This is a genomic window from Mycolicibacterium sp. 624, from assembly GCF_040548615.1.
Classification (GTDB): Bacteria; Actinomycetota; Actinomycetes; order Mycobacteriales; family Mycobacteriaceae; genus Mycobacterium.
The window spans coordinates 685,511-741,570 of sequence record NZ_JBEPRZ010000003.1 but is presented as its reverse complement, the minus strand read 5'-3'; the positions used below and the strand labels follow the sequence as shown (position 1 = coordinate 741,570).

Genomic DNA, 56,060 nt, shown 5'->3' with positions numbered 1-56,060 from the left:
ATCCCGAACTTGGTGGCGGAACCACCAGCCCGGTACCGGCTGATCGCGTAGGAGGCCATGCAGCCCACCACGATGCTGACGCTCACGGAGACCAGCGCGACCAGCGCGCTGCGGCTGACCGCGCTGACGATGCCGCTGTTGACCACCTGTGACCAGTTGTCCGTGGTGGGGCTGAACAACATCAAGCCCGGGTCGTTGATCTGTGCCGGGGTCTTGAAGCTGGCCAACGTGATCCAGCCCAGGGGGACGGCGACGACCAGGACGGCAAGGATCAGCAGCGCAACGCGACCTGCGTTGAAGGCACGTTGGGAGCTCATGAGGCCACCTTCTCCATCCGGCGGTAGACGATGATGACGATGGCCAGCACCAGCGCGAGCATCATGCAGGCGATCGCGCTCGCCTCGCCAAGCCGGAAGAACTGAATTCCGGTCTGGTACATGAGGTATTGCAGCGTCTCGGTCTGTGTGCCGGGGCCGCCGCGGGTCGTTGCGTATACGTACTCGAACACCTTGAGCGCGTCGAGGGCACGCAGCATGATCGCGACGGTCAGCACGGGGGACAGCAGCGGAAGCGTCACGCGGAAAAGCGTGTAAATGCTCGACGCACCGTCCACCCTGGCCGCCTCCAGCGGCTGCTTGGGCATCGATTCGAGGCCGGCCAGGATGAGCAGCACCAGGAACGGAGTCCACTGCCACACGTCGATGGCGACGAGTGTGTAGAGCGCGACTCCGGATCCGAAGAAGTCAATGTCGATGCCGAACACCGAAAGGGTGTGCGGCACTGGGCCAAGCTGGCTGTTGAGCAGGAACCGAAACACCAGCGCGACCGCGATCGGGGTGATGAACATGGGGATCAGCAACACCGAACGGGTGAGATCCTTCATCCACCGCTGGCGTTGCAGCGCCAGCGCGATCATCAGCGCGAGCACGAACTCAACCGCGACCGCGATGACGACGTAGATCGAAGTGGTGCCCAGCGAGGACAGGAAGTGGCCGCCCAGCGCTGTCGTGTAGTTGTCGGCGCCCACGAAGTTCGGAGGCTTCTGCGACGTGAGCTTTCGGTCCGTGACGCTCAGGTACAGCGCGTACAGCAGCGGGAAGCCGATGGCGATGACGAACACCGCGGCGAACGGCGCCAGCATGCCGTAACGGAAGGTCTTCATGTACGAGTGTCCCTGTGTAGGTGTGTCCTCCGGGGCCGGCGTGAGGGGGGGAGGGGGTGCGCCGGCCCCGGAGAACCGGGCCGCTACTTGCGACCCGAGATTTCCTCGGCAGCAGTCTGTGCGTCGGCCAGAGCCTGATCAATGCTCTTGGCTCCGATGACTGCTTCGTTGAGCTGGGTTCCGACTTCCTGGATCAGCTGTTCGGCGTTTGCTCCCTGCGCGATTGGCTCGGAGTTGGCGAGGATTTCGTTGAGGGCCGTGAAGTAGCCCTCGCCAAGACCCTTGCTACGCACCTCGGGATCGTTGACCGCGCTCTGGCGGATCGGTGCGCCGCCGGCGATCACGCGCTCCTTCTCGACGTCCTTGGACGTCACCCAGGAGGTGAAGGCCCACGCGGCGTCCGAGTCGCCCGAGTTGGCCGGGATGGCCCACGACCACAGTCCCAGCGAGCTGCGTCCGCCCGGCATCGGGGCCAGTGCGAACTTGCCGCGCAGCGCGCCGTCGTCAGACTTGTTCAGGCTCGACAGCAGCCAGTTGTAGCCCACGATCGAGGCGGAGCCACCGGTGGACAGTGAGCGAATCGTCTCGTCCTGGGCCCAGTTTGCGCTGTTGGGCGGCGAGTTCTTCTTCAGTGTCTCGATGTAGACCTCGAGTGCGCGATGCGCCTCGGGCGTGTTGATGGTCGGCTTGCCGTCCTTGTCGAACATGTGCCCGCCGGCCGCCAGTAGCCAGTTCGACCACTCCTCGAGGATCTTGTAGCCCCGCTGCGGGCTGTGCGCGATCCCGGCATGTTCAGGCGTCGTGAGCTTGTCGACTGTGGTGACGAGTTCGTCCAGTGTGGTCGGAACCGGCAGGCCGGTCTGCTGCAGGAGGTCATCTCGGTAGATGTACCCCATGCCGTAGTTGTACATCGGCACGCCGTAGGCGACCCCGTCTACCTCGGTGATGTCGCGCATCGACTGGTAGAAGTCGTCGTAGTCATAGTCCGTTGTCGTGTTGATGCGGTCCTGAAGCGGTTGCAGGAAGCCGGCATCGACGAAGTCGTCCATCCACGGGTTGTCGACCATGATCAAGTCGTAGGTCGGCTGCGGCGACTGGAACGACGCCACCAGCTTGTCGCGCATCGAGTCGTAGGCGAGCTTCTCGATGTCGAGATTGATGTTGGGATAGGCCTTCTTGAAACCGTCGAGCAGGCCCTCGACGACCTCGGTGTCGTGCTCGTCCTCCATGAGGATCCGCACGGTGCCCTTGGTGTCGGACGGGATGTCTCCGGCGCCGGTGCCGCTGTTGCTCTCGCTGGGGCTCGAGCAGCCTGCGAGTGTCAACACCACCGTCCCCAACAGGGCTGAGGCAACGGCGCCCCACCTCTTGATCGACATAGCAGATTCCAATCTGTTCGTTGTTGTGTGACGGACCTGACGGCGTCAGTCCATGTATGCGCCGCCGTTGACGGCGAGAGCCTCCCCGGTGATGAACCCGGCGTCGTCGGAGACCAGGAACGCCACGGCCTTGGCGATGTCCTCGGGCAGTTCGAGGCGCCCGAGCGGTGTGGCGGCGATCCACATCTGCTTGACCTCCTCGGGCGTGCACCCGCGCAGCGAGGCCTCCCACTCGAGTTCGCGTTCCTGCATGGGCGTCGCGACGAAGCCGGGACAGATGCTGTTGACGGTGATGCCGTGGGCGGCGAGCTCATGGGCCATGGCCTGGGTCAGGCCGACGACCCCGAACTTCGATGCGACGTAGTCGGCGAGGTAGGGCACGTTGCCCGCCTTACCGGCCATCGACGCGGTGTTGACGATCGCGCCCTTCTTTCCGGTGCGCACCATGGCCCGCGCGGCGGCCTGTCCACAGACGAACACGCCCTTGAGGTTGACCTCGAATGTACGGTCGACGCGGTCCAGCGGCATGTCGAGAAATGACTGCATGAACGAGATTCCGGCGTTGCTGACCCAGGCATCGAGCCCGAGCCGATCGGCGACGTCCTCGGCGACCCGCGCGGCGTCCTCGGGACTCGTGACATCGAGCTTGGCGTGTTCGTGTTCCTGGCCGCTGCTGCGGTCGAGGCTTGCGCAACTGTCCCGGGCCGCGTCGGGGTCGACATCGGTGACCACCACACGCCAGTCGCGCTTGGCCAACTCGGTCACCATTGCCTTGCCGATGCCTGACCCGGCTCCGGTGACTACTACGGTTTTAGTCATTGCCTTCCTCTACTTGGTTGGTGGTTTGCGCGTACACGGCCGGCGATGGTCAACAGAGCACGACCTCGACGCCCTGCTGACGTGCGGCCTCCAGCACGGGATGGTCGGAGGGCCCGTCGGTGACGATGGTGTGAGCCGCTGCGAGGGGTGCGATGTTCACCAACTGAACGCGGCCGAGCTTGAGGGAGTCGACGACGAGGATCACCCGGTCCGCCGACTCCATCGCGGTGCGCTTCACGTTGCTTTCCTCGCCGTGATAGTCGGTCAGCCCGCGCTTGGCGTCCACGCCAGCCACGCCCATCACATAGGTGTCGCAGTTGTAGCGCCGGTAGGTCGCCTCGGCGTCTGCGCCGATGAGGCTCAACTCTCCCGGGCGGAGACGACCGCCGGTCAGGTAGATCGTGGTGTTCGGCTCGTCGACGAGCTCGAGTGCGGCCAGCATGCTCGGCGTGATGACCGTTAGGCCGAGGTCGCGTCCCCGGATGACTCGAGCGACGGCTAGCGCCGTACTGCCGCTGTCGAGGATGACGGTCTCGTGGCGCCCCAGCAGGGTCACCGCGGCTTTGGCGATATGGGCCTTCTCGTGTGCGGCCTGTTCGACGCGGGCCTCGAAGGCCGGTTCCTCAGATTTACCGTTGAACGAGATCGCGCCGCCGATGACCCGGCGGACCACGCCTTGGGACTCGAGCACCTCGATGTCGCGACGGATCGTCATCTCCGACACGTCGAGCATTGTGGCCAGGGTTGCGTAGTCGACTTCACCCTCGGAGATCAGGCGCTGTTGGATGCGCGCTCGCCGCTCCTCGACGTTCACGACTCCGGACCTGATTCAGCCATCGAGGTGTGATCCGTTAACACAAAGAGGCCCCTTAACTGTCCGATAGTGTGCCAAGCCACCGCATCTGTTGTTAATGTCTAACACACACCCGCCGACCGATGGAAGAAGTTATGGCAACGAATTTGGAATCCTTGGACATCGCCGAGCTGTTGGATGTCGCGTTGGCGGCGGCCCGCGCGGGTGCGGCGGTGCTCCAAGATGGGGCGCGGGGCGCGCTGCGGGTGGACGTCAAGGGCGAACAGGGCAACCTGGTCACCGACGTGGATGTGGCCGCAGAACGTGCCGTGCGTGACGTGCTTCTGGCACGACGACCTGCAGATCAGGTGACCGGTGAGGAGCTTCCCGAGTTCGACGGTGGTGGGGCGCTCGTGCGCTGGTCGATCGATCCGTTGGACGGCACCACCAACTTCACCCGGCGGATTCCCTACTACGCCACGTCGGTGGGTGCCGTCGGCGCGGACGGCACCTGGCTCGTCGGCGCGGTGGTGGCTCCCGCGCTGGACAAGACCTATTTCGGCTCCGTTGGTGGTGGTTCTTGGCTCGCCGATCAGGACGGCGTCCGCAGGCTGACCGGCCCAACGGGCGAGACGGGGGCGAGGCTGCTCGGGATGGGTTACTCATACTCGGAGGAGATCCGGGCGTCGCAATTCGCGATGACAGCGGACTTGATGGCTGGTTACACCGATTCGCGGGCGCTGGGGTCGGCCGCGCTTGCGGTGTGCGCGGTGGCCGAAGGTGCACTTGACGGCTATGTCGAGACCGATCTGGCGGAGTACGACTGGGCCGCCGGGGCCGTCATCGCCGAGCAGGCTGGACTCCGGGTTACTCGGCCGACAGCAAACTCATCGGCACTCCGCATCGAGACCTGACCCGGCATAGAAATGTGAATACTCGACAAATCGACTGTGATTAAATAACATTCAAGTCGATCGACGCGGTGGTCCTCGCCATGAGGCCACCAGGAGCAAGCGGAGGGCAGTGCATTGCCGCGCACGTACTACATCGGGGTGGATGTCGGCTCGACCGGCACCAAGACCGTCATCTTGGAGCGCACCGACGGGATCGTGGCTCAGGCCAATTTCGAATCGCCGATGTTCTCCGAGGGCCCGGCGTATGCCGAGGCGGACGCCGCGGTGTGGATTCGGAACACCGTGAGCGGTATCAAGCAGGTTCTCGCCGACTCCGGCGTCGACCCTGCCGCGGTGGCTGCCATCGCCACCACGGGAATGGTTCCGGCGGTGGTGTGCCTGGACTCTGAGCTAGCGCCGGTGCGACGCCCGATTCTTCAGAACGACGCCCGCGCGACCGACGAAATTACGGAACTGTCAGCGGTTCTCGACGGTTCGGACATGCTCGCGCGAACAGGCTCGGCCCTCACTCAGCAGTCGGTGGCTCCGACCCTGATGTGGCTCAGTCGGCACGAGCCCGAAGCCTTCTCTCGGACAAAGCATGTCGTTGGCTCCTATGACTACCTGCTGATTGCGCTTGGCGCGCCGGTACACGTTGAGCAGAACTGGGCGCTGGAATCTGGCCTGTTCACCATCGACGGTGCGCCCTATGACGCGGGAATCGACGCCGCGAAACTGAACCGCGACCTACTCAGCAATCCGGTGCGACCGGGTACCAAGGTCGGAACCATCTCCGGAAAGCTCGCAGCCGAAACCGGTTTGGACCCTCGAACGGCGCTGGTGGTCGGCGGTGCGGACCACGTGCTGTCGGCGTATGCCGCGGGCGTGGACAGTCCGGGCGACTGGCTGATCAAGCTTGGTGGCGCAGGCGACATCCTGACGGCCTGCGACACCCCGGTGGTCGATGAACGGCTCTACCTCGACGCGCATCCGCGGCCCGGTGTGTGGCTGCCCAACGGGTGCATGGCCACCAGCGGCAGCCTGATCCGCTGGTTCCAAACACTTATCGGCGGCACGGCGCTCGCCGAGCTCGATGAGGAGGCCGCCGGTCGCCGCCCCGCGTCACTGCTGTGTCTGCCCTACTTCCTCGGTGAGAAGTCACCGATTCACGACCCGGAACTTCGCGGCGCGTTCGTCGGTCTCGAACTCCAACACACTCGGGCCGATATGTACCGGGCCGTGCTGGAAGCCATAGCCTTCGGATTCCGGCACAACGTCGAGGCGATGACCGGCGCAGGCATCACCCTGAATGCGCAGGCCAGCGTCACCAACGGCGGCAGCAAGTCGACACTGTGGAAACAGATTCACGCCGACGTGCTCAACACCGAGTTGCTGCCCGTGCGTGACCATCCCGGAGCGTCGCTCGGTGCGGCGATCCTGGCCGGCGTCGGGGCGGGGGACCTGACCGTCGACGACTCCTCGCGCTTCCTGAGCATCGACCCCACCTTCACCCCGGATCCGCACCGGGTTGGCGTCTACGACGAGGCGTATCGGTTGTGGCGGCAGACGGGTGACGCTCTGGCTCCGGTGTCGCATGCGCTGGCTCAACGCCGGCCGGTCGCCTGAATTGCAATCCGATCCCGCTGGAAGAGAGGGAAATGCGCATACGAGACGAGTACCGGGTGGCCGTCGTGGACGGTGCCTGGCGGATGGTGGACCTCGGTCTCACCACAGGCCTGGATTCAGGCGACATCTCGGTCTTCGACCGTGAGAACGGGCTGATCTACGCGTTGCCGTCGCCCTCGGCCCGGCTTCCGATCAGGACGTGGAAGGACGTGCGGTACGAGGACATCGCGATCGTGGATGAGCACGGCAACCTGCAGCCCGAGTCGATGACGGATCCGACTGTAGAACTGCCGATGCACCTGTCGATCTATCGCGCGCGTCCCGAAGTGAACGCCATTGTGCACACCCACGCAGAGGATTCGCAGGTGTTCGCTGCGACAGAGCGCGATATCCCCACGGCCACAATCGATTCCTACACGCGGGCCGGCTTCGGTCCGATCCGCTGCGGCAAGTTCGGCATCGTGGCGTCGGACGAGCTCGGCGCCAATATGGTGGCGGCGCTTGGGGCGCAGAGCAAGGCCGCGCTGATGTCGCGGCATGGTGCTGTTGCTCTCGGTGTCGACATCGCGGATGCCCTGTTCACCGCGACCGTCATCGAGAAGGCCGCACGCCAGGCGATGAAGGTGATCGCACTTGGCCACGAACCCGAGCAACTCACCCTTTACCACATTTTCGATCGTGAGACGGCCGGTGACATTGAGGCAGGTCGCGTGCATCTCGACACGCAGACCGTCACCGTCCAGCAACTCGCCTAATCAAGGAGGAACACCAAAATGCAGTGGTTGAACGAGATGTTCGGCGTCAGTAAGCCCATCATCGCGATGCTCCACCTGGGGGCGCTGCCCGGCGACCCCGCGTACGACACCGCGAGTGGGATGCGCAAGATCGTCGACGACGCCCGTCGCGATCTGGATGCGCTGCAGTCGGGTGGTGTTGACGCAGTCCTGATCTCCAACGAGTTCAGCCTGCCGTACCTCACCAAGACCGAGCCCATCACCGCGATCGCGATGGCGCGGGTGATCGGTGAGATACATGACGACATCCGAGTTCCGTACGGCGCCAACGTCCTCTGGGACGGGATTGCGTCCATCGACCTCGCCTCGGCGACCGGGGCCTCGTTCGTCCGCGAGATCTTCACGGGCGTGTACGCGAGCGATTTCGGTATGTGGGACACCAACGTGGGTGCGGCGGCACGCCACCGCCGGCGCGTGGACGCAACCGGAGTTCGCTTGCTGTTCAACGTGGTTCCCGAGGCGACGGCCTATGTCGCCGACCGCGACCTGGCCTCGATCACCCGGTCGACGGTGTTCAATGCCCGGCCCGACGCGCTGGTGGTCTCCGGGCTGACGGCGGGTGCCCCGACTGACAGCTCGGCGCTGTCGACGGTCAAGGCCAACGCCGGCGACGTCCCGGTGTTCGTGAACACCGGTATGCGCGTCGACACCGCGGAGCAACAGCTCGCGATCGCCGACGGCGCCGTCGTGGGAACAGCTTTCAAGAAGGATGGCGTCTTCGAGAACAGCGCCGACCAGAAGCGGGTCGCCGACCTCATGGCCGTGGTCAAGGATTACCGGAGCAGTCTCGCCGCGCAACCGGCCGCTGTAACGGGCTAGGTGTACGGGTCCGGGCCGCTTCGCGACCCTCGCGCGCAGCGGGCGATGCGAGGCCGCCCGGACCCTCGCCGCGCTACCTCTGACCTGACCCGCGTTTCACCTGGTTGAACGGCACGCCGCGGTCAGCTGCGGGCTCACGCGGGAAGCCCAGGATGCGTTCGCCGATGATGTTGCGCGCGATCTCATTGGTGCCGCCACCGAGCGAGGCGGCCTGGCGCGACAGGTACCGGTCGCCGTAGCTGGACAACCCGGTGCCGTCGTCGACGACACCGCGGCTTCCGGAAATGGCCACAGCGGTGTCCATCTCGAACTGAATGGTCTCGGCGTGCGTGATGCGGATGATCGACCCCGCCGCGGGAGGCAGCGAACCGTCGAGGACGCCGTGGTAGACGTGGTCGACCAGCTGCTCCTGCACGGTGCGGCGCACCAGCGCGCGTCCGGCGTCCGCGCGGACCCGGTCGTCATCGGCCTGGCCGGTGGCCGCCAGCAGAGCGACGTAGTCGATGGGCTGATCGCTCGAGCCCTCCGGGCCAATCCCGCTGGCGAACTCCGAACCACCGCCGACCGCGCGGCGCTCGTGGAACATCTGCCGCGAGGCCACTTCCCAGCCCTTGTTCACCTCACCGACGACGGCGTCGGCGGGGAGTTCGAGGTCGTCGAAGAACTCCTCACAGAATTCATTGCCGCCGTCGACCTGCTTGATCCGGCGCATCGTGATACCGGGACTGTCGATGGGCACCAGGAACATCGTCAGTCCCTCGTGCTTGGGCACGGTCCAGTCAGTGCGCGCTAGCAGCAGGCCGTAGTCGGCGGCGAAGGCGCTGGTGCTCCAGGTCTTGGCGCCGTTGATGATCCACTTGTCATCGCGTCGGTCGGCGCGTGTGATCACACCGGCCAGATCTGATCCGCCGCTCGGTTCGCTCAGCAGCTGAACCAGCACCTCGTCACCCCGGATCGCCGCGCCGATGCGGTCGCGCCTCTGCTCCTCGGTTCCGGTGTCGAGGATGGTGGCCGCACAGATGGTGAACGTCGGAGTGTTCAGAATGATTGGCAACTCGTAGCCGCGCGACTCGACGTCGAACGCCCGCTGGTAGGCCAACGGAAGCCCCAGCCCGCCGTACTCCCGGGGGAAGCAGATGCCGGCGAAACCGCCTGCGTGGAGCCGCTTCTGGAGTTCGCGGGCGCGCTGCCACGGAGCCTCCTCGCCGCGATCGGCGAACGGCGGGTTGTCCGGGTCGATGCGTGGCATGTTCTCGGCCAGCCATCTCCGAGCACGAGCGGCGAACTCAGCGACGGACTCCGCGGCCTCGGCGGGCGCGGTGGTGGCTGATGCGGTGTCGGTCATGACGCGGACTCCAACTCCTCGTGCAGCGCGTAGACACGCAGGTTGTGCTCCTCGGGCGTGCCGAACATCGAGCGGTTCAAGGTGACTCGGCGCAGATACAGATGCAGGTCGTGTTCCCACGTCACGCCGATGCCGCCGTGCAATTGGACGCAGAGTTGCAGCATGGGCGCTGCGTGTTCGCCGACGTAGGACTTGGCGACGCTCACCAGGAACTCCGCGTTGTCGGCACGTGCACCCACCGCGGCCGCCGCTGCGCGGGTGGTGGCACGCGTGGCCTCCAGCCAGATCTTCATGTCCGCGTACTTGTGCTTGAGCGCCTGATAGGACGCCAGGGGTCTACCGAATGAGTGCCGGTCCTGCGCCCACTGGACGGTGAAGTCGAAAACCGTCTCGAGGATCCCGAGTACCTCGGCGCACTGCAGAAGCTGCGCGATCTGCGCCTGACGGGCGATCAGGCCCGTCGTCTCCTGCGCCGTGCCGACGGCCGCGTCCGCACCGACCTCGACGCCGTCGAAGGTCACCTTGGCATGGCGCTTCACCAGATCGAGGGACTTCTGCACCTCGACGCTCACCCCCGCAGCATTCGCGGGGACCAGGAACTGTCGGAGCGCACCTTCCGACTGCGCGGTGACCAGGAAGACGCCGCTCTCAGCGCCGGCCTCGACACGGTCCTTGACTCCGTCGATCCGATATCCGGAGTCGGTGCGGGTGGCGGTCACATCGGCCACCAGCGGTGTCCAGGCCCGCTTGGGTTCGTAGACCGCCCAGGACGCGACGAGCTCACCGGACACCAGGGATTCGATGGTGGCCGAGTGGGTTTGCGCGTTGCTGGCATCGGCCAGGCCGGCGAGCACGGTGCTCACCGGATGCAGCGGACCCTGTGCCACGGTCCGGCCGATCAGTTCCGCGACAAGCGCCAGGTCGGCCACGCCATCACCGGAGACGCTGCCACCCCCGAGGCCCTCGGGGACGAGCAGGCTGGCCCAGCCGAGTTCGGCTGCCTTAAGCCACCACTCGGCGTCGAATGACACACCGTCTGCGTGCAGCGTGCGCACGTGAGACAGCGAGGCGCTCGACTGCAGGAACTCCTGAGCCGTTGACGCGAAGAGCAGTTGTTCCGGCGAGTCGGCCTTCGCTGTCATGCGATTGGTCCAGCGGTCATTCGATTGGTCCAGCCTCTTCAGGGTTGGGATGTGATCAGTTCAGGACGAGCGCGGGCACGTCGGGCTTGTGCACGATCTTGTTCGGCACCTTGAACAGGTCGATCATGTTTGCGCCCATGACCTTTCGGACGCCCTCCTCGTCGAGACCGTGCGCCTCGAGGTCATCGACCAGGTTGATCGGGTCGGCCAGGCCCTCCGGGTGCGGCCAGTCCGAGCCGAAGATGACGCGGTCGATACCGCACAGATCGGCCATCTGCTTGAAGTTGTCCTCCCAGAACGGCGCGACGTAAACGCAGCGCTTGAACGCCTGGATCGGGTCCTCGGGAAACGAGTCCGGCATCTTCGAGTAGACGTCCTTGAACTGATAGTGCAGGTAGGGCACCCAGGAGGCACCGTTCTCGACGGAAAGGATGCGCAGATCCGGATTGCGGGTCAGCGCGCCGTGGCAGACCAGCGCGGCCATCGTGTCCTCGATGGGACGCTTGCCCATCGCGACCATCCGGAACGAGGTCGGGGAGAACGGCTTGAACTCTGTGGCCGGTTCCCAGTCGTTGAGGTAGTTGGAGTACCCGCTGTCCGAGGCGTGCATCGAGACGGGGATGCCGGCCTTGACGCAGGCGTCCCAGAACGGGTCGAACTCCTCGACACCCATGGAGCGGCTGCCGCGGTAACCGGGCACCGGCGCTGGCCGGACCAGGACGGTCTTGGCGCCGCGCTCCAGGCACCACTCCAGCTCTTCCAGCGCGCGATCGACATTGCCCAGATTGATGACCGGGGTGGAGAAGATGCGATCTTCGTAGTTGAACTGCCAGGTCTCATACATCCACTCGTTGAGGGCGTGCACGATGTCGAGGATCAGGTCTGGGTCATCCTTGAGCCGCTCCTCGACCAGGCTGGCCAGCGTCGGGAACATCAGGGTGTAGTCAAGGCCGAGGCTGTCGAGAACCTCAAGGCGAGCCTCGGGATTGCGGAAGGCGGGTATGGCCTTCATGGGCTTGCCCATCACCTCGCGGTAGGACTTGCCGCCGCTGCCGTGCCGGAAGTAGTCCTCCTGCGCGCCGGGCCGGGCGACGACCTCGAACGTCGGGTTCGGGATGTAGTCGCTGACCACGTTGCGGACCATGATCTTGGTCCGGCCGCGGACGTCGATGTAATCGATGACGCCCTTGCGGTGATCCGGCAGGAACTGGGTCAGGGCTTCCTTGGGCTCATAGAAGTGGTTATCGGCATCGAAAACCGGATAGGACAGTTCGCGTGATGGCATATCCGCCTCCTGGAAGTCACATTATCGCTACTGGTAATGACGTTACCACGTCTGGAACAGGGAAAACAGAGGAGTGCGCGGAGTGAGTTTGGCGGGTGCACAGCGTGCAGGTCAGATGAGGTTTCGACGTGTGCTGACGGTCGGTCTGGAGAGCAAGCTGCCTGGAAAGGCGCGCTACCGGGAGATCGCGCGGAGGCAGAAGTCGTAGATGTGCTTGCCCTCGAGCGGTGTCCCGTTGAGTTCGGCGCCGAGAACACGAAGGCGCATCGCGCCCATCGCCGACTGCATGATCAGCGTGGCGGCCGGGTCGACGTCGATCTCCGGATCGAATGTGCCGTCGGTGATTCCGGCGACGATGATGTCGTTGATGAGCACCTTCACCGGGGACAGCACCCTGGCGTACTCCGCGGGCATGGTCTCGGCGAGGTGGTCGTTGTAGAACGTCAGGCCGCGGTTGATGCTGTCCTGTGTCGTGGAGGACGCCGGCGCGGCGACGCGCTCGATCAGGACGCGCAGGGCCTCGGGGGGAGCGAGGCTCGCGGTCTCGGCGCGCCAGCGCAGCGTGGACTCCGCCATGATCTTCTCGATCAGGGCCAGCAGCAGCTCATCCTTGCTGGAGAAGTGCTGGTAGAAGGACCTCAGCGAGGTCTTGGAGCGTTCGACGACCTCAAGCACGGTGAAGTCGGCGCGACCCGTCTCGCCCAGGATGGCGAGCGCCGATTTCATGAACCGGGTGGCGCGCGAATCCTCCTCAACGGGGCCGGCGACGGTCGACGCGGCCGAGGAGCGTTCGGTCGACTTGGCCATGAGAATGACGTTACCGTTTTCGCACAGTCTGTGGTGTGCTTGCAGCCGAGAATTCGCGACGGCAACAGAATTCGCCACCACGAGAAGGGTGTCTGCCATGACCGCACAGTCCGAACAATCCGAGTGGACCCTCGCTCGGCTGCTCGACCTCTTCGATGTCGAGCCCGACGGCACGGATCGCTTCGTGGGCCAGACGGGTATCGCGGGAGCCGACGAACGGCAGGTGGTCGAGGGGAGTCAGGTTCTCGCGCAGGCGATCGTGGCGGTGGCCAAACGGTTTCCGGAGAAGTCGGTGCGCTCGGCGTCAGCGGTCTTCTCCCGGGCTGTTCTGGTCGGACCACCGGTCGAGTTGACCGTCGATGTCATCGCTGAGGGGCGAACCACGGCGACCGCGGTGGTGTCGGTGAGTCAGAACGGCAAGCGCTGCATCACGGTCACGGTGTTCACCGATGTCCCATCGGGCGACGTCATCCGCCATCACCTGCCGCGACCCGACGTCGCCGCACCCGCCGACGCCAACGTGTCCGACATGCCGATGGTCGGTCGACAGCTGCGCCTTGTCGACGTCGTGGACGTCAACAGCCCCGATGAGGTCGGTCCGCCCGAACTGCACGCGTGGCTGCACTACGACACGGTGCCGACGCGTGATGACCTCGCGAAGGCGCTCATCGCGTACTTCACTGGCCACCTTGGTATTTCGGCGACGATGCGCGCCCATGAGGGTATCGGCACCAGTCAGGCGCACCTCACGGTGTCGACCGCGCCGATGACCATCGGCGTCAGCTTCCACGAACCGTTTCACTGGTCGGACTGGATCCTGTACACCCACGAGAGCACGCAGGTCGGCGCGGGGATGTCCTACATCCGCGGCACGATCCACACCGAGGCAGGCGATCTCATCGCATCGTTCACCCAGGACGCCATGATTCGCCCGTTGCGCACCACCGATACCTCGATCGACGCGTCCACACGGTTCTAGGCGCGACGATGAGTCTGGTCGCAGGCAGCGGTCCGCTCAGCTCGCATCGGCTGGGACGGCTGGCGCCGCCGGTGACAGGCTCCATCGTGTTCGTCGAGCCTCACCGCCGACGGGTGCAGGCGCTGCAAGCGGGTCGGATTGTCATCGACACCGAACGCGCACTGCTGGTGCACCGCGAGGGCAGTCCACTGAGTTTCGCGTTTCCCGTCGACGACGTGGGCGACCTGCCCCGACGACCCGAACCCGAGGCCCCCGGCTACGTCGTGGTGCCATGGGATGCGGTGGACACGTGGATCGAGGAGGGGCGTGCGCTGGTGCACTATCCGCCCAACCCGTATCACCGGGTCGACTGCAGGCCGACGAGGCGGCGGTTGCGCGTCGAGGTTGCTGGCCAGACTCTCGTCGACACCGATGACACCGTCATCGTGTTCGAGACATCCCTGGCACCAAGGCTTTACGTCGATCCCAAGCATGTCCGGACCGACCTGCTGAGTGCCACCGACACCTCGAGCTACTGCAACTACAAGGGTGTGGCCACCTACTGGGCGGCGGTGATCGGCGACACCGTGGTGCCCGACGTCGGGTGGAGCTACGCGGACCCGCTACCGGAGTCCGAGCCCATTCGCGGATTCCTGAGTTTCGAGGGACCCGACGTGCTGCTCGACGCGGAGTTACCCGCTGGCTGATGGCCGCTCAGATCTTGAGATAGCCCTTGTCGGCGGGGATCTGGGCGGCGGTGATCAACGACGACGCGTCGCTGGCCAACCAGAGGACGATGTCGGAGATGAGGTCGGGCGCGGCGAGCGAGTCAGTCGGCAGGGCGCCGGGGGAGAAGCTGTGGATGTAGGTCTGGTGGTCGGCGAGCATCTGGTACATCGACACGTCATTGCCCATCGGCGTGTCCGTGCCGTATGGGTGAACGGAGTTGACACGGATTCCGAACTCGCCCAGCTCGATTGCCAGCGAGTTCGTCAGCCCTACGACGCCGAACTTCGAGGCGCAGTAGTGTCCGCAACCCGGGACGGCCTTGATTCCCGCTGCCGAGCTGATGGTGATGATCGAACCACCGTTGCCCGCGGCGATCATCGGGGGCACGACGGCACGGATGGTGTTCCACACCCCGGTGAGATTGGTGTCGATGGTCTCCTGCCACTGCTGCGGCGAGATCTCCCACAGCCGACCCCAGTTCAACACCCCGGCATTGGCCACGACGATATCGAGTCGGCCGAACTGCTCGATGGCCTCGGCTACCACCCGTAGCTGGCCATCGGCGTCCCGGACGTCGACCTCCTTGGCGAGGATCTTTCGGCCCTCGTTCTCGACCAGTCGCACCGTCTCCGCGAGGTCCTCAGGGGTGGCCGCCACGTAGCCGTTACTCTCGGCCACCGGACCGCACGCATCGATCGCGACGACGTCAGCGCCGGCTCGCGCCAGCCGCACACAGTGCGAACGGCCTTGGCCCCGAGCCGATCCCGTGACGTACGCGACACGGCCAGCCAGTGGTTTGTGGGTGTCGGTCATGCCGATTGCTCCTTCGGTAGCGGTCGTGCCGTCACCGCGGCCGATCGTCGGGTGTACGCATAGTCGGTGAGTGGACCCCGTCGGGCGAACCAACGCGACGCGGTGATGGTCTGGGGCCGGTGGTAGACGGTCTCGCGGCGGGAGTTCACGAAGTAGGTGCTCAGCGTCGGATTGCACTCGGTGAAGTACAGGTGAGCGGTTTTACCGCGGCGGGCCATCAGCTCGTTCCACCGGTTGAAGGCGTCCTGGCTCACGGCGGCCACCTGCCGGTCGCGGTTACGCGTCTCGGCGATGACGCGCACGGCGTGGGCGGCCGTCGTCTCGACGAAGTCGCACCAGGCGAATCCGACGTAGCCGAGCGGCCCGACGATCTCCCACCGATTGGGCAGCCGCGGGTGTGCCGTGCCGGCATAGCTCTGCATACCGTGGGCGCGGTAGTACTCGGCGAGGTCGAATCCTCCTGCGCCGACAATAGTTCCCGGACGATAGGTCTCCGGATCAGTCCAGAGCTCATACCCGGTGGCCAGCACCAGAAGGTCGGCGGGATGGTCCACGCCGTCGGTGGTGCGCACGCCGTCGCGCGTGATCCGCTCGATGGGTGTCGTGATCAGCCGCGTGCCCGGATCGTTGAGCGCCGACAGAAATGCGCTCGAGATGACGGGACGCTTCGCCATGATCCCGTACCGGGGTACCAGGGCAGCTCGCGTCGCCGGATCACGCACCGTCGCCCGCAGCAACAGCCGGTACAGCCCGCGGCAGTAGGCGTCGTAGAACGGGATGAGCCGGACGAGGAGCCGGTCCGGCAGCCGTGAGAAGACGTGCACGATCGGGGCGATCATGGCAACGTCCATGAGCAGGCGCCCGAACGCGTTGACGGCGGGAAAGACACCGGGAATCCGCAGGATTCGGCGCATCGCAGGCGGGAGATCGAAGTCGATCTTCGGCAGTACCCAGGCCGGGGTGCGCTGGTAGACGTCGAGGCTGGCGGCGTCGGCAGAGACTGCCCCCGCGATCTGGACGCCGCTGGAGCCGGTGCCGATCACCGCGATCCGCTTGCCCGCGGTGACGTAGGTGTCGTCCCAGGCGTTGGGCCGCAGGACGGTTCCGGTGAAGTCCTCCAATCCGTCGATGTCGACGGAGTTCTTGGCGTTGACGTAGCCGCCGACCGAGCTGATCACGAACCTGGCGGTCACGACTCGCTGGTCTTCGATGTGTAGGTGCCAGAGGCCACTGACGTCGTCCCACCGCTGTTGGACAACCGGGGCATTCGCCATGAGGTGGTCGTAGAGGCCCATTTGGGCGGCGGTGTCCCGCAAGTACCTGTACAGCTCGGGTCCTGGTGCGAACAGCCGTGACCAGTCCGGGTTCGGGGCGAACGACAGTTGGTACCACAGGCTCGGGATGTCCACGGCGAGACCGGGGTAGTGGTTGTCGCGCCACGACCCACCGAAGTCGTCGGCCCGCTCGATGATGACGAAGTCCGTTATGCCCCGCTGTCGTAGCGAGTGAGCGGCGGCGATTCCGCCGGGCCCCGCGCCGATGATGGCGACTTCATAGTCGGGCTCGGTCATCGATGTCCTCCATGTGTTTCCCGGGTCGCTGCGCTCCTGCCCGCCGTGCCATATGTTCCCGTCAATCCGGCAACCGTGAACTCGGTGACGAATCTTTTGACAGCGCGCGGACTGTCGAGGTTCACGCCCATCGGGGGCAGCAGCTCGAAGCTGAACAGAACGCGCACGATCCATTCGGCTGCGCGCGCGGGATCGACGCCGGAGCCGATCTCACCGCGACTCTGAGCAGCCTTGACCAGTGGCTTCCACAGATCGATCGCGCGCCTGACCAGATCGTCGCCGATGTTGCGCAGTAGCAGGACAACGATGCTCTCGTTGACTCCGCCGGGTGCGACGTGGTCAGAGCGCTGGCGGTGGGCGCAGGTGAGAATCGCTGCGGCGCTGACCTGATCGACCAGTGTGTCGGATCGTTCGACCTCGGCTGCCATGGTCTCGACGAAGGCCGCCGCGAGATGGTCGAGCGCGGTCCTTATCGCATAGTCGCGGCTGCCGAACGCGTTGTGCACCGTGCCTCGCGAGACGCCGGCCGCCTCGGCCACGGCGGTGAGGCTGAACCGGCGCGGGCCCAGCCTGCGCAACGTTTCCCCGGCGGCGGCGAGCAGTGGGGGCGACACTGCCCGTCGGGGCTGGTCGGCAGGCGGCATTTGCACACATTAGCGATATCTGTTCAATGTGGTCAATGGGTGCCAGCACGTCGAGACAGCACGACGGGCGCCACCGAAATGGTGACGCCCGTCGTGAGCTGCGATGTGACCACCGCAGTGTGACTACCGCATAGTGACTACCGCACAGTGACTACCGCACAGTGACTACCGCACAGTGATTACGGCGTGCCGCCACCGGTGACCTGGCCGACCGCGTTGTTGATCGCGGTGCCGGTCTGCGAGATGGCATTCGTGCCCGCGGTGCCGACCTGGTTGAGGGCGTTGTTGCCCGCGGTGCCCGTCTGGCTGAGTGCGTTGTTGCCGGCGGTGCCGACCTGGCTGAGTGCGTTGTTGCCGGCGGTACCGGTCTGTGAGATGGCATTGTTGCCGGCCGTGCCGACCTGGGTGATCGCGTTGGTGCCCACGGTGCCCAGGTTGTTCAGGAAGCCGCCGAGTCCGCCGAAGAGGCCTCCGCTGCCGTTGTTGTTGGTGACTCCGGCGGTGACCTTGCCCGGGGTGACCTTGTTGCCGGTGTTCTTGACGACGTTCTGATCGGCCTGCGCCATCCCGGCGCTGCCGAGTGCCATCGCGCTGGCGAGTGCGGCGGTACCGGTAGCCATGGCGGCGGCGGTGATGATCTTCCGGACGATGCGGTGGCCCATGAGTGACTCCTTCAGCAACTGTTATTCCGACCGCAGCAAAGTTACCACGGCGCGTGGCGAATGGGTGCAATCGAAGTTCTTACGAGTTGTTGACCAACGGCCCGGCAGTGCTCCAGCGTGGCCAGTCGCCTATTCGATTTGATTTGCTATCCGATTTCGCGGTGTGCGGGTGTGCTCACCTCTGGTGGCAGCGGGCAGGTTACGTGACGCCTTGACCCGGGAAATTACTGGAAAACGCGAGGTGAACGACACGTCGTTAAACTGTTGCACGGCGCGTTGGTGGATTTGCCAAATCGCGGGACAATTCAGGTCGTTGGCTCTTCTAATCTCTAATCACGTCAATTATTCGCGACGTCTTCTAGCGCCGTCCGCTAGCGAATCGATGGAGCTTTGACATGAGTTCAGCAACTCTGCTAGTGAACGAATCTGGCTGGTTTGAACTCTCGTTGGACGCCGGAGAACGGCTAGGTGCGCTATGTAGCCGGAGCGGTGGCGCGCAGGCCAAACGAGGCGTGAGCGCGTCGCGTGGCGTCGAACCGGTGCCACTGCGTGAGCTGGTCGTCAGCGTTGCGGATCGACGTCCCAGGCGTGGTGGACGATGTCGTGCAAGTGATAGAGCGCAATGGAGCTGACGGTGAATTCGCTTCCATTGCCACGGAATCCACGTCGCGACCATCCGTCGTCGGGCACCGTGTCGTAGGTGTTGGCGACGGTGCTCGCCGCCTCGAGCAGCTCACCTGCGACGACGTCTGGCGACTGCGAGGCGTAGTCGTTGGCTATGGCTGTCTCGTTCTGGTCCCAGTTGGGAAATGACGGGTCGTGCTGGGTGAGCATCAGCCGCACCCGGTGATCGAAGATGCGGTGTACATCGCGGACGTGGCAGCCGTATTCGAGGACCGACCACACATCGGGTGCCGGACGTCTGGTCGCCGAGGCGACGTTCAGACGACCCGGCCAGGCCTGCGCGTCAGCGCGAATGCGTGTGGACACCTCCGCCGGCTCGACGGTCAGCGCATCGAAGCCGCAATCGGGGCAGGGCTCCCGAGTCACCCAGGTCCAGTCCTTGGTGTCGGGCTCGATGTCTCCCACGATCCGGGTCCCGGGCTCAGCCCTGTTGAAGATCCCGAGCCGAGAAGGTGTCGCACTTGTTCGGGTCGCCCGTCTGATACCCGACCGTGAACCAGTGCTGACGGCCCTCGGACGAACCGTGGGTCCACGACTCCGGGTTGACCCGGCCCGTCGCTGTCTCCTGAATACGGTCGTCACCGACCGAGGCCGCCGCTGACAGGGCATCGGCGATGTCCTTGTCGGTCAACGGTTCCAGGAACGTCTCGCCAGTGCTCTCCTGCTTGGTGATCGCGGCGTAGTGGGCCCAGACGCCGGCGTAGCAGTCGGCCTGCAGTTCGGTCCGGACCCCGTTGCCCTCGGCGCCCGCGGGTCCCTGCTGTGCCCGGCCGAGCACGCCCGCAAGGTTCTGGACGTGGTGGCCGAACTCGTGGGCGACGACGTACTCCTGTGCCAACGGGCCGCCGCTGGAACCGAAGTCCCGGACGAGAACGTCGAAGAACGAGGTGTCGAAGTACGCCGTTTGATCGGCGGGGCAGTAGAACGGGCCGACGTCGGCGGTGGCAGGACCGCAATTCGTCTGCACCTGCCCGTCGAAGAGTTGGACTCGCGGGCGGGTGTAGCCCCGCAGCAGCTGAGACCACACTCCGTCGACCGAGTTGCCCGTGGCGACCACGCGACACTGTGTGATGGAGTTCGCGTCCTTGCCGGTCTTGCACTGGCTGAGGTCGAAGCCCGGGGACTCCACGCCCTGCGTGTCGTATTCAGTGGTGCCGCCCTGCGGAAGCACGGTGCCGGGGTCGACGCCGAGGAAGAGGGCGAGGACCACGACGAGCAGGCCGCCGATGCCGCCGCCGATCGCGACGCGACGACCGCCGCCTCCGCCCCCGCTGCTCGACGTCGTGCTGGTGTCGATCTGCATACCCTCGTTGAAGGTCATCACACGCTCCGTTCGGGTCAATCGACACCGTGCCAGGGGGCTGGTGGCCAGCCGCGTTCAGCTTCCCACACTACGATTCTGGCGTGGCCGCTCAGCGCGAAACTGCGGAGATCCCGACCGTGGCGCACACCCGCGCCGGCATGCTCCGCGGGACCTGGAGGGCGGCGTCAACGTGTGGCGAGGCGTCGCGTACGCCGAGCAGCCCGTCGGACCGCGACGGTTTCTCGCACCCGCTCCGCCACAACCGTGGTCGGGTATTCGTGACGCGGTGGAGCACGGGCCGTTGCCGCCGCAGGGCCGGTCGTTCGTCGGGGGTGGGCGCGACGACCCGAAGGTCCGCGACGAGGCCTGTCTGACGGTGACGGTCTGGTCACCCGATCCGCATGGCGAGCTGCCGGTGATGGTGTGGATTCCCGGCGGCGCGTTCGTGTACGGGGCGGGGCAGCTGCAGCTCTACAACGGTTCGCGGCTCGCGGCCAACGGCGACGTCGTCGTGGTCAACGTGACGTATCGGCTCGGTGTGTTCGGTGGCTTCGAACTCGGCGACCTCGGTGACGGGTTCGACGACAACCTGTGCCTGCGGGACCAACTCGCGGCACTGGAGTGGGTGCGCGACAACATCGCCGCATTCGGCGGGGATCCCGCCCGCGTCACGGTGTTCGGTGAATCCGCCGGAGCGACATCGGTGTTGGCGCTGTTGGCCAGCCCTGCCAGTCGCGGCCTGTTCTCCCGCGCGATCGCACAAAGCCCGGCGTTGCCGCTGATCGCCGATCGTGAGACCCGCGCCGCTCGGGCTCGACGTTTCCTGGAACGACTCGGGGTCGGCGTCGACGAGGTCAAGGACCTGCCGCAGCGCCAGTTGCGGCGCGCGGCGGGGGAGTTGCAGGCCGAGAGCGTCGCCGACACACCGGCTCTGGCGTACGGCCTAACCCACGGTGTCGAGTTGCTTCCCCGACATCCGATCGACGCGGCCAGGGCGGGGGCGGTGTCGGGGGTTCCGCTGATCATCGGCACCAACAGCCACGAGGCGTCGATGTTCGCGTGGGGCAAGCCGCCGATGCTGCCCACCACGGCACCGACTATCGATGCCTACTTCGAGCGCACCGCGCCCGATGCCAGGGACGGCGTGCTGGCGGCCTATCCGGTCTACCCTCGGCGCAGCGCACTGATAGCCATCGGGTCGGACGCCATGTTCGGGGCGCCCACGTGGGCGTTCGCCGACGCGTACAGCGCCCATGCGCCGACCTACGTGTACCGCTTCGACCACACCGCGTGGACGCTACGGGCGTTGGGGCTCGGCGCCACGCATGGCAGCGAGATCGTCCACATCCAACACAGTTACGCGTCGTACCTGGGCCGCAAGATCCATCCGCTCGGCCGGCATGTGCAGCCCGCGGTCGGCAGGCGTATGCAGCGCACCTGGCTGGACTTCGCGACGCGCGAACTGGGACAGGACTGGCCGCGCTATGACTCGGAGGAACGTCGGACCCGCGTCATCCGGTCCACCCGCGATGACACCGTGGCCGACCCCGACCGGGTCAGGCGCTCAGCATGGGAGGGGTTGGTCTAGCCGTACCGCTCGTCGGTGTTCAATGCTCTTCGCGCAAGCGCTCATCGGTGTAGCGGCGGAGATTGTGCAGGAAGCGCTGGAACAACCACGCCATGACCGGCTGCCCCAGCGTCAGGCCGAGCCTGCCCGCCAGGCCGTTGGGCTTGATGGCCATCACCCACGTCAGATGGCAGCCGTTCTCGGTCTGCACCACCCGATAGTCCTCGGCGAACGCGGATATGGCGTTCGATGTGCTCTGATTGAAGCGGAATGCCATGTGGGAGAACGGCTCCCACGCGATGAACTCCTCGTCGCCGACGATGGTGCCGCGCATGCTGACGGTCCTGGTGGTGCCGACGCCGCGGGGCTCGGGACTGGTCCACTCCACGTTGGTGATCACCGTCGCCCAGTGCGGCCACGACTGTGCGTCGCCGAGCACCTCGAACAGCTGCTCAGGGGTGATCGCCAGATCGACAGTGCTGACGAACCGGAACGGTGCGCTGTCGATGAAGTCGAGCGAGACGTGTTCACACGGGTAGACCCTGACCATGGGTAGACACTCTAGGGCGCAGTGTCTACCCAGTGCCATCAGCCCGGGCCCTCGCCTGCCGCGGCGAGCAGCGGCACCAGCACGTCGCTGATCGGCGTGGCAAGCCCGTGCGCCGCCGCCTTGCGGGCGATGACGCCGTTGCGGATGTCCCACTCCAGCGGCCTGCCCTGCTCGCGGTCGGTCAGCATCGAGGTCGTCATGTCCTCGGGCACCTCGGTGAACAGGCGCACCGTCTGTTCGATCACCCCGTCGTCGAGCGCCGCACCCTCGGCACGCGCGACGGTGATGCACTCGGCTAGGTACCGGCGCGCGAGCCCCGCCACGTCGTCACGGCGGAACATGCCGGACTTGCGGCCTGTCAGGACCATCAGTCCGGCCACCGCGTTGACGAGCAGCTTGTGCCACGTCGCTGTGATGAAGTCGGGATCGGCGTCGACCGATAGCCGCGGCCCACTCAGCGTCCGCGCCAGCAGGCCCGCGGCGGGCACGTCGGGCAGCACCAGCCGCACAGGCGTGCGCAGCCGAACCCAGCCGTCGGGCTGCGTCTCGGCCGAGAACCAGACGACGCACGGCATGACCGTCGACTCGGGACAGTGCTGGCCCACCCGGTCCACCTGCTCGACACCGTTCTGCAGTGCCAGGACCACGGTGTTCGCGTCGCACAGCCGGGCCAGCCATGCGGCGGCCGCATCGTTCTGGGTGTCCTTCACGGCGAGCAGCACAACGTCGACGGGTCCGTTGATCGAGTCCGGGTCGGTGCGCACGGGTCCCGGCACGACGATGGGATCGCCGTCATCGGGCCTCAGCTCGATCGACTCCCGCGGTGTGCGCCCGCAGAGGATCACCGGATGGCCTTCGGCGTGTACCAGTGCGGCAATCGTGGAGCCGATGGCGCCGGGGCCGACGAGTGCGATGCTGGTGTCCACCATCGCCAAGCTACCGGTGGGAATTACCTGTGGATCGTCACCTCTAGACTGATCAGTCGGCCCACCCCACCATTCGAGGAGCTATTCGTGTTGCGCAGTCATGCCGCCGGTTCGTTGCGGTCCACCGACGCTGGGCAGACGGTGACGTTGGCCGGATGGGTGGCTCGCCGCCGAGACCACGGTGGCGTCATCTTCATCGATCTGCGTGACTCCTCCGGTGTGGCCCAGGTGGTGTTCCGCGACGCCGCCGTTCTTGAGCAGGCCCACCGGCTGCGCGCCGAGTTCTGCGTCACGGTCACCGGTGTTGTGGAGGTTCGCCCCGAGGGCAACGCCAACACGGATATCGCGACGGGTGACATCGAGGTCAACGCCACGACGCTGACGGTGCTGAGCGAGAGTGCGCCACTGCCGTTCCAGCTCGACGAGACCGCCGGCGAGGAAGCCCGTCTGAAGTACCGCTACCTCGACCTGCGCCGTGAGGGCCCCGGTAACGCAATCCGGTTGCGCTCGAAGGTGAATGCCGCCGCCCGCGGTGTGCTGGCCGACCACGACTTCATCGAGATCGAGACCCCGACGCTGACCCGCTCCACCCCGGAGGGCGCCCGCGACTTCCTGGTGCCCGCGCGTCTGCAGCCCGGCTCGTTCTACGCGCTGCCGCAGAGCCCGCAGCTGTTCAAGCAGTTGTTGATGGTCGCGGGTATGGAGCGGTACTACCAGATCGCGCGCTGTTACCGCGATGAGGACTTCCGCGCCGACCGGCAGCCCGAGTTCACCCAGCTCGACGTCGAGATGAGCTTCGTCGACCAGGACGACGTCATCGCGCTGGGCGAGGAGGTGCTGACCGCGTTGTGGCGCCTGATCGGGCATGAGATCGTCACCCCGATCCCGCGCATGACCTACGCCGAGGCGATGCGCCGCTACGGCTCGGACAAGCCGGACCTGCGCTTCGGCCTCGAACTCGTCGAGTGCACCGAGTACTTCAAGGACACCACGTTCCGCGTCTTCCAGGCCGAGTACGTGGGCGCCGTCGTCATGCCCGGTGGGGCCAGCCAGCCGCGGCGCCAGTTCGACGCCTGGCAGGAGTGGGCCAAGCAGCGCGGGGCCAAGGGCCTGGCATACGTCACGGTCGCCGAGGACGGCACCCTGGCCGGTCCGGTCGCCAAGAACCTCACCGACGCCGAACGCGACGGTCTGGCCGCGCACGTCGGCGCCGCGCCCGGAGACTGCATATTCTTCGCGGCCGGCGCCACCAAGCCGATGCGCGCGCTGCTCGGCGCCGCGCGCGGCGAGATCGCGCGTAAACAGGACCTCATTGACGCAGAAGCGTGGGCGTTCGTGTGGATCGTGGACGCCCCGATGTTCGAGCCCACAGGAGACGCCGTCGCCAGCGGCGACGTCGCGCTCGGCTACTCGGCCTGGACGGCGGTGCACCACGCGTTCACCTCGCCCAAGCCGGAGTTCCTCGACACCTTCGACACCGACCCCGCCTCGGCGCTGGCGTATGCCTACGACATCGTCTGCAATGGCAACGAGATCGGCGGCGGCAGCATCCGTATCCACCGCAAGGACATTCAGGAGCGGGTGTTCGCCGTGATGGGCATCGGCGAGGAGGAGGCGCAGGAGAAGTTCGGCTTCCTGCTCGACGCGTTCTCCTACGGCGCCCCGCCGCACGGCGGCTTCGCGATGGGCTGGGACCGCATCACGGCTCTGCTCGCCGGCGCGGACTCGATCCGAGAGGTCATCGCATTCCCGAAGTCGGGTGGTGGCGTCGACCCACTGACCGACGCCCCTGCGCCGATCACCCCGCAGCAGCGCAAGGAATCGGGAATAGATGCCAAGCCGAAGAAGTCGGAAGAGGTATGACCGAATTGGACAAGGGAAAGCTCGTGGCCGACACCGCCGCGCTCGATGACTTCAACCGCAAGATCGTCGAGGAGTTCCGGGCAAACGCCGGAATCGTCGGCGGACCGTTCGAGGGTGGCACCCTTCTGCTGCTGCACACCACGGGAGCCAAGTCGGGTCAGCCGCGGCTGTCCCCGCTGGCCTACCTGACGGTCGACGACAAGATGCTGATCGTCGGCTCCTACGCCGGTGCGCCCAAGGATCCGGCCTGGGTGCACAACCTGCGCGCCAATCCGCGGGCGCGGATCGAGGTGGGGACCGACGAGTACGGCGTCGACGTGCGGGAGCTGTCAGCTGCCGAGCGCGATGCCGCCTACCCGAAGGTCGTCGAGGTCGCGCCGGTGTTCGCCGACTACCAGGCCAACACGACGCGGGCGATCCCGCTATTCGAGCTGACCCGCGCCCGCAACTGAGCGATTTCGGCGCGGAAAAGCGCGCTGAGCGCTCCTTACCGCGCCGAAATCACAAGGGCGCTGGCGTCGTGGCCAACCGGCGCACCGCGGCGGCGAACTCCTGACGCACCGGCGCCCCTGAGACCACCAGGTCGACCATGGTCAGCGAGCAGTGCGTGTGACCGCGCGCACGGATGTGCTCGGTGGGCACGCCCGCCGCGGCCAGTGCATCGGCGTAGGCGGTACCCGCGTCACGCAGGACGTCGAATTCGCAGGTGACGACCACCGCCGGTGGCAGCCCGGTCAGGTCCGTCGCACGCAGCGGGGCGATGCGCGCGTCGGCACGCTCGGATGGTTCCGAGTACTGGTCGAGGAACCACTGCATCAGCGAGGTGTCCAGGTCGTATCCGTGACCGTTCTCGGTGTAGGACGCAGTTGACGTGTTGGCGTCGGTCACCGGTGCCAGCAGGGCCTGGCCGATGATGGCTGGCGCACCCGCTTCGCGCGCCAGTTGGCAGACCACGGCGGCGATCCCGGCACCGGCGCTCCAGCCGCCGACCATCAGGCTGCCTGGCGCGCAACCGAGCGGCTCAGCGTTGTCGGCGACCCAGCTCACGGCTGCGAAGCCGTCCTCGATCGCGGCCGGGAAGGGGTGCTCGGGGGCGTGCCGGTAGTCGACCGAGATGATGACCGAGTCGGTGCGCACGCACAGGTCCCGGCACAGCGGATCGTCGGACCGCGCGTCGCCGAGAACCCATCCGCCGCCGTGGAAGTAGACCAGGACCGGATGCGGACCGGGACTAGGCGGCCGGTACAGCCGGTAGCCCAGGTTGTCGGTCGCGCCGGGGTACAGACCGTCGACGATCTCGCCGACCTCGGGGCCCGGCGGACGCACGGTGGCGGCCTCGGCGACCGCGCCGCGTGCCTGCGCCGGAGTCAGCGTTTCCAGTGCCGGTGGATTCAGCGCCGCCAGTTCGAACAGGACCATTTGAACGTCGGGCTGCAAACGGCGGATCACGCCGTCTGCGCAATTCTGCCCGGCTGGTCCTAATCGTCTGAAACCCAGGCAATCTCGGGCCAGAACCTCGTCGCAGGCGGTGCGATAGAAGTCGACACCTGCGGCGTACGGCAGGAAGGCGCGCGGTTTGCCGGGGATGTTCGCACCCATGTACCAGGAGTCGGCACGGGGAAACAGCGTGATGTCCGCACAGTCCTGAACATGCTGCATCCATCCGGCCTCGGCGGTATCGGTCGGTTCAATGGTGTCGAAGCCATCGGCGCGCAGGCCGGTGAGCAGTTCGGCGACCATGTCCACGTGCTGCTCGATGGACACCATCATGTTCGACAACACCGACGGGCTACCGGGGCCGGTGATCAGGAACAGGTTCGGAAAGCCGGTGGTGGTCAGCCCCAGGTAGGTTGACGGCCCAGAGGCCCACTTGTCCCTGAGTATCTGACCGTCCCGCCCGGTGATGTCCACCGCGACGATCGCGCCCGTCACCGCATCGAACCCGGTGGCGAACACGATGGTGTCGAAACTGAAAGATCCGTCTGCCGTGTCGATTCCGTCTGCGGTGAGACCGCGTAGTGGATGCTCGCGCAGGTCTACCAGTGTGACGTTGGGCCGGTTGAACGTGGCGTAGTAGCCGGTGTCAAGGCACATCCGTTTCGCGCCGACCGGGTACGTCGTCGGGCACAGTAGCTCGGCGATCCTCGGATCGTCGACGGTGGCCCGGATCTTGTTCCGGAAGAACTCGGCCAGTTCGTGATTGGCGGCCGGGTCGCTCATCACGTCGGCGTATACGTTGATCGTCTCGAGCAGTTCGCCGATCTGCCAGGCGCGCTCGTAACGCTGTTCGCGCTCCTCTGCCGATACGCTGAAAGTCGGAGTGACACTGCGCTCCTGGGGGACACCGCCGCGCGAGAACCGTGCCGCTTCGCGGTAGGCCGCCTCGTCGGCGACGAGTTGGCCGAGCTTCTCCTGCGCCAGCGGACCGTTGTGCGCGGGTATCGAGAAGTTGGGCGTGCGCTGAAACACCACCAATTCGCGGGCCTGCGACGCGATATGCGGGATGGTCTGGACCCCCGAAGAACCGGTGCCGATGACCGCCACCCGTTTGTCGGTGAAGTCGACCTCGTCGTGTGGCCACCGATTAGTGAACAAGACCTCGCCCTGGAATCGGTCGATGCCGTCGATATCGGGTTGCTTCGGGATGGACAGGCAGCCGGTCGCCATCAGCAGAAAACGGCAGGAGATGCTGCCGCGGTCGGTGTGCACGTGCCACAGCGCGGTCCGCTCATCCCACTGAGCGCCCTCAACACGTGTGTTGAACTGCAGGTCGCGACGGAGATCGAACTTCTCGGCGACGTGATTGAGGTACCGCAGGATCTCGGGTTGGGTGGCGTACTTCTCCGACCACTGCCAGTCGGTATGCCAATCCGGGTCGAAGCTGTACATGTAGTCCACGCTCGGGATGTCGACCCTCGCGCCCGGATAGCGGTTCCAGTACCAGGTGCCGCCGATGTCATCGGCGGACTCGATGGCCCGTACGGAGAACCCGGAGCCCCGGAGCCTGTGCACCGCATTCAGTCCGGCGGCGCCGGCCCCCACTACGACGACGTCCACATCGGGTGTCTCCGATGTGGACGTCGGTTCGGTCTCCTGCTGTGTCGGTGACGGTCTCATCGGTTCCCCCGAACCCCGATCCGGTGTGTCGACCTCAGTATCGACCCGGCGGGGGAGCCGGGTAGCCGATCGAGCGATTTAGCCGAGACGCTCGATGATGGTCGCGTTGGCCATGCCGCCGCCCTCACACATCGTCTGCAGCGCGTAGCGGCCGTCGCGTTGTTCCAGGGCGTTGACCAGCGTGGTCATGATGCGAGCGCCGCTGGCGCCCAACGGGTGTCCGATGGCTATCGCGCCGCCGTTGACGTTGGTCTTGGCCAGATCCGCACCGGTGTCGCGGGCCCACGACAGCACGACTGGCGCGAACGCCTCGTTGACCTCGAACAGGTCGATGTCGGACAGCGCCAGCCCCGAGCGGGCGAGCACCTTCTCCGTCGCGGGAATGACACCGGTCAGCATGTACAGCGGATCCGAGCCGACCACCGTCATGGTGTGGATGCGGGCCAGCGGGCGAAGGCCAAGCTTGCGGGCGGCCGCGCCACTGGTGATCATCACCGCGGCGCTGCCGTCGGACAGCGGTGAGCTGTTCCCCGGCGTGATCTCCCAGTTGATCTGGGGGAAGCGCGCCGCATATGCCTCGTTGTAGAACGCGGGCCGCAGGCCGGCGAGCGTCTCGACGGTGGTGCCGGGGCGGATGATCTCGTCGGTCGAGAGGCCGGCAATGGGAGCGAGTTCGTTGTCGAAGAGGCCGTCCTTGGTGGCGCGGGCCGCCTTCTCGTGGCTGCTCGCGGAGAACTCGTCGAGTTCGGTGCGCGACAGCCCCCACTTGGCGGCGATCAGTTCGGCGCTGATGCCCTGTGGGACCAGTCCGTCGGGGTAGCGCGCGCCCATGCCTGCGCCGAACGGGTCGCTGCCCGGCAGCACACTGGAACCCATCGGGACGCGCGACATCGACTCGACGCCTGAGGCGATGACGATGTCATAGGATCCCGCGAGGACGCCCTGCGCGGCGAAACTGATTGCCTGCTGGCTACTTCCGCACTGGCGGTCCACGGTTGTGCCGGGCACGCTCTCGGGGAATCCCGCGCCGAGCAGTGCGTTGCGGGCGATGTTCACCGATTGGTCGCCGACCTGGGTGACCGCGCCGGCGATCACGTCGTCGATCTGGCCGGGATCGATCCCGGTGCGTTCGACGACCTCGCGCAGGCTGTGTGCCAGGAGGTCCACCGGCAGAATGTCGTGCAGTGCGCCGCTGGCCTTGCCCTTGCCGACAGGGGTGCGTACGGCGCCGACGATGACGGCGTCGCGGTCGGAGTATTGGGTGCTCGAAACGGACATGAGGTGCTCCTGAACTCGTCGCTGAGTACTGCTCTCTATACTTAGGTGTAACACCTAGGTATTGTTGCGACAACCCAGCCACGGAGTGATGTACATGACAGTCCTGCAGGGACCGCTCACCGACCGCGACAAGTGGTCGGCCGTCGGGCAGTGCCCGATCGAGAAGACGATGGCCATCGCGGGCACGAAGTCGGCGATGCTCATCATGCGCGAGGCGTACTACGGCACCACCCGGTTCGACGACTTCGCGCGGCGCGTCGGCATCACCAAGGCCGCCACGTCGGCGCGGCTCACCGAACTCGTCGAGGCCGGCCTGCTGACAAAGCAGCCGTATCGGGAGCCCGGCCAGCGCAGCCGCGACGAGTACGTCCTCACCGAGGCCGGCACCGAGTTCATGCCGGTGGTGTGGGCGATGTTCGAGTGGGGGCGCAAGCACCTCGAGGACAGCCGGCTGCGGTTAACCCATCTCGACTGCGGTGCGGAGGCGAGTGTGGAGATCCGTTGCGCCGCCGGCCACGATGTGCCACCCGACGAACTCGGGATGCGACTGGTCAGCCGTCCTCGGTCAGGTACTTCATGACTGGTGATGCGGACATCCGCCGAAGTGAGGTGAAGCACACCTGCGGCGAGTCCCCGATGAGGTCTCTGCGGACTCCGCTTGCGGTTACCGTCTCGGGGTGTTGCATTTACGGGTGATCGCGCCGGAAGACCTGCGCGACGAGGTGATCGACGTACTCCGCCGTGAGGTGGGCGTCGCGAATCTGGTGCTTCATCCCGGTGTCGCGCTGGACCCGCCGGGCGACGAGATCACCGCCGACCTCGCCCGCGAGTGCGCCAACAACGTGATCAGGGAACTCAAGGCGCTCGACGTGCAGCACCGCGGCGCGATAACCCTCGAAGTCCTCGACACCGTGCTGTCGAGCAAGGCTCACAAGGCCGAGGACGACGCCGAGGGCGACGCGGCCGACGCCGTGGTGTGGGACGAGCTCATCGGACGCACGCGGGAGGAGGCAACGCTGTCCGTCACCTTCGTGCTGTTTCTCACGCTGGCCTGCCTCCTCGCCGCGATCGGCGCGGTGACCGACTCGACGGTCACCGTCGTGGGCGCGATGGTGCTCGGCCCCGAGTTCGGGCCTCTGGCAGCACTGAGTGTGGCGATCGTGCGACGACGAACCGATCTGGCTCGCCGCGCGGCAACGGCGCTGCTGGTCGGATTTCCCGTGGCGATGGGCATCACAGCGCTGGCGACGGTCGCCTGCGAGGCGGCGGGACTGCTGAGCCTGGACACTGTGCGGAACGTGAAGGAGGTTGACTTCATCTTCCAGGTGGGACCGCTGAGTCTGGTCGTCGCGCTACTCGCGGGCGCGGCTGGAATGCTCTCCCTGGTGTCGGCGAAGTCGGCCGCGCTCGTCGGTGTCTTCATCTCGGTCACAACCGTTCCGGCGGCGGGGTTCGCGGTCGTGGCAGCGATTCTCGGGGACTGGGACGTGGCGGCGAAGTCCGCGGCCCAACTCGCCATCAACCTCGTCGGGATCACTGTCGCAGGCGTTCTGGTGCTGGTGATTCGGCCCCGCGGCAGGCTTGTCCCGCACTCGGCTCCTAGTTAGCGGGGGCCAGCCGTGCACCAGCGTGGGCGCGCCCGACATTGCTGATCCGCGCCGGGTGCGTACCGTTCTGCGGTGATGGTGCTTCGAGCTAGCGGCTCTCCCGAGCCGAACCCCGTGGGTCGCCGTGCCGTGGCACCCGCCACCGAGGACGTCCTGACCGGCTACCAGTCCGCGCGGGCGCAACGCGCGCTGTTTGACGTGCGCGGCGGTTCGGGCAGCGGATACGACGAATTCGTCGACGAGGCAGGCGATGTTCGGCCGGCCTGGGCGGACGTCGCCGAGTGCATCACCGAGCGCGGACGCGGCGGCCTCGCCGCGTTGCGCACCACGGTGCGTCAACTGGTCGACAACGACGGCATCACCTTCGGCCACTCCGACCAGCACGGTACGGCCATCGGCGGTCGCGGCGACGACGATGCGGGAACCCCCGGTCCGTGGCACCTGGACGCTCTGCCGCTGGTGATCTCGGCGGCCGACTGGGATCAGTTGGAATCGGGTCTGGTGCAGCGCTCTCGACTGCTCGACGCCGTACTCACCGATCTATATGGACCACGCCGGTCCATCACCAGCGGTGTGCTGCCCGCTCAGTTGCTCTTCGCCCACCCCGGATACGTCCGCGCCGCACGTGGCATCGAGGTGCCTGGGCGCCACCAACTGTTCCTGCACGGCTGCGATGTCAGTCGAAGCGGATCCGGGGCCTTCCGTGTCAACGCCGACTGGACGCAGGCGCCGTCGGGAGCGGGTTACGCCCTGGCCGACCGTCGCGTGGTGGCCCACTCCATCCCCGACCTCTACGAGCGGATAGGGCCGCGGCCGGTATCGCCGTGGGCACAGGCCCTTCGTCTGGCACTCATCGACGCGGCGCCGGAGTCCGCCGAGGAGCCCGTGGTGGTGGTGCTCAGCCCCGGCATCCACTCTGAGACCGCATTCGACCAGGCCTACCTGGCCAGCGTGCTGGGCTTCCCCTTGGTGGAGAGCGCCGATCTGGTGGTGCGCGACGGCAAGCTGTGGATGCGCTCGCTGGGCACGCTGAAACGCGTCGACGTCGTCCTGCGAAGGATTGATGCGGAGTACGTCGATCCGCTGGACCTGCGCCCCGACTCGCGACTGGGTGTCGTCGGGTTGGTCGAGGTGCTGCGACGCGGTGCGGTCACGATGGTCAACACACTCGGCAGTGGCGTCCTGGAAAGCCCTGGGCTGCTGCGATTTCTGCCGGAACTGGCCGAACTGCTGCTGGACGAGACGCCCACGCTGGACACCACACAGGCGTACTGGGGCGGTATCGACCTGGAGCGAGCCCATCTACTGTCGCACCTGTCGTCGTTGGTCATCAAACGGGTCGATGGTGGTGAACCGATTGTCGGACCGGCGCTGTCGGCGGCCGGGCTGGCGGACCTGAGCGCCTGCATCGCGGCGACACCGTGGCGGTGGGTGGGCCAGGAACTGCCCGAGTACTCTTCGGCGCCCACCGACTTCGACCCGGGCGGGCTGTCGGCGAGCAAGGTCGGCATGCGCCTGTTCACCGTGGCCCAGCGCGGCGGATACGCCCCGATGGTCGGCGGGCTCGGTTACCTCGTCGCGCCCGGTCACGCGGGCCACGAGCTGCAGACCGTTGCGGCCAAGGACATCTGGGTGCGTGCGACAACCCGCGTCACGGCCGAGCGCACTCCGACGCCGCCAGCCGATCTGCTCGAGCTGGAGGTCGCCGCCGGGGCGGCTCTTGAGCTGGATGTCGCCGCCGGGGCGGCTCCGGCGATGACGCCGAGCCCGACCCGTGCCGTCAGTTCGCCGCGCGTGTTGTCGGATCTGTTCTGGCTCGGCCGCTACGCCGAACGGGCCGAGGCCATGGCACGCCTGCTCACCGTGACCCGCGAGCGATACCACGAATTCCGGTACCGCCGCGAGATGGCGGGAAGCGAGTGTGTGCCGGTACTCCTGACCGCGCTGGGTGAACTGACCGGAACCGACACCGGCGCCGACGGTGACGACGCCGATATGGTCGCGACGGCGCCCACGACGCTGTTATCGCTTACCGCCGACCGACACCGTGCCGGCGCACTGGCTCAGTCGGTCGAACGACTCGGCCTGGTGTCACGGGCCGTGCGCGACCAGATGTCCAACGACACGTGGATGGTGCTGGCAGGGGTGGAGCGGGCGGTGCTGCATCCCGCGGGCGGCCGGCCCGACTCGCAGACCGAGGGGGAGACCTACCTGGCGGCGGCGCACAGCCAGACGCTTGCCGGCATGCTCGCGCTGTCGGGTGTCGCGGCCGAGTCGATGGTGCACGACGTCGGCTGGACGGTGATGGATATCGGCAAGCGCATCGAACGTAGCGCGTGGCTGACGGCCCTGCTCGGCGCCACACTGACCACGGTGCGCAATCCCGCTGCCGAGCAGACGATTACGGAGTCGACGCTGGTCGCGTGTGAGTCGTCGGTGAGCTACCGCAGACGCATGCTCGGTCAGGTCAGCGTGGCCGCTGTCGCCGACCTGCTGCTCTTCGATGCCGAGAACCCGCGGTCACTGGCCTTCCAGTTCGAGCGCCTGCGCACCAATTTGAGAGCACTGCCGTCATCATCGGGATCGACGCGTCCTGAGCGGCTCGCAGAGGACATCACAGCCCGCTTGCGCCGCGTCGGCCCCGAGGGTCTCGAGGTCGTCAGCGCCGATGGCAGACGTGCCGAGCTGGCCGACCTGCTCGACGGTCTCTCGGCGGACCTGCGTGAGCTGTCCAACCTCATCACGGCCGCCCACCTGTCGCTGCCCGGTGGCATGCAGCCGCTGTGGGGACCCGACGAGCGAAGGGTCGTGCCGTGACTATCACCGACGCACCGACGCCCGGCGCCACCCGTGGCTACGAGATCACCCACCGCACGACCTACCGCTACTCTGACGACGTCACCAGCTCCTACGGCCGGGGATTCCTGACACCGCGCGACTCCACCGGTCAGCGGTGCGTGTCGCACCAACTGCACATCGATCCCGAGGCCACCGACAGGTCCACTAGCCGTGACGTTTACGGAAACGTCAGCTCCTACTTCCATGTGAGCGAACGCCACCGGACGCTTTCCATCACGAGTCACTCGGTGGTGGAGGTCGACCCGCCGCCCGCCGAGCTGTACGGCGCCGGCTCGGCCGAGGCGCCGTGGGAGATCGCCCGGCCCGTCGGTCCCGACGGCGCACTGGCATCCGAGTTCACCCTTGATCTGCAGCCCCCCGAGATCACCGAGGAGTTGCGGGCCTACGCCGCACCCAGTTTCATCCCCGGCCGGCCACTGATTGAGGTACTGGCCGATCTCAACTCGCGAATCAACACGGATTTCGCCTACCGCTCGGGCTCGACGACGGTGTCCACGCGGGTCGCCGAGGTTTTGGTGGCGCGGGAGGGGGTATGTCAGGACTTCGCCCGGTTGGCGATCGCCTGCCTGCGCGCCAATGGTCTGGCCGCCAGCTATGTCTCCGGATATCTCGCGACAGATCCACCGCCTGGAAGGGAGCGCATGGTGGGTGTCGATGCGACACACGCGTGGGCTGCCGTGTGGACACCTCAAAACCAGTGGCTGGGGCTGGATCCGACGAACGACCAGATGGTCGACGAACGCTACATCGTGGTTGGCTTCGGCCGCGACTACGCCGACGTGCCGCCCCTGCGGGGCATCATCTACACCGACTCCACGAGCAGCGTCATCGACGTCTCGGTGGACGTCGCGCCGTTGCGGGAAGGTGTCCGAGGTGCGTGACTTCACCTGTCCCAACTGCGGTCAGCGGTTGACGTTCGAGAACTCGATCTGCCTGAGCTGTCGCAGCAAACTGGGCTTTTCGCTCGACGACAGGGCGCTGCTGGTGATCGTGCCGGGACCGGAGAGTGAACACGCCGGGGCGGTTGACGAGAGTCAGTACCGGCTGTGCGCGAATCTACATGTGGCCGAGTGCAACTGGCTAGTCAAGAAGGGTCCGGTCGCGGCGCTGTGCACATCGTGCGCGTTGACCAGAACCCGCCCCAATGACGGAGATCGGAAGGCAATGGCCGCCTTCGCCGACGCCGAGCGGGCCAAACGCCGGCTGATCTTCGAACTCGCCGAGCTCAAGCTGCCGATCGTCGGCCGAGCGCAGGACCCGGAGTTCGGGCTGGCCTTCGACCTGCTCTCCAGCGAGAACGAGACGGTATCCACCGGGCACCACAACGGGGTCATCACGCTGGATCTCGCCGAGGGCGACGACGTCCACCGCGAGCAGTTGCGCATCGCACTGTCCGAGCCGTACCGGACGCTGCTCGGTCACTTCAGGCACGAGATCGGGCACTACTACTTCTACCGGCTGGTGGGCGGATCGGCCGAACAGACCGCGCGTTTCGTCGAGCTGTTCGGCGACCCCACCGCCGACTACCAGAGCGCATTGGACCGCCACTACAGTCAGGGCGCTCCAGCCGGTTGGGAGAGGGATTACGTCTCGTCGTACGCCAGCATGCACGCCGCGGAGGACTGGGCCGAGACGTTCGCCCACTACCTGCACATCCGCGACGCGCTGGATACCTCCGCGGCCTTCGGATTCGCCCCTGCAGGTGCCACCTTCGACCGACGGGCACTGGGCCCCAGCGGATTCGACACCATCATCGAGATGTGGCTACCGCTGTCGTGGGCGCTGAACATGGTGAACAGGTCGATGGGTAGGGAGGACCTCTACCCGTTCGTGCTGCCGCGGGCGGTGCTCGAGAAGATGCGCTTCATTCACACCGTGATCGACGAGATGGCCTAGCCGTCAGGGCGGTCGCCTGGCCGCGACACTCCGACAGGGGCCCGGTGTTGACCTCGAGCAAAGGGTAGAGCAGCATTTCGCTCCATGACTCGTACTCTTGGCATCCGCGTCGGCGCCGGGCTGTTCGTCGGTGCCGCGGCGCTGTCTTTGACTGCCTGCAGTGCCACCATCAAGCCGGAGGGCGCCGCGCAGTCGATAGTCGATCTGGTGTCAAAGCAGACCAAGTTCAAGCCAACCGACGTCACGTGCCCCAATGACGTGAAGGCCGACGTCGGCGTCGAGTTCGACTGCACCTTCACCGGGCCCGAGAACACGCCCTACACCGCGCACATGAAGATCCTCAAGGTGGAGGGCGAGCAGGTCGTCTTCGACATCAACACCGAGCCCACGGGGTAGCCGCGCCTCAGCTGTCATGCTCCGCGGGCGACGGCGCGCGTCCAGCCACACCGGCCGTCAACAAGTCGCGCGCCTGCTTGCTGCCATCCAGCGCCCGGCTGATGCGTTCGGTGATCTCCCAACCGTCGCCTGCACGCCGCAGCCTAAAGTGGTTGGCACCCGCACGATAGACACGAAAGCCCTTGTCGGCCCTGACGAACAGCGCCGAGTCGCACACCGCGACTGCAACGTCGCCGGTCACGGTGACCACCGCAGGGCCGAGAAAGTGGCAGCAACCGTGTTCGATGAGCCGCTGATGGTCGTCGGAGCGCACCATCGCGGCGACGTCGGCGCGACTGTGCATCGACCAGCCCGCAACCTGGTAGCCGCCGTCCACCGCCCACAGTGCTGCCGTCCCGTCGGCGTCGCCTGCGTCCACCAGCGGACCATAGGCCGCGATCATCCGCTCAATGGCGCGTTCGTCCTCCAAGCGACGCAGCCGCGCCTCGAGCTCGGCGAACCGGTCGTCTTCGATCATGATGTCCGTCCTTACAGGTTGTCGGATATCTCGCGCAACGCCGCCAACTGATCGCAGTACTGCGACGCTGACTGGGCAGTGATCGCACAGGTTGTGGTGGTGGCTCCGAGGTCGGCGAGCTGCAAAAGCCTGCGTGCGGCCTCCTCGGGCGCGCCGGTCGGGTCCAGCGGCCCGCACGGCAGAGCGATGTCGAATCCGGGCGGAAGGTCAACGGCGGAAAGCAGTTCCGCAGTTTGCCTCGCGCTCAGCCCAAACGGCATCCAGCCGTCGGCGAGTGTCACCGCGCGGCGCAGTGACCGCCGGGTCCGGCCGCCGACCCAGATCGGCACGTGTTGCTGGACGGCACACGGATCCATCACGACCGAGTCGAAGGCGTAGAACTCGCCGGCGAAGACGGGTCTGGTGGTCGACAGCGAGGAACGCAGTGCCCGCAACGCATCGTCGGCGCGCGGCCCCCGGTCATCGAACGACGCACCCAGGAGACCGAACTCGGCGGCCAGCGAGCCGACCCCGACACCCAACGTCAGCCGGCCCCCGCTGAGCCGGTCGAGCGTGCCGTAGCGCTTCGCGATCTCGAGTGGGTGGTGGTAGCCCAGCACCACGACGGCGGTGAGGAGGCGGATGCGGGTCGTGCGCGCGGCGAGATAGGCCAAGGTGGCCAGGGGATCCCAGTACGTCGAACCGCGTTGACCCGCGTCGTCCTCGGGCACGATGACGTGCTCCGGGCAGGTCAGGTAGTCGAATCCGAGTGTGTCGGCGGCCTCTGCGATGCGAACGATGTCCTCGACCGCACCGTCGCGCTCCCAGGCCGATGCGGCCCCGGGTAGTTGCATGACGACTGGTGTCGACAGTCCAATTCGCATCAGCCGGGACCGATCAGCCGCTGCATGAACTCGTGGGTTTCGAGGACCACCTTGGCCCGGTCGGGATCGTTGCGCCGGGCAACGTCGCGGTCGTTGCCTGCCGCCACGAACACCGGTCCATTGGCCAACTGCGCGAGGCCTTCGCGCGCAACGTCGGCGGGGTCGGCCACGCGCAGCCCAGGCACGTCGAAGTTCAACCCCACCCGTTCCATCGCGGGTGTGCGGGTGACACCGAGGACGAGTTCGAGCACGTCCACGTCGAACTCACGCAGCTCCAGCCACAAACTCTCGGCGAATATCCGGCCGAACGCCTTCACCCCGCCGTAGACGGTGTGCCGCACCGAGCCGAGATAGCCCGCCATCGAGCCGACGAGAAGCAGGCCGCCCCGCCGCCGCTCGCGCATCGGCCCGCCGAAGTGCGACACCAGGCCCATCATCGTCGTCACGTTCAAGTCCACGACACGACCGAAGTCCGCCGGGGTGGCGTCGAGGAACTCCGCACTGCACGTGTTGGCACCTGCGTTGTAGATCAACAGCCCGACCTCGAGGCCCGCGGTGGCCGCGGCAACCTCATCGCACGCCGACGGAGCGGCCAGATCGACCGACAGCGTGCGGACCTCGACACCGGACTCCCGGCAGCGGGTCGCCGTGGCCTCCAGGGGGCCGGCCTTGCGGGCGAGGAGCACGAGGTTGATGCCTGCCTCGGCGACCAGCCGGGCGAACTCGGCGCCGACGCCCTCGGATCCGCCCGCGATCACGGCCCACGGCCCGTACTTGGATGCGTCAATCACCCCCCGATCGTCGCACCGCGGGGTCGGGCGTCGACACATCGGGCGCGTGGTCAGCCCGTCAGTCGCAGGTAGGCACGTCCCCGCGGGGACAGCCGGTAGCCGACGTCGAGGCTGATCGTCAGCCCGAGACCCTTGAGCTGGCGTACCCGGCGCTTGAATTTCGGGATGTCCAAGCCAAGGCGTGCGGCCAGGTCGGGTGCGCGGACTGCCTCGTTGTCGGAGATGAGCCGCAGGTACTCGCGTGTCCACGGCACGCCGACGCCATCCCAGCGGTCCAGCCGGGAGGTGATGGTGTCCACGTCGGCCGAGGTCAGGTGGTCGTCGGCGGCCAGCGCGGGGCGTTCGTCGGGAGCCAGAAACGACACCGCGATTGCATAGGTGTGTCTGGCAGGCCTGCGGTCGAGGTCGGCTTGGGCCGCCTTGGCGCTGGGATAGCCCGCTGCCTTGGCCTGACGTGCCGTCACACGATGGGAGCCGGGAAACTCCGCGATGTCATCGATGCGGATGGTGCCCACCGGAGTGCGCTGCGTACCACCGACTTTGGCGCGCGGCGCGTCCCATCGGCGCAGCACCAGTGTGATCGTGCCGTCGACGATGCCCTCGGCAGTCGCCCGGTTCAACAGCATGCGCTCGATGGTAGGGAAGCGGGGTGTGGCGGTGCCCGACTTCGGCGCCGATGGTCCATAGGATCGTGCGGTGGCAGATCGATACGGCTCCGATATCCTCGCCCGCGACCCGCACGGTCCCAAGCGCAAGCGGTCCACCGAACGCGTCATCGAGATGGGTCTCGTGGTGGAGGACGTGGCGACCGGGTATGTCGGCGCCGTGGTGCACGTCGAGTTCGGGCGGATGCAGCTCGAGGATCGCAAGGGCAGGCGCAAGTCCTTCCCGGTCGGCCCGGGCTACCTCATCGACGGTAAGCCGGTCATCCTCAACCCGCCGCTGCGGCGACCCCCGCCGGCCGCGCCGACCAGGACCGCATCGGGATCGGTCGCCGTGCACGGGGCCAGGGCGCGCACCGCGCTCCCCAGCCGGATCTACGTCGAGGGCCGCCACGACGCCGAACTCGTCGAACAGGTGTGGGGCGATGACCTGCGCATCGAGGGCGTCGTGGTCGAGTACCTCGGCGGCGTGGACGATCTCGTCGACATCGTCGCGGAGTTCCGGCCCGGACCGGGGCAGCGACTGGGCGTCCTCGTCGACCACCTGGTGGCGGGGTCCAAGGAGGCCAGGATCGCCGAGGCGGTACGCCGGGGTCCCGGCGGCGAACACACCCTCGTGGTGGGGCACCCGTTCATCGACATCTGGCAGGCGGTCAAGCCGGCACGGATTGGTGCCAAGGCGTGGCCCGTCATCCCGCGCGGTACCGAGTGGAAGCACGGTGTCTGTGAGGCGATGCGCTGGCCACACCGAGATCAGGCCGATATCGCCAGGGCGTGGCAGCGGATCCGGGGGAGTGTGCGCGACTGGACCGACCTCGAACCCGATCTCATCGGCCGCGTCGAGGAACTCATCGACTTCGTGACGCAGCCCGCCACCTAGGCGGCGTGGTAAGCCTGAACTGTGTCTGACGGACTGTTCGACGTCTCCGATCCCGACCCGGATGTGGCCGCGGCATCGTCGACGTTGTCGCCGCTCGCGGTCCGTATGCGCCCCGCCGGGCTCGATGAGGTGGTCGGCCAGGACCACCTGCTGAGGCCCGGCTCGCCGCTGCGGCGTCTCGCTGAGGGGTCGGGCGCGGCGTCGGTCATCCTCTACGGTCCGCCCGGCACCGGGAAGACCACGCTGGCATCGCTGATATCGCATGCGACCGGCAGACGCTTCGAGGCGCTGTCCGCGCTGTCGGCCGGAGTCAAGGAGGTCCGCGCCGTCATCGACGTCGCCCGGCGCGCCGCGGTGCACGGCCAGCAGACCGTTCTCTTCATCGACGAGGTCCACCGGTTCTCCAAGACCCAGCAGGACGCGCTGCTCGCCGCGGTGGAGAACCGCGTGGTGCTGTTGGTGGCGGCCACGACGGAGAACCCGTCGTTCTCGGTCGTCGCGCCGCTGCTGTCGCGGTCACTGATCCTGCAGTTGCAGCCGCTGGCCGCCGATGACATCCGCGCCGTGGTGCAGCGTGCGATCGCCGACCCGCGTGGTCTGAACGGCACCGTCGACGTCGACCCCGACGCCGTCGAGCTGGTGGTGCAGTTGGCCGCGGGTGACGCGCGGCGCGCGCTGACCGCACTCGAGGTGGCCGCCGAGGCGGGTGATCGAGTCACGGTCGAGGTCATCGAGCAGTCCCTGGACAAGGCGGCCGTGCGCTACGACCGCGACGGTGACCAGCACTATGACGTCGTCAGTGCGTTCATCAAGTCGATCCGCGGCTCGGATGTCGATGCCGCACTGCACTATCTGGCCCGGATGTTGACCGCGGGGGAGGATCCCCGATTCATTGCCCGTCGTCTGATGATCCTGGCGAGCGAGGACATCGGAATGGCCGATCCGACGGCGCTGCCGACGGCCGTCGCCGCCGCACAGACCGTGCAGTTGATCGGCCTGCCGGAGGCGCAGCTGACGTTGGCGCACGCCACCGTGCACCTGGCGACCGCGCCGAAGTCCAACGCGGTGACCATGGCGCTGTCCGCGGCGATGGGCGATATCAAGGCGGGCAAGGCCGGGTTGGTCCCGCCGCATCTGCGCGACGGCCACTATTCGGGCGCCGCTGCCCTGGGCAACGCGCAGGGGTATGCGTATCCGCATGACGATCCCGGTGGTGTTGTGCCCCAGCAGTATCCACCCGACGAGCTGGCCGGTGTCGACTACTACCGGCCGACGAGCCATGGCATCGAACGTGAGATCGGCTCCAGGCTGGAGAAGTTGCGCGCGATCGTGCGGCGGGTCCGCCGCTAGGCCCTCACCCATCTCGCCGAGACTGCGGTGAGATCGCGGTTTGTGCGGAATTCGTGATCTCACTGCAGTCTCGGCGGCGGTCTTGACACGTGGTGACGTTCCTCCTACCGTTGTAATCAACTAATTGGTTGATCAACGAATGGGTTGACTTTGAGTGATGGCGGCGGTGTCGAGAGCGGTCTGGACCGGGCCTTCCTGGCGCTGGCTGACCCGGTTCGGCGCGCCATCGTGGCGCGGTTGTCCCGCGGACCGGCGACGGTCAACGAGCTGGCCCAGCCTTTCGACATCACGAAACAGGCGGTGTCCAAGCACATTCAGGTGCTCGAGCTGGCAGGCCTGGTCACCCGCAGCCGGGATGCCCAGCGCAGGCCGGTGCACCTCGACCCGGTCGCCCTCGAGCGGCTGACGTCGTGGATCGATCGCTACCGCCTCGACGCCGAACGCAACTATCGCCGCCTGGACGACCTATTGGCGGCAATGGCGACGGACGAAATGACGTCTGACGAAGTAACCGAAGAAGTCAATGAAGTGAAGAGAAGGGGAAGATCACGATGACGAACGCACTGCACCTGGTGGCGCCGGTGGACACGCTGGCCATGGAGTTCACCCGCGAGTTCGCGGCGCCGAGGGACGCGCTGTTTCGCGCGCACGCCGAACCCGATCTGGTCAAGCAATGGCTAGGGCCCCACGGCCTCGAGATGACCATCGAGCACTGGGATTTCCGTACCGGTGGCGGCTACAGATACGTGCACTCCAGTGAGGAGGGAGCGTTCACCTTCAATGGGGTCTTCCATACCGTTCGTGAGAACGACATCGTGATCCAGACCTTCGAGTTCGAGGGTGCGCCCGACATGGTGAACATCGAGTTCATGTGGTTCACCGATCTCGGTGACGGCCGCAGCAGGCTGCGGGGCCGCTCCATCTGCCCGAACACCGAGGCGCGCGACGCGCTGTTGTCGTCGGGCATGGAGGGTGGCATGACGCAGAGCTACGAACGCCTCGACGCCCTGCTGGCCTGACAGCCCCGCCGCGCGCCGGGTGTGTCAGCGGCGCAGTAGTCCAGTGCGTCGGCGCCCGATCGCGGCGGACACCAGGGCGACGCCCAGCGCGGCCACAATCACCTGCACCAGAAGTTCGAGCCAGTCGATACCGCCGGTGACCGTGGGAATGCCTATGGCGCGCGCCAGTGCTGTCCCGAGAAACGCCGCGACGATGCCGACGAGCACCGTGACGAGCACGGAGATGTGCTGCTTGCCCGGCACGACGAGGCGGCCAAGTACGCCGACCACGATGCCGATGAGTATTGCGGTGATGACACCGGTAATGGTCATGTCTTCCTCCAGCGGGTGGGTGGTGAGACTGCAATACCCATGCGGCGTCGGGATAAACAGGGACGTCAATTGACTTGCCCGCCGTACGCTCGTCGGTGTGCAGACCGATGTGCTCGAGGTGGACACGACGCGGCGGCGGACGGTGGATGTGACCGAGGAGGTGCGGTCCTTCTGCGCCGGCCGCGGTGACGGACTGTGCAACGTCTTCGTGCCGCACGCGACGGCCGGCTTGGCCATTGTCGAGACGGGCGCCGGGTCCGATGACGACATGGTCGAGGCGTTGGAGCGCCTGCTTCCTCGTGACGACCGCTACCGCCATGCGCACGGTTCGCCGGGTCACGGCGCCGACCACGTGCTGCCCGCGATAGTCGCGCCGTCGGTGACATTGCCTGTGCAGGGCGGCCGACCGCTGCTGGGTACCTGGCAGAGCGTCGTACTGGTCGACCTGAACCGCGACAACTCACAGCGATCGGTGCGGTTGAGCTTCGTCCGCGGCTGAGGCTTCCCCGCTGCGGCACGCGGGGGACCAGCGGTTCGTTGGCCTGACCGCGCCTCTTCGGGGCAACATTGATGGACCGGTACTGTAATGCGGTCGACAAGCAATTCGACCCACTCCAACGATGAAGGACAGCAGCACGTGCAGACACACGAGATCAGGAAACGCTTCCTCGATCACTTCGTGAAGGCGGGCCACACCGAGGTGCCCAGCGCGTCGGTGATCCTCGATGATCCCAACCTGCTGTTCGTCAACGCCGGTATGGTCCAGTTCGTCCCGTTCTTCCTCGGAGCACGCACCCCGCCGTGGGATCGTGCGGTGAGCGTCCAGAAGTGCATCCGCACTCCGGACATCGACGAGGTCGGCATCACCACCCGGCACAACACGTTCTTTCAGATGGCCGGCAACTTCGCCTTCGGGGACTACTTCAAGAAGGGCGCCATCGAGTTCGCCTGGAGCCTGCTGACCAACCCGGTGGACCAGGGTGGGTACGGGTTCGATCCCGAGCGGATCTGGGCCACCGTCTATCTCGATGACGACGAGGCGATATCGCTGTGGCGTGAGGTCGCCGGTCTGCCCCTGGAGCGCATCCAGCGTCGCGGTATGGCCGACAACTACTGGTCGATGGGCATTCCCGGCCCGTGCGGCCCGTCGTCGGAGATCTACATCGATCGCGGACCCGAGTACGGCATCGAGGGTGGCCCGGAGGCCAACGAGGACCGCTACATCGAGATCTGGAACCTCGTCTTCATGCAGAACGAGCGGGGTGAGGGCACCAGCAAGACCGACTTCGAGATCCTCGGGCCGTTGCCACGCAAGAACATCGACACCGGCATGGGTGTCGAGCGCGTCGCCTGCCTACTGCAAGAGGTGGACAACGTCTACGAGACGGACCTGCTGCGTCCGGCGATCGACCTGATCGCAGGCATCGCGCCCCGCGGCTACGGTGTCGGCAACCACGCCGACGACGTGCGCTACCGCGTCATCGCCGACCACAGTCGCACCGCGGCGATCATCATCGGCGACGGGATCAGCCCGGGCAACGACGGCCGCGGCTACGTGCTGCGCCGCCTGCTCCGCCGTGTCATCCGGTCGGCCAAACTGCTCGGCATCGACACCCCGATCGTGGGCGACCTGATGATCACCGTGCGCGACGCGATGGGGCCCTCCTACCCCGAACTGGTCGACGACTTCGACCGCATTCACCGCATCGCAGTCGCCGAGGAGACGGCGTTCAACCGAACCCTGGTGTCGGGTTCGAAGTTGTTCGACGACGCCGCAGGCGCCACCAGAGCTTCCGGTGCGACAGTGCTCTCGGGCGCCGACGCATTCGCCCTGCACGACACCTACGGCTTCCCGATCGAACTGACCCTCGAGATGGCGGCCGAATCCGGGCTGTCGGTCGACGAGGAGGGATTCCGCGGCCTGATGGCCGAGCAGCGGCAGCGAGCCAAGGCAGACGCCGCGGCGCGCAAGCATGCGCACGCAGACCTCAGCGCATACCGCGACCTGGTGGATGCGGGTCCGACGGAGTTCACCGGATTCGACGAATTGACCTCGCAGGCAACGATTCTCGGCATCTTCGTGGACGGCAAGCGCGTTCCGGTGATCTCGCACGACATCGAGGGCGGCTCGGTCGACCGTGTCGAACTGGTCCTGGACCGCACACCGCTCTATGCCGAATCCGGTGGTCAGATCGCCGACATCGGCTCCATCACGGGGACCGGATCCAGCGGCGCGGCCAAGGCGGCCGTCACCGATGTGCAGAAGATCGCGAAGACGCTCTGGGTGCACCGCGTCAACGTCGAGTCCGGTGAGTTCGTCGAGGGCGACACCGTCTCGGCCGCGGTCGATCCGAAGTGGCGTCAAGGCGCCACCCAGGGCCACTCCGGTACCCACATGGTGCACGCCGCGCTGCGACAGGTGCTGGGCCCCAACGCGGTTCAGGCCGGATCGCTCAACCGGCCCGGTTACCTCCGATTCGACTTCAACTGGCAGGGACCGCTTTCCGACGATCAGCGGACCCAGATCGAAGAGGTCACCAACGAGGCAGTCCAGTCCGACTTCGAGGTCAACACCTTCAACACCGAACTCGACAAGGCCAAGGCCATGGGCGCGATGGCACTCTTCGGCGAGAACTATCCCGATGAGGTGCGCGTCGTCGAGATCGGTGGCCCGTTCTCCATCGAACTGTGCGGTGGTACCCACGTGCACAACTCGGCTCAGATCGGACCGGTCACCATCCTCGGTGAGTCATCGGTCGGATCGGGTGTGCGGCGCGTCGAGGCGTACGTCGGCCTCGACTCGTTCAAGCACCTGGCCAAGGAACGCGCACTGATGGCCGGCCTGGCGTCATCGCTGAAGGTGTCCTCCGACGAGGTGCCCGCCCGTGTGGCGAACCTCGTGGAGCGGTTGCGGACTGCCGAGAAGGAACTCGACCGGGTGCGCCTGGCGAATGCGCGAGCGGCTGCGGTGAACGCTGCCGCTGGCGCGGAACTGGTGGGTAAGGTCCGTGTCGTGGCACAGCGGATGGCCGGGGGTATCTCGGCGGCCGATCTGCGCAGTCTCGTCGGTGACATCCGCGGCAAGCTCGGCTCCGAACCCGCTGTCGTCGCCCTGATCGCCGAGGGTGAGGGTGACACGGTGCCGTATGTGGTCGCGGTGAACCCCGCAGCGCAGGACCTCGGCCTATCCGCCAACGACCTGGTCAAGACCGTCGGTGCGGCGGTGAACGGACGTGGCGGCGGTAAGGCCGACCTGGCTCAGGGCTCCGGCAGCGGTGCCTCGGGGATCGACGCGGCCCTGGCTGCCGTGCGTGCCGAGGTAGGCCGGAGCTAACTGGGTGACCCATCCCGACGATCGCCAACCGGACCGGCCCGGGCCATCCGACCCCGGACGTGGACCACGGGTTGGCGTCGACGTCGGCACCGTCCGGATCGGTGTCGCCGTCAGCGATCCGGACGGGATTCTTGCGACGCCAGTGGAGACGGTGCGCCGGGACAGGACGGACAAGCACGTCCGTCGGCTGGTGAGGCTCATCGAGGAACTGGGGGCCGTGGAGGTGGTGGTGGGATTGCCGCGGACGCTGGCCGACCGAACTGGACCGTCGGCGCGCGATGCCATCGCCGTCGCCGATGCACTTGCCGCGCGTATCGCACCCATCCCGGTGCGTCTCGCAGACGAACGATTGACCACCGTGACTGCACAGCGCTCCCTGCGTGAAGCAGGGGTGCGCGCGAAGGGACAGAGGGCGATGATCGACCAGGCCGCAGCTGTTGGCATCCTGCAGAATTGGCTGGACCAGCGGCGCCACGTGCAGGCCGATCACAGCGGAGCCGACGATGTCTGATGACTGGGGCCGCGAACGACCGCAACCGACGGCGGTGGGAGCACCTCGACGCGGCATGAGCCGCACCGAGCGAGCCCGCGCCAGCCGCAACAATCGGCGTCGCCGTACCGTCACCGCCCTCTCGATAACCGCGCTGATCGTCGTCGTGGTCGGCGCGGTGTTCCTCGGCTCGCGGATGTGGCACGGACTGTTCGGCATGGGTGACGACTACACGGGCGCCGGTGTAGCCGACGTGATCGTCGAGGTGCACAACGGCGACTCGACGACGGCGATCGGACAGGCGCTGCAGGAGAAGGGTGTGGTGGCGACCTCGCGGGCGTTCGTCGACGCCGCCTCGGGTAACTCCGCCATCTCGGCCATTCAGCCCGGTTTCTACAAGGTGCGCACCGAGATTCCCGCTGCCGACGCGGTCAAGCGGCTGGCCGACCCCAAGAGTCGTGTGGGTCTGATGGTGATCCCGGAGGGCCGCCAACTCGACGACACCGCGGATGTGCGGACGAACGCCGTCACCGACGGCATCTTCTCGTTGATCTCCAAGGCGACGTGCGTGAGTCTCGACGGGACCGAACAGTGCGTCGGTGGCGATTCCCTCAAGGACGCCGCCTCATCCGGGGAGCCGTCGGCGCTGTCGATCCCGCAGTGGGCGGTCGAACCGATCAAGGCGGTCGGTGATGATCACCGCCGCATCGAGGGTCTCATCGCACCGGGTACGTGGAACGTCGACCCGTCAGCGTCGGCGATGGAGATCCTCTCAGAGCTCATCGCGGCCAGCGTCGCGCAGTACGAGGCCAACGGGTTGCTCGCCGCGGGAGCCGCGGAGGGTATGTCGCCGTACGAGATCCTGACTGTCGCGTCGCTGGTGCAGAAGGAGTCCATGCCGGACGACTTCGCAAAGGTGGCCCGCGTGATCTACAACCGGCTGATCGCAGCCGACCACCGGCGGCTCGAGTTCGACTCGACGGTCAACTACTCGCTGGACCGCCAGGAGGTGGCGACCACCGACGGCGACCGCGCCAGGGACACCCCGTGGAACACCTATGTCCGCGAGGGACTTCCGGCGACACCGATCTGCTCACCGGGGCTGCCCGCGCTGGCGGCCGCCGAGCACCCGGAGCCGGGGGACTGGCTCTACTTCGTGACCGTGGACCTGCAGGGCACCACTTTGTTCACCCGTGACTACCAGCAGCACTTGGCCAATATCGAAGTGGCCCAACGCAATGGTGTGCTCGACAGCGCCCGCTGAGCGTGCGGTGACGTGCACGATCCGATGGTGCGCGGTGGCGGGCCCGCGATGACGGCCCGTAAGGCCGCGGTGCTCGGCTCGCCGATCGCCCACTCGAGATCCCCGCAGCTACACCTGGCGGCCTACGCGGCGCTCGGGCTCGTGGACTGGACCTACGAGCGCATCGAGTGCGGTGCCGATGAACTGCCCGCCCTCGTCGGCGGATTCGGCCCGGAGTGGGTCGGGGTGTCGGTGACCATGCCGGGGAAGTTCGCCGCGCTGCAGTTCGCCGACGAGCGGACGGCGCGTGCCCAACTGGTGGGGTCGGCCAACACGCTGGTCCGCACCGACACCGGGTGGCTGGCCGACAACACCGATGTCGACGGCGTGACTGGTGCGCTGCGTGCCCTGATCGAGATGACATGGGGCCGGGCCGCGGTCCTCGGTTCCGGCGGTACTGCGCCCGCCGCCGTGCTGGGGTTGGCCGAACTCGGCGTCCCCGACATCTCGATCGTGGCGCGCAATCCCGACAAGGCCGCCCCGCTGGTGGCGTTGGCCGAGCAGGTCGGGGCCACCGCGCGCTGGGTCGAACTGGGCACTTCGCTCGAACTGTTGGACGTTGTGGTCAGCACCATTCCCGCGGATGTGGTGGCGGCCCACGCACCGTCAGTTGTCGGAGTCCCGCTGCTGCTCGACGCGATCTACGACCCGTGGCCCACACCGCTGGCATCGGCGGTGGAGTCGGCAGGCGGCCGCGTGGTGAGCGGACTGGCGATGCTGCTGAACCAGGCGTTCGCCCAGGTCGAGCTGTTCACCGGCCAACCGGCGCCGAAAGAGGCGATGAGTAGGGCCCTTACCGCGGATTAGCCTTTTCAGATGGGGGCGGCGCCTGCGGTGGGGTGTGTGGTCGTGCTGGTCTGGCTCACCGCCTTGAGCGTCTACGACATTCGCCAGCAGCGGCTGCCCAACGCCCTGACCCTTCCGGGAGCGGCAGTCGTGCTGGTGATCGCGGCGGCGAACGATCGCGGGCCGGCGGCGCTGGCCGGGGCTGCCACGTTGGCCGGGTGTTATCTGGTCGTGCACCTGATATCGCCCGCCGGCCTTGGCGCGGGCGACGTCAAGCTCGCCATCGGCGTGGGCGCGCTGTGCGGGGCGTTCGGTCTTGATGTGTGGCTGTTGGCCGCGCTTGGCGCCCCGCTGCTGACAGTGCTGTGGGCCATCGGGGCGGCCCTGCGCCGCGGAGCCGGTTTGCGTCGCGCGGCGGGTGTTCCGCACGGACCGGCAATGTGCGTGGCGACCGCCACAGCCGTCGCGGTGGCGATCACCTGAGCCATACGGTGGTGTGACCATGCCAGCACGCCTCGCCCAGCCGTCCGACCTCCCCGCCATCGCGGAGATCTACGAGCACTACGTGACCGGCAGCGTCGCGACGTTCGAGGTCGATCCGCCCGACGCCCAGGAGTGGCTGCGGCGTCTCGGCACGATCACCGAGGTGGGCCTACCGTTCCTGGTCACCGAACGCCATGGTGCCGTCGCCGGATATGCCTACTGCGCGCCGTGGAAGGCCCGGCCGGCCTACCGCGCCACCGTCGAGGACTCGGTCTACGTCGCGCCGTGGGCTGTCGGCTTGGGGTGCGGCACCGAGCTGATGACGGCCCTGCTCGAGGCCTGCAGGGACGTCGGGGTCAGGGAGGTGATCGCGGTTATCGCCGACAGCGGTGACCCCGCATCGGTGCGCCTGCACGGCCGGTTCGGTTTCGTCGAGGCCGGGCGCCTGACCCGCGTCGGCCACAAACACGGCCGCTTCGTCGACACCATCCTGCTGCAGTGCAGCCTGGCGCGGGACGCCTCAGCGTGACGGATTACGTCAGGTTCGGCGTGTCATGGGAAGATGGGACGCGTGTTGCGATGGACCACTGCTGGTGAATCTCACGGCCGCGCGTTGGTGGCCGTGGTTGAGGGCATGGTCGCCGGTGTCGGCGTTACCACTGAGGATATTGCGGGGCAGCTGAGGCGGCGACGCCTGGGCTACGGCCGCGGCGCCCGCATGAAGTTCGAGGCCGACGAGGTCACGATGCTCGCCGGGATCCGGCATGGGCTCACGATGGGTGGTCCGATCGCCATCGAGATCGGCAACACCGAGTGGCCCAAGTGGGAGACCGTGATGGCGTCGGATCCCGTGGATCCCGCCGAACTCGACGTGGCGCGTAATGCCCCGCTGACCCGCCCCCGACCTGGTCACGCCGATTACGCGGGCATGCTCAAGTACGGGTTCGACGACGCCCGGCCGGTTCTCGAGCGCGCCAGCGCCCGCGAGACCGCAGCCCGAGTCGCTGCAGGCACCATCGCGAGGGCCTTCCTCCGCGAGGTACTCGGCGTTGAGGTGCTCTCACACGTCATCTCCATCGGCGCCTCCGCGGCGTACGACGGTCCACCGCCACGGCCCGAGGACCTCGCCCGGATCGACGACAGCCCGGTGCGGGCTTTCGACGAGGCCGCCGAGAAGTCGATGATCACCGAGATCGAGGACGCGAAGAAGGACGGCGACACCCTCGGTGGCGTCGTCGAGGTGGTCGTCGACGGCCTCCCCATCGGACTTGGCTCGTTCACCAGTGGCGAGGATCGGCTCGACAGCCAGCTTGCCGCCGCGCTGATGGGAATTCAGGCCATCAAGGGCGTCGAGATCGGTGACGGCTTTGAGACCGCGCGACGCCGCGGCAGCGTCGCCCACGACGAGATCTACCCCGGACCCGACGGCGTCCTTCGCTCGACGAATCGCGCGGGCGGGCTTGAGGGCGGTATGACCAACGGTCAGGCCCTGCGCGTGCGGGCCGCCATGAAGCCGATCTCGACGGTGCCTCGCGCCCTGGCGACGGTCGACATGGCCACCGGCGACGAGGCGGTCGCCATCCACCAGCGCTCCGACGTGTGTGCGGTGCCCGCCGCGGGCGTGGTGGCCGAGACCATGGTCGCCCTTGTGCTCGCGCGCGCCACACTGAGGAAGTTCGGCGGGGACTCCGTGGCTGAGACGCGATCCAACGTCGACAGCTACCTGCGCGCTGTCGCGGCCCGGTCGGGCGCCGACCGCGGGATCGATCCGGCGGCGCGGGCGTCGGGCTGATGGCACCCAAGGCCGTGCTGGTGGGCATGCCCGGATCGGGCAAGTCCACCATCGGGCGGCGCTTGGCCAAGGCGCTCGGCGTGCCGCTGTTGGACACCGACGCCAAGATCGTCGAGACCACCGGCCGCAGCATCGCCGACATCTTCACCGACGGTGAGGCGGAGTTCCGTCGCATCGAGGCCGAGGTGGTGTGCGCGGCCCTGGCCGAACACGACGGCGTCGTCTCCCTCGGCGGCGGCGCAGTCACCTCGCCTGCCGTGCGCGAGGCTCTGGCCGGCCACACCGTGGTGTACCTCGAAATCAATGCGTCCGAGGGGATTCGGCGTACCTCGGGTGGGACTGGCCGCCCACTGCTGGCCGGCGCCGACCCAGAGGAGACGTTCCGCAAGTTGATGGCGGAGCGTGTGCCGCTGTACCGCGAGGTCGCCACCATGCGGGTCAACACCAACCGCCGCAACCCCGGTGCGGTCGTCCGTCACATCGTCGCGCGCCTGGAGTGCAACGCCGTCGAGCAGCCCCCGCGAAAGCGGCGCAGGCCGGCGTGGCGGCGACTGCCCACTGTTCTCAATCCCGGTCCCATCACCGAGGCCCCGCCGAGTCCATCGGCCCTGGCCCGCCAAGCGGAAGCGCGTAATGACTGAACCCGTGACCGTCGACGTCCAGGTCGACCGGCCCTACCCCGTGATCATCGGCACCGGCCTGCTCGCCGATCTGACCCGGATCCTCGCCGATCGCCACAGGGTGGCGATTCTGTACCAGCCCACGTTGGCTGCGACCGCAGAGGCGATCCGTAGTGCCTTGGCGGACAACGGTGTCGACGCACACCGCATCGAGATTCCGGACGCGGAGGCGGGCAAGGAGCTGCCCGTCCTCGGTTTCATCTGGGAAGTGTTGGGCCGCATCGGGATCGGTCGCAAGGATGCCGTCGTCAGCCTCGGTGGGGGAGCGGCGACCGATGTCGCTGGCTTCGCCGCCGCCACCTGGTTGCGCGGCGTCGACGTCGTGCACGTGCCGACCACGCTGCTCGGCATGGTCGACGCCGCCGTGGGTGGCAAGACCGGCATCAACACCGACGCGGGCAAGAACCTGGTCGGGGCGTTTCATCAGCCGCTCGCCGTGCTGGTCGACCTCGCGACGCTGGAGTCGTTGCCGCGCAACGAGATCGTGGCTGGCATGGCCGAGATCGTCAAGGCCGGTTTCATTGCCGATCCCGTCATCCTTGACCTGATCGAGGCCGACCCCGAAGCTGCGCTCGACCCCTCCGGCACCGTGCTACCCGAGCTGATCCGGCGTGCCATCGCGGTCAAGGCTGAGGTGGTGGCCGCCGATGAGAAGGAATCGGAGCTCCGCGAGATCCTCAACTACGGCCACACCCTGGCCCATGCGATCGAGCGGCGCGAACGCTACAAATGGCGGCACGGGGCGGCCGTCTCGGTCGGCCTGGTGTTCGCCGCCGAACTCGGCCGGTTGGCCGGACGGCTCGACGATGCCACTGCCGACCGGCACCGGGCCATCCTGACCTCGCTGGGGCTGCCGGTGGACTACGACGCCGACGCCTTCCCCCAGCTGCTGGAGCACATGGCGGGCGACAAGAAGAACAGGTCCGGTGTGCTGCGCTTCGTGGTGCTCGACGGGCTGGGTAAACCAGGGCGTCTCGAGGGGCCCGATCCGTCGTTGTTGGTGGCCGCCTACTCGGAGATCGGGGTTCGATGAGCGCTCGCGCAGCGACCGTGCATGTGGTGAACGGGCCCAACCTGGGCCGGCTCGGCCGGAGGGAGCCCGCGGTCTACGGCAACACCACCCACGACGACCTGGTCGCGATGATCGAGCAGGAGGCCGACGAACTCGGCCTGACGGTCACCGTGCGGCAGTCGGACAGCGAGGCCGAACTACTGGGCTGGATTCACGACGCCGCCGACGCGGGTGAGGCGGTGATCCTCAACGCCGGCGCATTCACGCACACGTCGGTGGCGCTGCGGGACGCCTGCTCGGAGTTGACCGCCCCGTTGATCGAGGTGCACATCTCGAATGTCCACGCCCGGGAGGAGTTCCGGCACCACTCGTACCTGAGTGCGGTCGCGACCGGCGTCATCGTCGGTCTCGGCGTGCAGGGGTATCTGTTGGCCCTGCGCTACCTGGCCGCTCAGGCCTGATTCTCGCTGCCGCTCAAGCCTGACGGTCGCCGTTCGGCGTCTCTTCGGTGCCACCCGATGAGGCGACAGCGGCGGTCGGCTGTGCATCGTCGCGGACGGCCTCGAAGACATCGGTGTCGGCACGGTCGGTGTCGCTGCCCTCCCGCTGCCGCTCCAGGGGTGCTGCATTGCGGTCAATGAGGTAGCGGCCCACGGACACACCGGCGATGGCGGTCAGGAAGGTCACCAGCGCGGTGAACGCGGCGAAGGTGGTGACCTCGTTGAGGAGAGCCTCGGCGTAGACGTTGTTGTAGAAGAGCGAGATGAACCACGCCACGAACCCGCTGACGACGCCGGCGAAGAGTCCGGCGAGCAGCCACGTCATCGCGAGGTCACCACGACGGTCGGGGTCGGGATTGGCTGCCGCGTCCGCACGGCCGTCGAGGATGCCCCAGACGAACGAGGCGAGGCCGAACAACACCACCAGCGTCACACTGATCAGTAGTGCCTGGGTTTCCCAGGCGTTGATCAACGCGCCTTGAAGCAATCGGACGACGACCATCAGGGCGGCGAACACCAGTCCGCGCAGCAACCACTTGCTCATGAGGGCACACCCTAGCGAGTACGGTCATGCACCGTGACGATTTCCCAGCGCAGGGAGAGGTTGCGTCGTCGACTCGCCGCGGTCGAGCTGGACGCGATGTTGATAACAGACCTGGTCAACGTGCGTTATCTATCCGGATTCACCGGTTCCAACGCGGCATTGTTGATTCGTGTCGACGACGACACACCCGTGTTGGCGACCGACGGGCGCTACGTGACGCAGGCCGCGGCGCAGTCCCCGGACGCCGAGGTCGTCATCGAACGGGCATGCGGCCCCTATCTGTCGGCGTGCGCCGCCGAACGCGGAGTGCGCAGGCTCGGCTTCGAGAGCCACGTCGTCACCGTGGATGGGTTCGCCACCCTTAAGCATGCAGCGGGTGCCGTCGAGTTCGTCCGTGCCGCGGGCACCGTCGAGGCGCTGCGCGAGGTCAAGGACGCCGGCGAGATCGCGATGCTTCGCCTGGCCTGCGAGGCCGCCGATGCCGCGCTGGCCGATTTGGTGGCGGCGGGCGGGCTGCGGTCGGGCCGCACCGAGAAGGAGGTCGCCCGCGACCTGGAGTCCCGGATGCTCGACCACGGCGCCGACGGGGTGTCGTTCGAGACCATCGTGGCTGCGGGGCCCAACTCGGCGATCCCGCACCACCGTCCGACCGACGCGACACTGGCCGCGGGGGACCTGGTCAAGATCGACTTCGGTGCGCTGGTGGCGGGCTACCACTCGGATATGACGAGGACCTTCGCGCTGTCACCCGTCGCGCAGTGGCAGCTCGACGTCTACGACCTGGTGGCGACGGCTCAGCGGATGGGGCGAGAGGCGCTGGCGCCGGGGATGTCGCTACGCGACGTCGACAGTGCATCGCGGCAGGTCATCGCCGATGCCGGGTACGCGGAGAACTTCGGCCACGGGCTCGGACACGGCGTCGGACTGCAGATCCACGAAGCGCCGGGAATCAGCGCGTCCTCCGCCGGTACACTGCTTGCTGGTTCTGCCGTGACCGTGGAACCCGGTGTATACCTGCCCGGCTACGGCGGTGTCCGCATCGAGGACACACTGGTCGTGGGCAGTGAATGCGCACCCGCACCCGAATTGCTTACCCGGTTCCCCAAGGAACTGGCCATCCTTTAGGAGTTGTACCCAACGTGGCTTCGACCGCAGATTTCAAGAACGGACTCGTCCTGCAGATCGACGGCCAGCTGTGGCAGATCACCGAGTTCCAGCACGTCAAGCCCGGCAAGGGGCCGGCGTTCGTGCGCACCAAGCTCAAGAACGTGGTGTCCGGCAAGGTTGTCGACAAGACCTACAACGCCGGTGTGAAGGTCGAGACCGCGACCGTCGACCGGCGCGACGCCACTTACCTGTATCGCGACGGCAGCGACTTCGTGTTCATGGACTCCGAGAACTACGAGCAGCACCCGCTTCCAGAGGCGCTGGTCGGGACCTCCGCCGACTACCTGTTGGAGAGCATGCCGGTCCAGATCGCGTTCCACGACGGCGTGCCGCTGTACCTCGAGCTTCCCGTCACCGTCGAGCTGGTGGTCAGCCACACCGACCCGGGTCTGCAGGGTGATCGCTCCAGCGCGGGCACCAAGCCGGCCACCATGGAGACGGGTGCCGAGATCCAGGTGCCGCTGTTCATCAACACCGGTGACAAGCTCAAGGTCGATTCCCGTGACGGCAACTACCTCGGTCGGGTGAATGCCTGACCGCCGATCCGACCGGGGTCGGCATCAGGCCCGCAAGCGGGCCGTAGAAGTCCTGTTCGAGGCCGAGGCGCGTGGTATGACCGCCGCCGAGATCGCGGACTCACGCACCACCCTGGCCGAGAGCGATGCCGAGACCTCGGGCCTGAACCCGTACACGGTGACCGTCGCGCATGGCGTCACCGAGCACGCCGCCCACATCGACGACCTGATCTCGGCGCACCTGCAGGGCTGGACCCTGGAGCGGCTTCCCGCGGTCGACCGCGCGATCCTGCGCGTCGCGGTGTGGGAGCTGCTGCACGCCGAGGACGTCCCCGAGCCGGTCGCCGTCGACGAGGCCGTCGAGCTGGCCAAGAAGCTGTCAACCGATGACTCCCCGGGCTTCGTCAACGGCGTACTGGGCCAGGTCATGCTCGTCACCCCGCAGATCCGTGCGGCAGCCGCCGCGGTACGCGGGGCCACCGCCCCACCTGAGGCATAGCGGACATCTGGTTTCACGCCGAGTGCCCCGCGATCCAGATTCGCGCGCGGTCGAGGATGGCGTGTGAGTCGAACGTGTCGGCGGTCCACGTCGTGGAACGAACGGATCCGCGGGGGGCGTAGCGCGACATGATGTCGACGTGATGGGGCAGGACGATGAACCGCTCCAGGTCGTCTTCGCTGGCCCAGATCGAGATCGAGCCGCTGCGCGCGGTGGCAGGCACCGACCAGAGCCACAGTCCGACAGCTCCGGACATGGCGTACCAACCCATGCG

At 66.9% G+C, this 56,060-nt stretch carries 58 protein-coding genes and 1 pseudogene (2 of these 59 running past the window's edge); 33 read left to right on the top strand and 26 right to left on the bottom strand.

What is annotated here, in order from left to right:
- The 5 genes from ABIA65_RS16390 to ABIA65_RS16370 all read right to left on the bottom strand — a co-directional run.
- A protein-coding gene (locus tag ABIA65_RS16390; protein ID WP_241399323.1) for a carbohydrate ABC transporter permease crosses the window boundary here: on the bottom strand, positions 1-317 show its 5' end (the start). 499 nt of this gene lie to the left of the window's left edge; the window shows 317 of its 816 coding nt (coding positions 1-317); its start codon is at positions 315-317; the stop codon falls past the left edge of the window.
- Entirely contained in the window at positions 314-1,162 is an 849-nt protein-coding gene (locus ABIA65_RS16385) for a carbohydrate ABC transporter permease (protein ID WP_241399322.1), read from the bottom strand. Before ABIA65_RS16385 ends, ABIA65_RS16390 begins: the two co-directional genes overlap by 4 nt.
- Before the next feature lie 83 nt (positions 1,163-1,245).
- A complete protein-coding gene (locus ABIA65_RS16380; protein ID WP_241399321.1) occupies positions 1,246-2,541 on the bottom strand; it encodes an ABC transporter substrate-binding protein in 1,296 nt (431 codons plus the stop codon).
- A gap of 45 nt (positions 2,542-2,586) precedes the next feature.
- Positions 2,587-3,360: an SDR family NAD(P)-dependent oxidoreductase gene (locus ABIA65_RS16375; RefSeq protein ID WP_241399320.1), complete on the bottom strand. Its 774-nt coding sequence runs from the start codon at positions 3,358-3,360 to the stop codon at positions 2,587-2,589.
- A gap of 49 nt (positions 3,361-3,409) precedes the next feature.
- A complete protein-coding gene (locus ABIA65_RS16370; protein WP_241399319.1) occupies positions 3,410-4,174 on the bottom strand; it encodes a DeoR/GlpR family DNA-binding transcription regulator in 765 nt (254 codons plus the stop codon).
- A 134-nt stretch (positions 4,175-4,308) separates the two neighbouring features.
- On the opposite strand from ABIA65_RS16370, the gene ABIA65_RS16365 reads away from it, so the two are divergent.
- The 4 genes from ABIA65_RS16365 to ABIA65_RS16350 all read left to right on the top strand — a co-directional run bounded on the left by ABIA65_RS16365 (position 4,309) and on the right by ABIA65_RS16350 (position 8,285).
- Entirely contained in the window at positions 4,309-5,067 is a 759-nt protein-coding gene (locus tag ABIA65_RS16365; protein ID WP_354524191.1) for an inositol monophosphatase family protein, read from the top strand.
- A 114-nt stretch (positions 5,068-5,181) separates the two neighbouring features.
- A complete protein-coding gene (locus ABIA65_RS16360; RefSeq protein ID WP_241399317.1) occupies positions 5,182-6,672 on the top strand; it encodes an FGGY-family carbohydrate kinase in 1,491 nt (496 codons plus the stop codon).
- Positions 6,673-6,704: 32 nt separating this feature from the next.
- Positions 6,705-7,427, top strand: a complete 723-nt coding sequence (locus ABIA65_RS16355; RefSeq protein WP_354524190.1) for a class II aldolase/adducin family protein — start codon at positions 6,705-6,707, stop codon at positions 7,425-7,427.
- Positions 7,428-7,445: 18 nt separating this feature from the next.
- On the top strand, positions 7,446-8,285 hold the full coding sequence (locus ABIA65_RS16350; protein WP_354524189.1) for a BtpA/SgcQ family protein: 840 nt from the start codon (positions 7,446-7,448) through the stop codon (positions 8,283-8,285).
- 73 nt (positions 8,286-8,358) lie between these two features.
- On the opposite strand, the gene ABIA65_RS16345 is transcribed toward ABIA65_RS16350, so the two are convergent.
- The 4 genes from ABIA65_RS16345 to ABIA65_RS16330 all read right to left on the bottom strand — a co-directional run bounded on the left by ABIA65_RS16345 (position 8,359) and on the right by ABIA65_RS16330 (position 12,864).
- Positions 8,359-9,630 (bottom strand): acyl-CoA dehydrogenase family protein, encoded by a 1,272-nt coding sequence (locus tag ABIA65_RS16345; protein WP_241399314.1) that lies wholly within the window; start codon positions 9,628-9,630, stop codon positions 8,359-8,361.
- On the bottom strand, positions 9,627-10,772 hold the full coding sequence (locus ABIA65_RS16340; protein ID WP_241399313.1) for an acyl-CoA dehydrogenase family protein: 1,146 nt from the start codon (positions 10,770-10,772) through the stop codon (positions 9,627-9,629). The genes ABIA65_RS16345 and ABIA65_RS16340 overlap by 4 nt, the downstream gene beginning before the upstream one ends.
- A gap of 55 nt (positions 10,773-10,827) precedes the next feature.
- Positions 10,828-12,057, bottom strand: coding sequence for an amidohydrolase family protein (locus tag ABIA65_RS16335; RefSeq protein ID WP_241399312.1), 1,230 nt, complete (start codon positions 12,055-12,057; stop codon positions 10,828-10,830).
- A gap of 174 nt (positions 12,058-12,231) precedes the next feature.
- A complete protein-coding gene (locus ABIA65_RS16330; protein WP_241399311.1) occupies positions 12,232-12,864 on the bottom strand; it encodes a TetR/AcrR family transcriptional regulator in 633 nt (210 codons plus the stop codon).
- A gap of 97 nt (positions 12,865-12,961) precedes the next feature.
- On the opposite strand from ABIA65_RS16330, the gene ABIA65_RS16325 reads away from it, so the two are divergent.
- Together ABIA65_RS16325 and ABIA65_RS16320 are read left to right on the top strand one after the other, a co-directional pair.
- On the top strand, positions 12,962-13,843 hold the full coding sequence (locus tag ABIA65_RS16325) for an acyl-CoA thioesterase (protein WP_241399310.1): 882 nt from the start codon (positions 12,962-12,964) through the stop codon (positions 13,841-13,843).
- Between the two features lie 8 nt (positions 13,844-13,851).
- Entirely contained in the window at positions 13,852-14,529 is a 678-nt protein-coding gene (locus ABIA65_RS16320) for a DUF427 domain-containing protein (RefSeq protein ID WP_241399309.1), read from the top strand.
- A 7-nt stretch (positions 14,530-14,536) separates the two neighbouring features.
- Here ABIA65_RS16320 and ABIA65_RS16315 read toward each other — a convergent pair whose 3' ends face one another.
- The 6 genes from ABIA65_RS16315 to ypfJ all read right to left on the bottom strand — a co-directional run bounded on the left by ABIA65_RS16315 (position 14,537) and on the right by ypfJ (position 20,246).
- On the bottom strand, positions 14,537-15,364 hold the full coding sequence (locus ABIA65_RS16315) for a mycofactocin-coupled SDR family oxidoreductase (protein WP_241399308.1): 828 nt from the start codon (positions 15,362-15,364) through the stop codon (positions 14,537-14,539).
- Entirely contained in the window at positions 15,361-16,935 is a 1,575-nt protein-coding gene (locus ABIA65_RS16310; protein ID WP_241399307.1) for a flavin-containing monooxygenase, read from the bottom strand. Before ABIA65_RS16310 ends, ABIA65_RS16315 begins: the two co-directional genes overlap by 4 nt.
- The gene (locus tag ABIA65_RS16305; RefSeq protein ID WP_354524188.1) at positions 16,932-17,579 is read right to left on the bottom strand and encodes a TetR/AcrR family transcriptional regulator; all 648 of its coding nucleotides are present in this window, start codon (positions 17,577-17,579) and stop codon (positions 16,932-16,934) included. The genes ABIA65_RS16310 and ABIA65_RS16305 overlap by 4 nt, the downstream gene beginning before the upstream one ends.
- A 179-nt stretch (positions 17,580-17,758) precedes the next feature.
- Positions 17,759-18,241 carry a hypothetical protein gene (locus ABIA65_RS16300; protein ID WP_354524187.1) on the bottom strand — a complete coding sequence of 161 codons (483 nt, stop codon included), beginning with the start codon at positions 18,239-18,241 and terminating at the stop codon, positions 17,759-17,761.
- Positions 18,242-18,802: 561 nt separating this feature from the next.
- Positions 18,803-19,330 (bottom strand): DinB family protein, encoded by a 528-nt coding sequence (locus ABIA65_RS16295; protein WP_354524186.1) that lies wholly within the window; start codon positions 19,328-19,330, stop codon positions 18,803-18,805.
- A 16-nt stretch (positions 19,331-19,346) separates the two neighbouring features.
- Positions 19,347-20,246 carry a KPN_02809 family neutral zinc metallopeptidase gene (ypfJ, locus tag ABIA65_RS16290; protein ID WP_241399304.1) on the bottom strand — a complete coding sequence of 300 codons (900 nt, stop codon included), beginning with the start codon at positions 20,244-20,246 and terminating at the stop codon, positions 19,347-19,349.
- A 140-nt stretch (positions 20,247-20,386) separates the two neighbouring features.
- Between ypfJ and ABIA65_RS16285 the strand changes: the two are divergent.
- A pseudogene (locus tag ABIA65_RS16285) lies at positions 20,387-21,816 on the top strand (carboxylesterase/lipase family protein).
- Between the two features lie 19 nt (positions 21,817-21,835).
- Here ABIA65_RS16285 and ABIA65_RS16280 read toward each other — a convergent pair.
- Together ABIA65_RS16280 and ABIA65_RS16275 are read right to left on the bottom strand one after the other, a co-directional pair.
- Positions 21,836-22,345, bottom strand: coding sequence for an SRPBCC family protein (locus ABIA65_RS16280; protein ID WP_354524185.1), 510 nt, complete (start codon positions 22,343-22,345; stop codon positions 21,836-21,838).
- 38 nt (positions 22,346-22,383) lie between these two features.
- The gene (locus tag ABIA65_RS16275) at positions 22,384-23,274 is read right to left on the bottom strand and encodes an oxidoreductase (RefSeq protein WP_354524184.1); all 891 of its coding nucleotides are present in this window, start codon (positions 23,272-23,274) and stop codon (positions 22,384-22,386) included.
- An 84-nt stretch (positions 23,275-23,358) separates the two neighbouring features.
- On the opposite strand from ABIA65_RS16275, the gene aspS reads away from it, so the two are divergent.
- Positions 23,359-25,134: an aspartate--tRNA ligase gene (gene aspS / locus ABIA65_RS16270; RefSeq protein ID WP_354524183.1), complete on the top strand. Its 1,776-nt coding sequence runs from the start codon at positions 23,359-23,361 to the stop codon at positions 25,132-25,134.
- Entirely contained in the window at positions 25,131-25,586 is a 456-nt protein-coding gene (locus tag ABIA65_RS16265; RefSeq protein WP_354524182.1) for a nitroreductase family deazaflavin-dependent oxidoreductase, read from the top strand. The genes aspS and ABIA65_RS16265 overlap by 4 nt, the downstream gene beginning before the upstream one ends.
- Before the next feature lie 49 nt (positions 25,587-25,635).
- On the opposite strand, the gene ABIA65_RS16260 is transcribed toward ABIA65_RS16265, so the two are convergent.
- The gene (locus ABIA65_RS16260; protein WP_354524181.1) at positions 25,636-28,251 is read right to left on the bottom strand and encodes a flavin-containing monooxygenase; all 2,616 of its coding nucleotides are present in this window, start codon (positions 28,249-28,251) and stop codon (positions 25,636-25,638) included.
- 78 nt (positions 28,252-28,329) lie between these two features.
- Positions 28,330-29,529: a thiolase family protein gene (locus ABIA65_RS16255; RefSeq protein ID WP_354524180.1), complete on the bottom strand. Its 1,200-nt coding sequence runs from the start codon at positions 29,527-29,529 to the stop codon at positions 28,330-28,332.
- 94 nt (positions 29,530-29,623) lie between these two features.
- Between ABIA65_RS16255 and ABIA65_RS16250 the strand changes: the two genes are divergently transcribed.
- From ABIA65_RS16250 to ABIA65_RS16225, 6 genes are all read left to right on the top strand, one after another.
- A complete protein-coding gene (locus tag ABIA65_RS16250; protein ID WP_241399296.1) occupies positions 29,624-30,109 on the top strand; it encodes a winged helix-turn-helix transcriptional regulator in 486 nt (161 codons plus the stop codon).
- Between the two features lie 97 nt (positions 30,110-30,206).
- Positions 30,207-31,136, top strand: a complete 930-nt coding sequence (locus ABIA65_RS16245; RefSeq protein WP_241399295.1) for a DUF389 domain-containing protein — start codon at positions 30,207-30,209, stop codon at positions 31,134-31,136.
- 75 nt (positions 31,137-31,211) lie between these two features.
- Positions 31,212-33,953, top strand: a complete 2,742-nt coding sequence (locus ABIA65_RS16240; RefSeq protein WP_354524179.1) for a circularly permuted type 2 ATP-grasp protein — start codon at positions 31,212-31,214, stop codon at positions 33,951-33,953.
- Positions 33,950-34,876, top strand: coding sequence for a transglutaminase family protein (locus tag ABIA65_RS16235; protein WP_354524178.1), 927 nt, complete (start codon positions 33,950-33,952; stop codon positions 34,874-34,876). The genes ABIA65_RS16240 and ABIA65_RS16235 overlap by 4 nt, the downstream gene beginning before the upstream one ends.
- Positions 34,869-35,891, top strand: coding sequence for a zinc-binding metallopeptidase family protein (locus tag ABIA65_RS16230; protein WP_354524177.1), 1,023 nt, complete (start codon positions 34,869-34,871; stop codon positions 35,889-35,891). The genes ABIA65_RS16235 and ABIA65_RS16230 overlap by 8 nt, the downstream gene beginning before the upstream one ends.
- An 84-nt stretch (positions 35,892-35,975) precedes the next feature.
- Positions 35,976-36,287, top strand: a complete 312-nt coding sequence (locus ABIA65_RS16225) for a DUF4333 domain-containing protein (protein WP_241399291.1) — start codon at positions 35,976-35,978, stop codon at positions 36,285-36,287.
- Between the two features lie 7 nt (positions 36,288-36,294).
- Here ABIA65_RS16225 and ABIA65_RS16220 read toward each other — a convergent pair whose 3' ends face one another.
- From ABIA65_RS16220 to ABIA65_RS16205, 4 genes are read right to left on the bottom strand one after another with little or no spacing between them, the layout of a single operon-like run.
- Positions 36,295-36,804, bottom strand: coding sequence for a nuclear transport factor 2 family protein (locus tag ABIA65_RS16220; protein ID WP_241399290.1), 510 nt, complete (start codon positions 36,802-36,804; stop codon positions 36,295-36,297).
- An 11-nt stretch (positions 36,805-36,815) separates the two neighbouring features.
- Positions 36,816-37,667: an LLM class F420-dependent oxidoreductase gene (locus ABIA65_RS16215; RefSeq protein WP_241399289.1), complete on the bottom strand. Its 852-nt coding sequence runs from the start codon at positions 37,665-37,667 to the stop codon at positions 36,816-36,818.
- Positions 37,667-38,497 carry an SDR family NAD(P)-dependent oxidoreductase gene (locus ABIA65_RS16210; protein WP_502919569.1) on the bottom strand — a complete coding sequence of 277 codons (831 nt, stop codon included), beginning with the start codon at positions 38,495-38,497 and terminating at the stop codon, positions 37,667-37,669. The genes ABIA65_RS16215 and ABIA65_RS16210 overlap by 1 nt, the downstream gene beginning before the upstream one ends.
- 11 nt (positions 38,498-38,508) lie before the next feature.
- The gene (locus ABIA65_RS16205) at positions 38,509-39,084 is read right to left on the bottom strand and encodes a hypothetical protein (RefSeq protein ID WP_354524175.1); all 576 of its coding nucleotides are present in this window, start codon (positions 39,082-39,084) and stop codon (positions 38,509-38,511) included.
- Positions 39,085-39,154: 70 nt separating this feature from the next.
- Here ABIA65_RS16205 and ABIA65_RS16200 point away from each other — a divergent pair, with 70 nt between their 5' ends.
- The 4 genes from ABIA65_RS16200 to ABIA65_RS16185 all read left to right on the top strand — a co-directional run bounded on the left by ABIA65_RS16200 (position 39,155) and on the right by ABIA65_RS16185 (position 42,369).
- Positions 39,155-40,000, top strand: a complete 846-nt coding sequence (locus ABIA65_RS16200; protein ID WP_354524174.1) for a DUF3097 domain-containing protein — start codon at positions 39,155-39,157, stop codon at positions 39,998-40,000.
- A 21-nt stretch (positions 40,001-40,021) separates the two neighbouring features.
- Positions 40,022-41,350 (top strand): replication-associated recombination protein A, encoded by a 1,329-nt coding sequence (locus tag ABIA65_RS16195; protein WP_371746801.1) that lies wholly within the window; start codon positions 40,022-40,024, stop codon positions 41,348-41,350.
- Between the two features lie 150 nt (positions 41,351-41,500).
- Positions 41,501-41,905 (top strand): ArsR/SmtB family transcription factor, encoded by a 405-nt coding sequence (locus tag ABIA65_RS16190; RefSeq protein WP_354524234.1) that lies wholly within the window; start codon positions 41,501-41,503, stop codon positions 41,903-41,905.
- Positions 41,902-42,369, top strand: coding sequence for an SRPBCC family protein (locus tag ABIA65_RS16185; protein WP_354524173.1), 468 nt, complete (start codon positions 41,902-41,904; stop codon positions 42,367-42,369). The genes ABIA65_RS16190 and ABIA65_RS16185 overlap by 4 nt, the downstream gene beginning before the upstream one ends.
- A 24-nt stretch (positions 42,370-42,393) precedes the next feature.
- Here the strand turns inward: ABIA65_RS16185 and ABIA65_RS16180 are convergent, their stop codons facing one another.
- Positions 42,394-42,681: a GlsB/YeaQ/YmgE family stress response membrane protein gene (locus tag ABIA65_RS16180; protein WP_241399285.1), complete on the bottom strand. Its 288-nt coding sequence runs from the start codon at positions 42,679-42,681 to the stop codon at positions 42,394-42,396.
- A 97-nt stretch (positions 42,682-42,778) separates the two neighbouring features.
- Here ABIA65_RS16180 and ABIA65_RS16175 point away from each other — a divergent pair, with 97 nt between their 5' ends.
- The 11 genes from ABIA65_RS16175 (at position 42,779) to aroQ (ending at position 53,022) form a co-directional block, all read left to right on the top strand.
- On the top strand, positions 42,779-43,180 hold the full coding sequence (locus ABIA65_RS16175; protein WP_354524172.1) for a secondary thiamine-phosphate synthase enzyme YjbQ: 402 nt from the start codon (positions 42,779-42,781) through the stop codon (positions 43,178-43,180).
- Positions 43,181-43,318: 138 nt separating this feature from the next.
- Positions 43,319-46,015 (top strand): alanine--tRNA ligase, encoded by a 2,697-nt coding sequence (alaS, locus tag ABIA65_RS16170; protein WP_354524171.1) that lies wholly within the window; start codon positions 43,319-43,321, stop codon positions 46,013-46,015.
- Between the two features lie 4 nt (positions 46,016-46,019).
- The gene (gene ruvX, locus ABIA65_RS16165) at positions 46,020-46,526 is read left to right on the top strand and encodes a Holliday junction resolvase RuvX (protein WP_241399282.1); all 507 of its coding nucleotides are present in this window, start codon (positions 46,020-46,022) and stop codon (positions 46,524-46,526) included.
- Positions 46,519-47,769 carry an endolytic transglycosylase MltG gene (locus ABIA65_RS16160; RefSeq protein ID WP_354524170.1) on the top strand — a complete coding sequence of 417 codons (1,251 nt, stop codon included), beginning with the start codon at positions 46,519-46,521 and terminating at the stop codon, positions 47,767-47,769. The genes ruvX and ABIA65_RS16160 overlap by 8 nt, the downstream gene beginning before the upstream one ends.
- 48 nt (positions 47,770-47,817) lie before the next feature.
- A complete protein-coding gene (locus ABIA65_RS16155; protein WP_354524233.1) occupies positions 47,818-48,615 on the top strand; it encodes a shikimate dehydrogenase in 798 nt (265 codons plus the stop codon).
- Positions 48,616-48,624: 9 nt separating this feature from the next.
- Positions 48,625-49,077 carry a prepilin peptidase gene (locus tag ABIA65_RS16150; RefSeq protein ID WP_354524169.1) on the top strand — a complete coding sequence of 151 codons (453 nt, stop codon included), beginning with the start codon at positions 48,625-48,627 and terminating at the stop codon, positions 49,075-49,077.
- 19 nt (positions 49,078-49,096) lie between these two features.
- Positions 49,097-49,606 (top strand): GNAT family N-acetyltransferase, encoded by a 510-nt coding sequence (locus tag ABIA65_RS16145; RefSeq protein WP_354524168.1) that lies wholly within the window; start codon positions 49,097-49,099, stop codon positions 49,604-49,606.
- Between the two features lie 42 nt (positions 49,607-49,648).
- The gene (gene aroC / locus ABIA65_RS16140) at positions 49,649-50,869 is read left to right on the top strand and encodes a chorismate synthase (protein ID WP_241405691.1); all 1,221 of its coding nucleotides are present in this window, start codon (positions 49,649-49,651) and stop codon (positions 50,867-50,869) included.
- Positions 50,869-51,510: a shikimate kinase gene (locus ABIA65_RS16135; RefSeq protein ID WP_241399277.1), complete on the top strand. Its 642-nt coding sequence runs from the start codon at positions 50,869-50,871 to the stop codon at positions 51,508-51,510. Before aroC ends, ABIA65_RS16135 begins: the two co-directional genes overlap by 1 nt.
- A complete protein-coding gene (gene aroB / locus ABIA65_RS16130) occupies positions 51,503-52,582 on the top strand; it encodes a 3-dehydroquinate synthase (RefSeq protein ID WP_241399276.1) in 1,080 nt (359 codons plus the stop codon). Before ABIA65_RS16135 ends, aroB begins: the two co-directional genes overlap by 8 nt.
- Positions 52,579-53,022, top strand: coding sequence for a type II 3-dehydroquinate dehydratase (aroQ, locus tag ABIA65_RS16125; protein ID WP_241399275.1), 444 nt, complete (start codon positions 52,579-52,581; stop codon positions 53,020-53,022). The genes aroB and aroQ overlap by 4 nt, the downstream gene beginning before the upstream one ends.
- 13 nt (positions 53,023-53,035) lie before the next feature.
- Here aroQ and ABIA65_RS16120 read toward each other — a convergent pair whose 3' ends face one another.
- Positions 53,036-53,605 (bottom strand): B-4DMT family transporter, encoded by a 570-nt coding sequence (locus ABIA65_RS16120; RefSeq protein ID WP_354524167.1) that lies wholly within the window; start codon positions 53,603-53,605, stop codon positions 53,036-53,038.
- A gap of 33 nt (positions 53,606-53,638) precedes the next feature.
- On the opposite strand from ABIA65_RS16120, the gene ABIA65_RS16115 reads away from it, so the two are divergent.
- The 3 genes from ABIA65_RS16115 to nusB are packed head-to-tail and all read left to right on the top strand — an operon-like array spanning position 53,639 to position 55,786.
- A complete protein-coding gene (locus tag ABIA65_RS16115) occupies positions 53,639-54,730 on the top strand; it encodes an aminopeptidase P family protein (RefSeq protein ID WP_354524166.1) in 1,092 nt (363 codons plus the stop codon).
- 14 nt (positions 54,731-54,744) lie between these two features.
- Positions 54,745-55,308, top strand: a complete 564-nt coding sequence (gene efp / locus ABIA65_RS16110; RefSeq protein ID WP_241399272.1) for an elongation factor P — start codon at positions 54,745-54,747, stop codon at positions 55,306-55,308.
- Positions 55,301-55,786, top strand: coding sequence for a transcription antitermination factor NusB (gene nusB, locus ABIA65_RS16105; RefSeq protein WP_354524165.1), 486 nt, complete (start codon positions 55,301-55,303; stop codon positions 55,784-55,786). The genes efp and nusB overlap by 8 nt, the downstream gene beginning before the upstream one ends.
- A 13-nt stretch (positions 55,787-55,799) precedes the next feature.
- Here nusB and ABIA65_RS16100 read toward each other — a convergent pair whose 3' ends face one another.
- Positions 55,800-56,060: the 3' portion of a hypothetical protein gene (locus ABIA65_RS16100; RefSeq protein WP_354524164.1), read on the bottom strand. It continues 111 nt past the right edge of the window; only the last 261 of its 372 coding nucleotides appear in the window; its start codon lies off the right edge, out of view — the gene reads right to left on this strand; the stop codon is at positions 55,800-55,802.

Bases quoted from the DNA above. Each gene is read 5' to 3' on its own strand.
- ABIA65_RS16385 (WP_241399322.1), bottom strand. From the start codon at position 1,162: ATGAAGACCTTCCGTTACGGCATGCTGGCGCCGTTCGCCGCGGTGTTC.
- ABIA65_RS16380 (WP_241399321.1), bottom strand. From the start codon at position 2,541: ATGTCGATCAAGAGGTGGGGCGCCGTTGCCTCAGCCCTGTTGGGGACG.
- ABIA65_RS16375 (WP_241399320.1), bottom strand. From the start codon at position 3,360: ATGACTAAAACCGTAGTAGTCACCGGAGCCGGGTCAGGCATCGGCAAG.
- ABIA65_RS16365 (WP_354524191.1), top strand. From the start codon at position 4,309: ATGGCAACGAATTTGGAATCCTTGGACATCGCCGAGCTGTTGGATGTC.
- ABIA65_RS16355 (WP_354524190.1), top strand. From the start codon at position 6,705: ATGCGCATACGAGACGAGTACCGGGTGGCCGTCGTGGACGGTGCCTGG.
- ABIA65_RS16350 (WP_354524189.1), top strand. From the start codon at position 7,446: ATGCAGTGGTTGAACGAGATGTTCGGCGTCAGTAAGCCCATCATCGCG.
- ABIA65_RS16345 (WP_241399314.1), bottom strand. From the start codon at position 9,630: ATGACCGACACCGCATCAGCCACCACCGCGCCCGCCGAGGCCGCGGAG.
- ABIA65_RS16340 (WP_241399313.1), bottom strand. From the start codon at position 10,772: ATGACAGCGAAGGCCGACTCGCCGGAACAACTGCTCTTCGCGTCAACG.
- ABIA65_RS16335 (WP_241399312.1), bottom strand. From the start codon at position 12,057: ATGCCATCACGCGAACTGTCCTATCCGGTTTTCGATGCCGATAACCAC.
- ABIA65_RS16330 (WP_241399311.1), bottom strand. From the start codon at position 12,864: ATGGCCAAGTCGACCGAACGCTCCTCGGCCGCGTCGACCGTCGCCGGC.
- ABIA65_RS16325 (WP_241399310.1), top strand. From the start codon at position 12,962: ATGACCGCACAGTCCGAACAATCCGAGTGGACCCTCGCTCGGCTGCTC.
- ABIA65_RS16320 (WP_241399309.1), top strand. From the start codon at position 13,852: ATGAGTCTGGTCGCAGGCAGCGGTCCGCTCAGCTCGCATCGGCTGGGA.
- ABIA65_RS16315 (WP_241399308.1), bottom strand. From the start codon at position 15,364: ATGACCGACACCCACAAACCACTGGCTGGCCGTGTCGCGTACGTCACG.
- ABIA65_RS16310 (WP_241399307.1), bottom strand. From the start codon at position 16,935: ATGACCGAGCCCGACTATGAAGTCGCCATCATCGGCGCGGGGCCCGGC.
- ABIA65_RS16305 (WP_354524188.1), bottom strand. From the start codon at position 17,579: ATGCCGCCTGCCGACCAGCCCCGACGGGCAGTGTCGCCCCCACTGCTC.
- ABIA65_RS16300 (WP_354524187.1), bottom strand. From the start codon at position 18,241: ATGGGCCACCGCATCGTCCGGAAGATCATCACCGCCGCCGCCATGGCT.
- ypfJ (WP_241399304.1), bottom strand. From the start codon at position 20,246: ATGACCTTCAACGAGGGTATGCAGATCGACACCAGCACGACGTCGAGC.
- ABIA65_RS16280 (WP_354524185.1), bottom strand. From the start codon at position 22,345: ATGGTCAGGGTCTACCCGTGTGAACACGTCTCGCTCGACTTCATCGAC.
- ABIA65_RS16275 (WP_354524184.1), bottom strand. From the start codon at position 23,274: ATGGTGGACACCAGCATCGCACTCGTCGGCCCCGGCGCCATCGGCTCC.
- ABIA65_RS16265 (WP_354524182.1), top strand. From the start codon at position 25,131: ATGACCGAATTGGACAAGGGAAAGCTCGTGGCCGACACCGCCGCGCTC.
- ABIA65_RS16260 (WP_354524181.1), bottom strand. From the start codon at position 28,251: ATGAGACCGTCACCGACACAGCAGGAGACCGAACCGACGTCCACATCG.
- ABIA65_RS16255 (WP_354524180.1), bottom strand. From the start codon at position 29,529: ATGTCCGTTTCGAGCACCCAATACTCCGACCGCGACGCCGTCATCGTC.
- ABIA65_RS16250 (WP_241399296.1), top strand. From the start codon at position 29,624: ATGACAGTCCTGCAGGGACCGCTCACCGACCGCGACAAGTGGTCGGCC.
- ABIA65_RS16240 (WP_354524179.1), top strand. From the start codon at position 31,212: ATGGTGCTTCGAGCTAGCGGCTCTCCCGAGCCGAACCCCGTGGGTCGC.
- ABIA65_RS16225 (WP_241399291.1), top strand. From the start codon at position 35,976: ATGACTCGTACTCTTGGCATCCGCGTCGGCGCCGGGCTGTTCGTCGGT.
- ABIA65_RS16220 (WP_241399290.1), bottom strand. From the start codon at position 36,804: ATGATCGAAGACGACCGGTTCGCCGAGCTCGAGGCGCGGCTGCGTCGC.
- ABIA65_RS16215 (WP_241399289.1), bottom strand. From the start codon at position 37,667: ATGCGAATTGGACTGTCGACACCAGTCGTCATGCAACTACCCGGGGCC.
- ABIA65_RS16210 (WP_502919569.1), bottom strand. From the start codon at position 38,497: ATGTGTCGACGCCCGACCCCGCGGTGCGACGATCGGGGGGTGATTGAC.
- ABIA65_RS16205 (WP_354524175.1), bottom strand. From the start codon at position 39,084: ATGCTGTTGAACCGGGCGACTGCCGAGGGCATCGTCGACGGCACGATC.
- ABIA65_RS16185 (WP_354524173.1), top strand. From the start codon at position 41,902: ATGACGAACGCACTGCACCTGGTGGCGCCGGTGGACACGCTGGCCATG.
- ABIA65_RS16180 (WP_241399285.1), bottom strand. From the start codon at position 42,681: ATGACCATTACCGGTGTCATCACCGCAATACTCATCGGCATCGTGGTC.
- ABIA65_RS16160 (WP_354524170.1), top strand. From the start codon at position 46,519: ATGTCTGATGACTGGGGCCGCGAACGACCGCAACCGACGGCGGTGGGA.
- ABIA65_RS16155 (WP_354524233.1), top strand. From the start codon at position 47,818: ATGACGGCCCGTAAGGCCGCGGTGCTCGGCTCGCCGATCGCCCACTCG.
- ABIA65_RS16150 (WP_354524169.1), top strand. From the start codon at position 48,625: ATGGGGGCGGCGCCTGCGGTGGGGTGTGTGGTCGTGCTGGTCTGGCTC.
- ABIA65_RS16145 (WP_354524168.1), top strand. From the start codon at position 49,097: ATGCCAGCACGCCTCGCCCAGCCGTCCGACCTCCCCGCCATCGCGGAG.
- ABIA65_RS16135 (WP_241399277.1), top strand. From the start codon at position 50,869: ATGGCACCCAAGGCCGTGCTGGTGGGCATGCCCGGATCGGGCAAGTCC.
- aroB (WP_241399276.1), top strand. From the start codon at position 51,503: ATGACTGAACCCGTGACCGTCGACGTCCAGGTCGACCGGCCCTACCCC.
- aroQ (WP_241399275.1), top strand. From the start codon at position 52,579: ATGAGCGCTCGCGCAGCGACCGTGCATGTGGTGAACGGGCCCAACCTG.
- ABIA65_RS16120 (WP_354524167.1), bottom strand. From the start codon at position 53,605: ATGAGCAAGTGGTTGCTGCGCGGACTGGTGTTCGCCGCCCTGATGGTC.
- nusB (WP_354524165.1), top strand. From the start codon at position 55,301: ATGCCTGACCGCCGATCCGACCGGGGTCGGCATCAGGCCCGCAAGCGG.